General features: G+C 65.5%; 40 protein-coding genes and 1 rRNA gene (1 of these 41 running past the window's edge). 29 read left to right on the plus strand and 12 right to left on the minus strand.

Annotated elements, in window-relative coordinates; all coding sequences use genetic code 11:
- Nucleotides 1–148 precede the first annotated feature (148 nt).
- Both rrf and NO360_RS07655 read left to right on the plus strand, forming a co-directional pair.
- Nucleotides 149–270: ribosomal RNA gene (rrf, locus tag NO360_RS07650) — 5S ribosomal RNA — on the plus strand.
- Between the two features lie 278 nt (nucleotides 271–548).
- Nucleotides 549–2,309 carry a hypothetical protein gene (locus tag NO360_RS07655; RefSeq protein WP_256307150.1) on the plus strand — a complete coding sequence of 587 codons (1,761 nt, stop codon included), beginning with the start codon at nucleotides 549–551 and terminating at the stop codon, nucleotides 2,307–2,309.
- Between the two features lie 8 nt (nucleotides 2,310–2,317).
- On the opposite strand, the gene NO360_RS07660 is transcribed toward NO360_RS07655, so the two are convergent.
- Nucleotides 2,318–2,899 (minus strand): hypothetical protein, encoded by a 582-nt coding sequence (locus NO360_RS07660; RefSeq protein ID WP_256307152.1) that lies wholly within the window; start codon nucleotides 2,897–2,899, stop codon nucleotides 2,318–2,320.
- The gene (locus tag NO360_RS07665) at nucleotides 2,896–3,291 is read right to left on the minus strand and encodes a DUF8124 family protein (protein WP_305149158.1); all 396 of its coding nucleotides are present in this window, start codon (nucleotides 3,289–3,291) and stop codon (nucleotides 2,896–2,898) included. The genes NO360_RS07660 and NO360_RS07665 overlap by 4 nt, the downstream gene beginning before the upstream one ends.
- A 158-nt stretch (nucleotides 3,292–3,449) precedes the next feature.
- On the opposite strand from NO360_RS07665, the gene NO360_RS07670 reads away from it, so the two are divergent.
- The 3 genes from NO360_RS07670 (at nucleotide 3,450) to NO360_RS07680 (ending at nucleotide 7,394) form a co-directional block, all read left to right on the plus strand.
- Nucleotides 3,450–4,640 carry a redox-regulated ATPase YchF gene (locus tag NO360_RS07670; protein ID WP_256307154.1) on the plus strand — a complete coding sequence of 397 codons (1,191 nt, stop codon included), beginning with the start codon at nucleotides 3,450–3,452 and terminating at the stop codon, nucleotides 4,638–4,640.
- A gap of 133 nt (nucleotides 4,641–4,773) precedes the next feature.
- Complete coding sequence (locus tag NO360_RS07675; protein WP_256307156.1) at nucleotides 4,774–5,373, plus strand: cyclodeaminase/cyclohydrolase family protein; 600 nt, start codon at nucleotides 4,774–4,776, stop codon at nucleotides 5,371–5,373.
- A gap of 155 nt (nucleotides 5,374–5,528) precedes the next feature.
- Nucleotides 5,529–7,394: a hybrid sensor histidine kinase/response regulator gene (locus NO360_RS07680; protein ID WP_256307158.1), complete on the plus strand. Its 1,866-nt coding sequence runs from the start codon at nucleotides 5,529–5,531 to the stop codon at nucleotides 7,392–7,394.
- Between the two features lie 96 nt (nucleotides 7,395–7,490).
- Here the strand turns inward: NO360_RS07680 and NO360_RS07685 are convergent, their stop codons facing one another.
- Both NO360_RS07685 and NO360_RS07690 read right to left on the minus strand, forming a co-directional pair.
- The gene (locus tag NO360_RS07685; protein WP_256307160.1) at nucleotides 7,491–8,507 is read right to left on the minus strand and encodes a hypothetical protein; all 1,017 of its coding nucleotides are present in this window, start codon (nucleotides 8,505–8,507) and stop codon (nucleotides 7,491–7,493) included.
- A gap of 52 nt (nucleotides 8,508–8,559) precedes the next feature.
- A complete protein-coding gene (locus NO360_RS07690; RefSeq protein WP_256307162.1) occupies nucleotides 8,560–9,009 on the minus strand; it encodes a universal stress protein in 450 nt (149 codons plus the stop codon).
- A 515-nt stretch (nucleotides 9,010–9,524) separates the two neighbouring features.
- Here NO360_RS07690 and NO360_RS07695 point away from each other — a divergent pair.
- From NO360_RS07695 to NO360_RS07720, 6 genes are all read left to right on the plus strand, one after another.
- Nucleotides 9,525–10,307 (plus strand): ABC transporter ATP-binding protein, encoded by a 783-nt coding sequence (locus NO360_RS07695; RefSeq protein WP_256307164.1) that lies wholly within the window; start codon nucleotides 9,525–9,527, stop codon nucleotides 10,305–10,307.
- A gap of 2 nt (nucleotides 10,308–10,309) precedes the next feature.
- Complete coding sequence (locus NO360_RS07700; RefSeq protein ID WP_256307166.1) at nucleotides 10,310–11,101, plus strand: ABC transporter permease; 792 nt, start codon at nucleotides 10,310–10,312, stop codon at nucleotides 11,099–11,101.
- Entirely contained in the window at nucleotides 11,092–11,877 is a 786-nt protein-coding gene (locus NO360_RS07705; RefSeq protein ID WP_256307168.1) for an ABC transporter permease, read from the plus strand. The genes NO360_RS07700 and NO360_RS07705 overlap by 10 nt, the downstream gene beginning before the upstream one ends.
- Before the next feature lie 361 nt (nucleotides 11,878–12,238).
- A complete protein-coding gene (locus NO360_RS07710; protein ID WP_256307170.1) occupies nucleotides 12,239–13,327 on the plus strand; it encodes an amidohydrolase family protein in 1,089 nt (362 codons plus the stop codon).
- Nucleotides 13,324–13,701, plus strand: coding sequence for a Rieske (2Fe-2S) protein (locus NO360_RS07715; protein WP_256307171.1), 378 nt, complete (start codon nucleotides 13,324–13,326; stop codon nucleotides 13,699–13,701). Before NO360_RS07710 ends, NO360_RS07715 begins: the two co-directional genes overlap by 4 nt.
- A gap of 127 nt (nucleotides 13,702–13,828) precedes the next feature.
- Nucleotides 13,829–14,839, plus strand: a complete 1,011-nt coding sequence (locus NO360_RS07720; protein ID WP_256307173.1) for a malate dehydrogenase — start codon at nucleotides 13,829–13,831, stop codon at nucleotides 14,837–14,839.
- A 56-nt stretch (nucleotides 14,840–14,895) separates the two neighbouring features.
- Here the strand turns inward: NO360_RS07720 and NO360_RS07725 are convergent, their stop codons facing one another.
- Nucleotides 14,896–15,924 (minus strand): ABC transporter substrate-binding protein, encoded by a 1,029-nt coding sequence (locus NO360_RS07725; protein ID WP_256307175.1) that lies wholly within the window; start codon nucleotides 15,922–15,924, stop codon nucleotides 14,896–14,898.
- A 122-nt stretch (nucleotides 15,925–16,046) separates the two neighbouring features.
- On the minus strand, nucleotides 16,047–16,553 hold the full coding sequence (locus tag NO360_RS07730) for a universal stress protein (RefSeq protein WP_256307176.1): 507 nt from the start codon (nucleotides 16,551–16,553) through the stop codon (nucleotides 16,047–16,049).
- Nucleotides 16,554–16,679: 126 nt separating this feature from the next.
- On the opposite strand from NO360_RS07730, the gene NO360_RS07735 reads away from it, so the two are divergent.
- The 5 genes from NO360_RS07735 to NO360_RS07755 all read left to right on the plus strand — a co-directional run bounded on the left by NO360_RS07735 (nucleotide 16,680) and on the right by NO360_RS07755 (nucleotide 23,213).
- A complete protein-coding gene (locus NO360_RS07735) occupies nucleotides 16,680–17,849 on the plus strand; it encodes a thiamine pyrophosphate-dependent enzyme (RefSeq protein ID WP_256307177.1) in 1,170 nt (389 codons plus the stop codon).
- Nucleotides 17,850–17,851: 2 nt separating this feature from the next.
- Complete coding sequence (locus NO360_RS07740) at nucleotides 17,852–18,817, plus strand: alpha-ketoacid dehydrogenase subunit beta (protein ID WP_345780188.1); 966 nt, start codon at nucleotides 17,852–17,854, stop codon at nucleotides 18,815–18,817.
- 89 nt (nucleotides 18,818–18,906) lie between these two features.
- The gene (locus NO360_RS07745) at nucleotides 18,907–20,610 is read left to right on the plus strand and encodes a 2-oxo acid dehydrogenase subunit E2 (protein ID WP_256307179.1); all 1,704 of its coding nucleotides are present in this window, start codon (nucleotides 18,907–18,909) and stop codon (nucleotides 20,608–20,610) included.
- Nucleotides 20,611–20,713: 103 nt separating this feature from the next.
- A complete protein-coding gene (gene lpdA / locus NO360_RS07750) occupies nucleotides 20,714–22,138 on the plus strand; it encodes a dihydrolipoyl dehydrogenase (RefSeq protein ID WP_256307180.1) in 1,425 nt (474 codons plus the stop codon).
- A gap of 127 nt (nucleotides 22,139–22,265) precedes the next feature.
- Nucleotides 22,266–23,213, plus strand: a complete 948-nt coding sequence (locus NO360_RS07755) for a D-2-hydroxyacid dehydrogenase (RefSeq protein WP_256307181.1) — start codon at nucleotides 22,266–22,268, stop codon at nucleotides 23,211–23,213.
- Nucleotides 23,214–23,527: 314 nt separating this feature from the next.
- Here NO360_RS07755 and NO360_RS07760 read toward each other — a convergent pair whose 3' ends face one another.
- The 5 genes from NO360_RS07760 to NO360_RS07780 form a co-directional block, all read right to left on the minus strand.
- Nucleotides 23,528–24,298 carry an IclR family transcriptional regulator gene (locus NO360_RS07760; protein ID WP_256307182.1) on the minus strand — a complete coding sequence of 257 codons (771 nt, stop codon included), beginning with the start codon at nucleotides 24,296–24,298 and terminating at the stop codon, nucleotides 23,528–23,530.
- Nucleotides 24,299–24,489: 191 nt separating this feature from the next.
- Nucleotides 24,490–24,978, minus strand: coding sequence for a DUF3237 domain-containing protein (locus tag NO360_RS07765; protein WP_256307183.1), 489 nt, complete (start codon nucleotides 24,976–24,978; stop codon nucleotides 24,490–24,492).
- Between the two features lie 448 nt (nucleotides 24,979–25,426).
- On the minus strand, nucleotides 25,427–26,401 hold the full coding sequence (gene mvaD, locus NO360_RS07770; protein ID WP_256307184.1) for a phosphomevalonate decarboxylase MvaD: 975 nt from the start codon (nucleotides 26,399–26,401) through the stop codon (nucleotides 25,427–25,429).
- A gap of 94 nt (nucleotides 26,402–26,495) precedes the next feature.
- Nucleotides 26,496–26,939, minus strand: a complete 444-nt coding sequence (locus tag NO360_RS07775) for a DoxX family protein (RefSeq protein WP_256307185.1) — start codon at nucleotides 26,937–26,939, stop codon at nucleotides 26,496–26,498.
- A gap of 368 nt (nucleotides 26,940–27,307) precedes the next feature.
- Nucleotides 27,308–27,589 carry an acylphosphatase gene (locus NO360_RS07780; protein WP_256307186.1) on the minus strand — a complete coding sequence of 94 codons (282 nt, stop codon included), beginning with the start codon at nucleotides 27,587–27,589 and terminating at the stop codon, nucleotides 27,308–27,310.
- Between the two features lie 156 nt (nucleotides 27,590–27,745).
- Between NO360_RS07780 and NO360_RS07785 the strand changes: the two genes are divergently transcribed.
- The 12 genes from NO360_RS07785 (at nucleotide 27,746) to NO360_RS07840 (ending at nucleotide 56,774) form a co-directional block, all read left to right on the plus strand.
- Nucleotides 27,746–28,285 carry a DUF7344 domain-containing protein gene (locus NO360_RS07785; protein ID WP_256307187.1) on the plus strand — a complete coding sequence of 180 codons (540 nt, stop codon included), beginning with the start codon at nucleotides 27,746–27,748 and terminating at the stop codon, nucleotides 28,283–28,285.
- A 172-nt stretch (nucleotides 28,286–28,457) separates the two neighbouring features.
- Nucleotides 28,458–39,332, plus strand: a complete 10,875-nt coding sequence (locus NO360_RS07790) for a malectin domain-containing carbohydrate-binding protein (RefSeq protein WP_256307189.1) — start codon at nucleotides 28,458–28,460, stop codon at nucleotides 39,330–39,332.
- Between the two features lie 4 nt (nucleotides 39,333–39,336).
- Nucleotides 39,337–41,820, plus strand: coding sequence for an NPCBM/NEW2 domain-containing protein (locus NO360_RS07795; protein WP_256307191.1), 2,484 nt, complete (start codon nucleotides 39,337–39,339; stop codon nucleotides 41,818–41,820).
- A 346-nt stretch (nucleotides 41,821–42,166) separates the two neighbouring features.
- Nucleotides 42,167–45,430, plus strand: a complete 3,264-nt coding sequence (locus tag NO360_RS07800) for a PKD domain-containing protein (protein WP_256307192.1) — start codon at nucleotides 42,167–42,169, stop codon at nucleotides 45,428–45,430.
- Nucleotides 45,427–47,472 (plus strand): PKD domain-containing protein, encoded by a 2,046-nt coding sequence (locus tag NO360_RS07805; RefSeq protein WP_256307194.1) that lies wholly within the window; start codon nucleotides 45,427–45,429, stop codon nucleotides 47,470–47,472. Before NO360_RS07800 ends, NO360_RS07805 begins: the two co-directional genes overlap by 4 nt.
- Nucleotides 47,473–47,478: 6 nt before the next feature.
- A complete protein-coding gene (locus NO360_RS07810; RefSeq protein ID WP_256307195.1) occupies nucleotides 47,479–48,333 on the plus strand; it encodes a hypothetical protein in 855 nt (284 codons plus the stop codon).
- Between the two features lie 156 nt (nucleotides 48,334–48,489).
- On the plus strand, nucleotides 48,490–49,878 hold the full coding sequence (locus tag NO360_RS07815) for a phosphopentomutase/phosphoglucosamine mutase (protein ID WP_256307196.1): 1,389 nt from the start codon (nucleotides 48,490–48,492) through the stop codon (nucleotides 49,876–49,878).
- Between the two features lie 150 nt (nucleotides 49,879–50,028).
- Nucleotides 50,029–51,174 (plus strand): BMP family lipoprotein, encoded by a 1,146-nt coding sequence (locus NO360_RS07820; RefSeq protein WP_256307198.1) that lies wholly within the window; start codon nucleotides 50,029–50,031, stop codon nucleotides 51,172–51,174.
- Between the two features lie 217 nt (nucleotides 51,175–51,391).
- Nucleotides 51,392–52,987 (plus strand): ABC transporter ATP-binding protein, encoded by a 1,596-nt coding sequence (locus NO360_RS07825; protein WP_256307200.1) that lies wholly within the window; start codon nucleotides 51,392–51,394, stop codon nucleotides 52,985–52,987.
- The gene (locus tag NO360_RS07830; protein WP_256307201.1) at nucleotides 52,984–54,216 is read left to right on the plus strand and encodes an ABC transporter permease; all 1,233 of its coding nucleotides are present in this window, start codon (nucleotides 52,984–52,986) and stop codon (nucleotides 54,214–54,216) included. Before NO360_RS07825 ends, NO360_RS07830 begins: the two co-directional genes overlap by 4 nt.
- Nucleotides 54,209–55,309 carry an ABC transporter permease gene (locus NO360_RS07835; RefSeq protein ID WP_256307202.1) on the plus strand — a complete coding sequence of 367 codons (1,101 nt, stop codon included), beginning with the start codon at nucleotides 54,209–54,211 and terminating at the stop codon, nucleotides 55,307–55,309. The genes NO360_RS07830 and NO360_RS07835 overlap by 8 nt, the downstream gene beginning before the upstream one ends.
- Nucleotides 55,310–55,400: 91 nt before the next feature.
- The gene (locus NO360_RS07840; protein WP_256307204.1) at nucleotides 55,401–56,774 is read left to right on the plus strand and encodes a geranylgeranyl reductase family protein; all 1,374 of its coding nucleotides are present in this window, start codon (nucleotides 55,401–55,403) and stop codon (nucleotides 56,772–56,774) included.
- A gap of 185 nt (nucleotides 56,775–56,959) precedes the next feature.
- Here NO360_RS07840 and NO360_RS07845 read toward each other — a convergent pair whose 3' ends face one another.
- Nucleotides 56,960–57,373 carry a hypothetical protein gene (locus tag NO360_RS07845; protein ID WP_256307206.1) on the minus strand — a complete coding sequence of 138 codons (414 nt, stop codon included), beginning with the start codon at nucleotides 57,371–57,373 and terminating at the stop codon, nucleotides 56,960–56,962.
- 127 nt (nucleotides 57,374–57,500) lie between these two features.
- On the opposite strand from NO360_RS07845, the gene NO360_RS07850 reads away from it, so the two are divergent.
- Nucleotides 57,501–57,671: the start of an endonuclease/exonuclease/phosphatase family protein gene (locus NO360_RS07850; protein WP_256307207.1), read on the plus strand. 804 nt of this gene lie beyond the right edge of the window; the window shows 171 of its 975 coding nt (coding positions 1–171); it begins with the start codon at nucleotides 57,501–57,503; its stop codon lies off the right edge, out of view.

Below are 57,671 nucleotides of genomic sequence, written 5' to 3' on the forward strand. Positions count from 1 at the left end.
CACTACAGTCCACTCGATGGACGGGTTCAGGCGGAAACTGGATTGCGCGCGTTTCAATGGTTACCGTACGTCACGGAAGCCGGAACCGACGACGGTCACTCTCACGTTGAAAGACGGGGAGTGGGGGTTCGAGTCCCCCAGTCGGCGTTAAGGCGGCCAGAGCGGCAGGGTTCCACCCGTACCCATCCCGAACACGGAAGTTAAGCCTGCCAGCGTGTCAGCAAGTACTGGAGTGAGCGATCCTCTGGGAACACTGGCTCGCCGCCTCCCACTCATACCACACACTCGCGCCCGCGAGACACCGCGTCTCGTGGGCGCGCTTCATTTCGAACCGGGACCGATAGTTCCGACTCAGACACAAGAGCGCGCGCGAACGACAGTTCCGGCAACCCCCCGTTCTGATCGCGGGCAGTCGCGACGAACCGTCTCAACTGGCGCTAACTCGGCGGGCCGGAGACAGTTAATCCGATTAAATCGGGTTAATCGGGCGGAAGACGGCCTGAGCGAGTTCCCTTTTTATGTAGCAACTGTCGCAAGGAGCGGACGCAATGAACGGAAAGCGAACAGTCACGATCGCTCTGGTGATCGCAGTCGTCGGGATGGCCGCGTTCCCGATGGCCGCGAGCGCGGCGACCCTCTCGGTTGCCGTCGACCAGCAACCCGAGACGGGCGAGGCGGTCGTCACAGTCACGGACAACGAAACGGCAGTCGAGAACGCCACGGTCGAAGTGACGTCCGAGTCGGCGTACGCCGGCAACGGCACGTACGAGACGGACGCGGACGGGGTCGTCACCCTGCCCAACCCGAACGAGACGGTGACGGTGCAGGTGAACGCGACGGCCGACAACGCGACCGTCAGTAGCGACGTGGAACTGGTCTCCCACGATGAGTCCCTCGAAGTGTCCGCGAGCCAGGCCGACGACGGCACGGCCGCGGTGACCGTCACGCAGTACGACGAGGCGGTCGAGAACGCCACGGTCGAGATCTCGTCGGAGGCGAACTACAGCGGTATCGGAACGTACGAGACGGACGAAAGCGGCGTAGTCGACCTGCCTGAACCCAACGAGACGGTGACGGTGCAGGTGGACGCGACCGCCAACGGCGTGAACGCGAGTAGCGAGGACGAACTCGTCCCGCTCGAAGAGTCTCTGGACCTCGCCGTGAGTCAGGCCGACGACGGCACGGTGACCGCGACGGTCACCCAGTACGGCGATGCGGTCGAGAGCGCGACCGTCGAGGCCGAGGGTGAGAACAACTACTCGGCGACGGGGACGACCGACGAGAACGGAACCGCGACGCTCGAACAGCCCGAAGACGATCAGGACGTGACCGTGACCGCGCAGTTCGATAACCGGAGCGCGGAGACGACCGTCGAACTCGACGGCTCCGCCCAGCTCGAAGTCGACGCCGACCAGCGAGCGGACGGCGTCCTCGTGGCGGTGTCGCACGGTTCCGATGCGGTATCGAACGCGACGGTCGACGTCGAGGTCGAGGGTGACGGCGACTACTCGGGAACGGGAACCTACGCGACCGACGCCGACGGCGAGGTCGCCCTCCCGCTGCCCCAGGAGAACGTCACGATCGGCGTGACTGCGACGGCCGACAACGAGACGGCGACGACGACGGCTGACCTGACTGTCGAGTTCGTCGAGGAGGCGGGTCCCTTCGGTCAGGCCGTCTCGCAGTTCGTCAGCGCGCTGCAGTCAGCCGGTTTCGACGGGCCGCCGGGACAGGCGATCTCGGACTTCGTGACCGGAAACAACCCCGGTAACGCCGACGACGCGCCCGGGCAATCCGGCGAGTCGCCCGGTCAGTCGGGCGATGCTCCGGGCAGTGATGCCGACGAGGACGACGATCGCGACGACGACGAAGACGGTGAGGAGAGCGAAAACGAGACCGACACCGAGAACGAGGACGACGCCCCTGGACGGTCCGGTGACGCGCCCGGACGGTCCGACGATGCACCGGGCCGGGACGACGCCGGTGACGAAGACGACGGTGACGAGGCCGAAGGCGAGGACGGTCCCGCCGCGAACGGCGGACCCGGCAACGGTAACGGGAACGCCCCGGCGAATCCCGGGGAGCGCGGCGGTCCTGACGACGGTGACGACACCGACGAAGACGACGCGGCGGAGCGCGAGGAATCCGAGGAAGACGAGGCCGACGACGATTCGGAGGCGGAAGCGGACGAAAGCGAGGAAACCGAGACAGAGGACGACGATGACGAGAACGAAGCCGACGACGACGGCGACGAGGAGGAGTCGGACGGCGCGCCGGGTAACTCCGGGAACGCCCCCGGTCGCAACTAACTGAGCACCTATTCTCGCGGTTCGTTCGGCTTTTCGGCCTCGCTTCGGATCGATTCGTAACTGTTCTCGCCCGCGGTGCGAGAGTCGGCGAGTCGCTCGTGAGGGACGCCCGACCGCGACGCGACGGTCTCGACGTCGGTCTCGAACCGTCGGAGCGCGAGCCGTGCCCCGACTACGACGAGTTCCGACTGGGGATCGCCGCCCGGAACCCACGCGTTGGAGTCGATCGCCGCCGTACTGGTCGCTCCGAGCGCCCGCACGACGAGAGTGCTCACGAGCGCCGCGCCGAGGCGGTCGGCACCGACCGCCTCGGCCGGGTCCGACCCCGGTCGGGACGGCTCCGCTCCCGTACGGAGAGTCGACGACTCAGACTCGCCGCGGGCGTCGTCGCTGGTGATCGCGCTCCCGTCTCGGTGCGTGTCCCGATACGGCCCGTCCCCGCGCGTTCCGTCTCGATCCGCACCCGCGCTCTCGTCGACGCGAACACGTTCCAGCGCGCCGGCGAGCGCGAAGTAGCGACGGGCGTCGACGTCATCGACGAGAGCGCGTTCGGCCGCGGCGTCGACGACGGCTCGGAGTGCGTCAGTCACGACTCGACAGCGGGCTCGCGGAACTCCGTCTCGACGACCGTTTCGTCGGGGTGAAGCGTGACGCGACCCAGCGTGACGGTGTCCCCGACGGATGCCTCCCGTGCGATGCCGCGGAGCGTCGCCTCCCGGTCTAAGCGATCCCAGACGGTGCGCTCGACGAGGCGCTGGAACGCGTCGGGGTCCGTCCATCCGGAGTCGATGTCGGCGGGAACGTGGACGACGAACTGGAACTCGGCTTCGGTGACGTGGATTCCGACGCCGAAGGTGTCGCCGTCGCGTGCGCTGTCCTCGCCATCGTGCACCTCGTCTCCGCCGTCGATTTCGCCGCCTCCGCCGTCGGTACGGATCGATCCGTCCCCGTCGCCGCCGCGACGATTCTCGGTGTCGCCCATACGTGCTCGTTGGCCGCCGCGGTGAAATACCCTGTCGATGGCGTCGTGACCCGGCGACGTGAGATCCCGGCTATGCCGACGCGTTGTGCTATGTCACCACCTCACGACGAAGCGCCGGATAGGACGGTTTTTGGGCGACGACCGACTGCGAGAAATCAATGAGCTACAAGATCGGACTCGTCGGCAAGCCCTCCGTCGGCAAGTCCTCCTTCTTCAACGCGGCGACGATGAACGACGTGCCCGAGGGCGCGTACCCGTTCACGACCATCGATCCCTCCGTCGGCGAGGCGTACGTCCGCGTCGACTGCGCCGCGCCCGAGTTCGACGAGACGTGTACCCCTTCCGTGGGCTTTTGCGACGACGGCACGCGGTTCGTCCCGGTGAAACTCGTCGACGTCGCCGGGCTCATTCCCGGCGCGCACGAGGGCAAGGGGCTCGGAAACCAGTTTCTCACCGACCTCAACGAGGCGGACGTGCTCGTCCACGTCGTCGACTTCTCCGGCGAGACGGACCTCGAAGGCGAGCCGACCGAGGACCACGACCCCCGCGAGGACATCGACTTCCTCGAAAACGAACTCGATATGTGGTATCTCGACGTCTTAGAGAAGGGAATCGAGCGGTACCGCTCGGGGTACGAGGGCGAGGAGAAGAAGGTCGAAGCGGACCTCGCAGAGCAGATGTCCGCGTTCAAGACGAACAAGGACGAGATCAAACAGATCCTGCTCGCGACCGACGCGGGACTCGACCCCGACGAGTGGGACGAAGAGACCAAAGCCCGCGTCGCCCGCGAGATCAGAAAGCGGACGAAGCCAATCGTGATCGCGGCGAACAAGATGGACAAGCCGGCAGCCCAGGAACACTACGACGCCGTGACCTCGGACCCCGACTACGACCATCTGACGTTCGTCCCCACGAGCGCGCACGCGGAGAAAGCACTGAAGCAGGCCGAAGAGGCAGGTGTCGTCGACTACCAGCCCGGGAGTGCGGAGTTCGATATCGTCGGCGAGCCCTCCGAGGAGCAGGCCGCAGGCCTCGAACAGATCCGCGAGTACGTCGAGGCGTTCGACGGAACGGGCGTTCAGGACGTCCTCGAATCCGCGCTGTTCGACGTGATGGGTGCGATCGCGATCTTCCCGGGAAGCGCGAACGGTCGCAGCGATTCCCAGGGCGTCTTTCGCGACTGCTTTATCCTCCCGGCGGAGTCGACGACCGAGGACTTCGCGTACCACCTCCACTCGGACATCGGCGACGGACTCCTGCACGGGATCGACTGCCGCTCGGAGCGTCAGGTCGGCTCCGATCACGAACTCGGCCATCGCGACGTCGTCGAGATCGTCACGACGAACTGATCGACGGCCGGGCCACCGACCTCGACAGCCGGTCAGCCCGCTGACCCCGACGACCGGCGGGTCCGCGGTTCCTGCGTGGAGGCGACGATCCGTTCGCCCGGACCTTCTTGACCGCCGAGACCCCAGCGTGGCTATGAGCTACGACGACGTCCGGATCGGAAGGTTTCTCGACGACGTCGCCTCCGCGCGAGTCGCGCCGGCGGGCGGCACCGTCGTCGCCGTCGCCGGCGCGATGGGGGCGGCGCTGTGTGAGATGGCCTGCGTCCACACGATCAACGCGCGTGAGGCAGACGACGGAGATGAGGGCGCTGCGCCGGAGCGGTCGTTCGAGGACCTTCGCGAGGACTTCGCCCGGCAGCGACGCAGGCTGTTGGCGCTCGCGGACCAGGACGCGACGCTCGTCGACGACCTGTTCGGCGGCGACGCGAGCGAACCGACCGAGCGGCTCGAAAAGCGCGCCACGGGAATCCCGCTCGCGACCGCGGAGGCGTCCCTGATCGTCCTGGAAGAGGCGGCCGTCGTCGTCGATCGCGGGCGGTCCGGAGTCGTCGCCGACGCGAGGGCGGGAGCGTACCTCGCCGACGCCACGCTTCGGGCGTCGCTTTCGACCGTTCGAGTGAACGCGACCGCGCTCTCGGACCGTCCGTTCGCCGAGACGATGACTGAACGTGCCGACACCCTCGCGAAGTCGGCCGCGGCGGTTCGTCGCGACGTCTTGCAGGACGGCCGTTAGGGCGGGTGTGTGACGAAGCTGGTGGCGACTTCCCTCGCTGGCGCTCCGGTCGGAGCTTCGAAATCTCCGCCCAGCGGACCGCACGACAGCGATTAACGAAGTTCGGCTGACACGATAGGAACGCCTAAGAGGGCCCCGACCGGTGAGAGTAGACAATGGACGGTCTGATTCGCGTTCTCTACGTCGAATCCGATCCGCAGTTCCGAGCGCTGACGACCGAATCGCTACAGCGGGCGAGCGATGCCATCGAAGTCGTGTCCGAACCGAGTCCCGACGACGGACTCGCGACGATCCGAAACGGCGAGATCGACTGCGTCGTCGCCGACCACGAGTTCGCGGAGACGACCGGTCTCGAACTGCTCGACGCGGTTCGAGAGGAGTATCCGGACCTCCCGTTCATCCTCTTTACCGGAACCGGCTCGGAGGCGGTCGCGAGCAAAGCGATTTCGGCGGGCGTAACCGACTACCTCCAGAAGCGAGGCTCTGCAGAACAGTACGCCGTCCTCGCGAACCGGATCGAGAACGCCGTGGAACGACGGCGTGCGGATCGGCGGGCCGAACACCAGAAACGACGGCTCGAAACCCTCATCAGCAACCTCCCGGGCATCGTCTATCGGTGTCGAAACGAGCCCGGATGGCCGATGGAGTACGTCGCGGGCGAGAGCGAGGCTCTCGTCGGCTACCCCGCGGAGGCACTGGCAGACAACGAGGTGAACTGGGGCGAAGAGGTGCTGTACCCCGACGATCGGGAACGGGCGTGGGAGGAGGTCCAGGCGGCGATCGACCGGGGAGAGCCGTTCGAGTGCACGTACCGCGTCGTGACTCGCGACGGGGACGTCCGATGGATGTGGGAGCGCGGTCGTCCCGTAACCGACTCGGGTACCGATGTCGGCGTCGAACCGATCAACGGCGCCGACTCGGGCGACGGCGACGACTCGACTGCCGACGGTCGGACGGTGGCCCTCGAAGGCTTCATCACCGACGTTACCGACTCGAAACGTCGCGAACGGGCACTCGAGCGGAGCGAACGGCGGTTCCGCGCGATCTTCGACGATCCGAACCTGTTGGTCGGGCTTCTCGACACCGACGGCCGGATCGAGGAGGTCAATCGAACCGCGGTCGAGTACGCGGGTGTCGACCCTGCGGACGTGATCGGCGAGGACTTCTGGGAGACGCCCTGGTGGACTGCGGAGATGCGCGAGGACGTCAGAGAGTGGGTGCAACTCGCCGTCGACGGGGAGTACGTGAGCTACGAGGCCACGCACCCGAACCCTCGGGGCGACCCGATCACCGTTCAGGGGTTCTTCAGGCCGGTGACGGACGACGCCGGGTCCGTGACGGCGATCGTGGTGTCCGCGCGTGACGTCACCGCGCGACGGGAGCGAGAGGAGAAACTCGAGCGGCAGTACGAGCGACTCGACGAGTTCGCGAGTTTCGTCTCGCACGACTTTCAGAGCCCGATTGCGGCGGCTCGCGGCCGACTGGAACTGGCCCGGGAGACGGACGACGACACCCACGTCGAACGGGCGCTCGACGCCGTCGAACGGATCGACGAACTCCGGTCCGACCTCGTCGAAACCCTCCGGAGCGGGGAGATCGTCTCGGAGCCGGCGATCCTCACCGTCGAGGACGTTCTCGAAACGGTCTGGGAAACGGTGGACCCGCCGGCGGCGGCCTCGTTGCGGATCGACGGGACGATCGAGATCGCAGCCGACGGCGAGGCGCTCCAGCGACTCCTGGAGAACTTCGTCCGGAACTCCGTCGAGCACGGCGGGGACGACGTCGACGTTCGCGTCGGCGAGGCCGACGGCGGGTTCTATTACGAGGACTCCGGTCCGGGGATCGATCCGGAGCGCCGCCCCCGAGTGTTCGCGCCGGGGTTCTCGACGAAACGCGACGACGACGGGACTGGGATGGGGCTCGCGAGCGTCAGGCAGATCGTGTCCGCACACGGCTGGGACATCGACATCGGGGACGCACAGCGGCTGGACGGCGTTCGATTCGAGATTCACACGGAGTGAGGTGACGACGGCCGCTCCTCGTTCAGACTCCCTTTCTCGTCCGTCGTCGTTTCCGGCAGTCCTCGCCCCGACTGCCTGCCGTCCGGTCGTCGCCGTTCACTCCCGGAACTGGAGTCGGGCCTCGTAGTACCCGTCGTCGTACCGGATCAAGCGGGATTCGTCGGGGTCGACACCGGCGTCCTTTTCGACGTTCCCGTCCAGGTACGGCCGCCGGTGAATCGCGCGAAGGACGGCCTCGTAGGCGTCCGAGTAGGGGAACGACTCGCTGTAGCCGTCTCCCTCCGCGGCCCGGAGTATGTCGTTGGCCTCCTCGGAGAGAGCGGATCGCGAGACGCGCGCCTCGAGGTGGCCGGCGCGGAGCACTCGCTCCATCTCCTCGGGTGAGCTCGCGACCGGTTCGACGATCGCTCGATAGACGGCCTCGTGGAACCGCTCCCGCGACACGTCGATCCGGTACCGTCGGTCGCGGTAGCGGACGAACGAGGGGGCGTCGTCCGCCAGCAGTTCGCTCGTCTCGACGGCAGTTTCGTCGCGGTAGACGTATCCGCCGCGCTGCACCAGTCCCCACGGGGCGCCGCCGCTGTTCCCGCGGGCCCGGGCGGCGAGGTGCGCGACGTGGACCGCAGTCGCGTCACTTTCGGGAAGCCGATCGGCGTCGACGACGTCGTCGGGGCTATCGTCGTCATCGGAGCTATCGCCGTCGTCGGCGGTCCCCGCTCCCGCCGAGGACGCCGTCGGGTAGAGCCGCAGCACCGGTCGGGTCGTCTCGACTTCGTCGACGGCGACGGAGCCGAGCCGGTAATACGTCCCCTCGGACTCCGCGTACTTCGGGTCGTCGGGGGTCGAATAGAACGGTTTCCGGTACTGCGTGGTGTACGCCTCGCCGTCGAGCGTCGCCTCGAACGCCGCCTCGTCCCACCGGATCCGGGTTTCTTCGAGGTCGACCACGAAATCCTCCCGGAGAGTGCTTCCACGCCGGGTCAGCATCAGTTCGAGGACGCGGCTATCGTCGTCTGCACCACCTCGGTCGAACACGCCGAGACAGCCGGCAGACGCGGCGAGAGCGGCCGTTGCTATCGAGCCGACGAACCGTCGTCTGGAGGGTTCTGACATCGGGACCGTTCTCGCTTTCACGTCCAGACACAAAAACCGGACTGGTCGACGCTCAGGACGTGATGGGTGTCTTGACCACCGTTACCGGCATCTCCGCGAGACGGAGAACGCGGTCGGTGACGCTCCCGAGCAGGCTCCGGTACTCGTCGGGGCGCCGCCGGGTTCCGAGCACCACGAGGTCCACGCCGGCCTCGCGGGCGAACTCGACGATGGTTTCCGGGGGTTGCCCGTGCTCGATGTGGCCTTCGACGTCGACACCACGTTCGGCCGCTCGTTCGGACACCGACGCGATGGCCTCCTCGCCGACCTCCTCGAGGCCGTGCTCCGGCCCTTCCCGGCCGTCGACGTACTCGTCACCGCTGTAAGCGTCGTAGACGTCGCTGTCGACGACGTACAGGACGTGCAGCGTGGCGTCGTGGTGTGCGGCCAGTTCGATCGCGTGTTCGGTCGCTCTGTCGGACGCGGTCTCTCCGCCTGTCGCGAGTAGTATGTTCTCGAACATACGAGTGCCTACGTCCCCCAACACGAAAAATGTCGGTGTGGGTGAAAATTTGGACGACGAGCGAATAAACTAAAACTTTGTTTTACTGCACTAATAAAGTAGAACACTATTTTTGAAGCGTTCAATCCGGATATTATCACACTTTCAATTTGATATTCGAATTACTATAAAACTATATAGCTGTTTTATATTCCTGAGGCGGTCTCTCTCGACTCTCGTTTCCGGTCGATGAGACGTCGCCGCGTAAGGAAGGCTTTTGTAGGATGGATGCTGTAACGGCATTATGTTACGTGGTACCAATAGCGGTCCACGGCGGCCGACCGCGATATCGACCCGGGAGTCACTGAAACTGGACGTCTCCGGTGGCTATCCCAGACCGGAGTTCAGGGTGTCACGGTATCAAGGAAACTGCGGCGACAGACGGAGATCTCAATGAGCACGCACGACAGCGGCGACGGCGGCGAACGGACAGCAGACCAGCACAGTCGATGCGCATCCGGAAGGGTGATCGGATGATGGACGGACGCGTCACGATATCCGAACTGGAGAAGGTGTACGGTGAGGGCCCAGAGCGGACCAAGGCGATCGAGAACCTCTCCTTCGAGGTCGAGGGCGGCGAGTTCGTCAGCGTCGTCGGGCCGAGCGGGTGCGGCAAGAGTACGCTCTTGTACCTCATCGCGGGCTTTCTCGACGTCACCTCGGGGACCATCGCCGTCGACGACGAACCGATCGACGGTCCCGGGACCGACCGCGGGGTCGTGTTCCAAGACTACGCGCTGTTCCCCTGGCGGACCGTCTTCGAGAACGTCACGTACGGTCTCGAGGAGGACGGCGTTCCGAAGGAAGAACGACAGAGCATCGCGCAGAAGTACATCGACCTGGTCGACCTCGACGGCTTCGAGGACAAGTACCCCAAAGAGCTCTCCGGCGGGATGAAACAGCGCGTCGGCATCGCCCGGACGCTCGCCTACGAGCCGAAGATCCTGCTGATGGACGAGCCGTTCGGCGCGCTCGACCAGCCCCTTCGCGAGGCGCTCCAAGACCAACTGCGGGACATCTGGGACGACCTCGGGAAGACGATCGTGTTCATCACCCACGACGTCGAGGAGGCCGTCTACCTCTCCGAGCGCGTGCTGATTATGACGCGACACCCCGGGACGAAGAAGACGGTCACGGAGGTCGGCCTGGACCGCTCGGGCACGCGGGAGGACATCGTCACCTCCGACGCCTTCGCCGATTACAAAAACTCCGTCTGGAAGTCCCTCCACGAAGAGACCCAAACGGAGGTGAAGTTGTAACCGTGCGACACGCGACTTCACGCCGTATCGAGGGGCTTCCGGCACCCGTCCAGGGCGTCGCCCAGACGCTCGTCGACTGGATCCCGCTCGGCATCCTCGTCGTGCTCTGGGAGATCGCGAGCGGTACGGTCGTCGCGGAGGCGGTCCTTCCCCCACCGACCATCGTTGCGAGCCGCATCACGGATCTCGTCGTCACCGGCGAGGTGTTCTCTCACCTGTTCATCTCGCTGTTCCGAATCGGCGTCGGGCTGGGATTGAGCATCTCCATCGGGGTGCTCCTCGGGATCGGGATGGCCCGTTCGGACCCCGTCGAGAACTTCTTCGACATCTTCCTCTCGATGACCTACCCCATCCCGAAGACGGCGCTGGTTCCGCTCGCGATCCTGTGGCTCGGCGTCGGCACCGAAGCGGCGATCCTCATCGTGTTCCTCGCGTGCCTGCTTCCCATCGTGCTGAACTCCTACAACGCGGCCGTCGACGTCGATCAAAACCTCGTCTGGTCGGCGCAGATGATGGGGACGGGCGAACGCGAGATGCTGTACAAGGTGGTCTTTCCGGCGACGATCCCGGAGATTATGACGGGGATCAGACAGGCGGTCCCAATCGCGTTCATCGCGCTTGTGAGTGCCGAACTCATCGCGTCGAACCAGGGCATCGGCTACCTGATCCTCACGTCCGGACAGATCGGCAACTACCCGACGATGTTCGCGAACATCGTCATCATCTCCGCGGTCGCGTTCGCCGCGGTCCGTGGCTTCGAGGAGACGCGTAACAGGGTGTTAGTATGGACGTAACCGCAGACGCCGAGGGCGAATTCGACCTGTCGCGGTTCATCGACATCGGGAAGTCCATCTACTCGCTCGTGATCCTCCTCGTCCTCTGGGAGATCGTCGGCCAACTCGGACTGATCCACTACTACTTCCTGCCGCCGCTGTCGGCGATCATCGCGCGGTTCGTCGAACTGACGATGTCCGGTGAGATGCTGTACAACGCGTATCTGACCCTCTATCGGGCGCTCATCGGGCTCGCCATCGCATCGGTCTTCGGCGTGATCGTCGGCGTCCTCTCGGCGCGAAACGACCTCGTCGATTGGTTCTTCGATCCGATCATCAAGATCGGCTATCCCATCCCGATCATCTCGCTCATCCCGGTGTTTATGCTCTGGTTCGGGATCGGCGACCTCTCGAAGATCATTATGGTCGCCGTCGGTACGTTCTGGCCCGTCGCCGTCAACGCGCGCGACAGCACGCGACAGGTCCAGACGAACCTCATCTGGTCGGCGCAGATGATGGGTACCGGCGACCGCCGACTCCTCTGGCGCGTGATTATGCCGGCGGCGCTGCCCGGTATCCTGACCGGCTTTCAGATCGCGATGCCGCTGTCGCTTATCATCACGTTCGTCTTCGAGATGGTCGCCGGCGGTGGCGGACTCGGGGCCCTCGAGATTCAGGGCGTCCGGTCCTTCCAGTCCGAGCAGGTCTACGCCGCGATTATCGCGATTATGTTCATCGGTATCGGCCTCGACAGACTGCTCCGGATCACCCGAAATCGGCTCCTCCACTGGACGTAGGCGGCCGATCAGTTTCTGACTGACTTCGATCGGGATCGCCAATTTCTCGCTCGCTCCGGCGACCGTCTCCGCGTTCGTGCCGCCGTCGCTTTCGGTCAGTATTCTCGGTTCCCGCCGCCGTCGTGCGGATCGATCGACCTTCGACCCCGATTTCTGCTATGGTCCGACGCGCGACACATTTCTGCCGCGGCCCGATGCTCGACGCCGCGCGTTTGCGGCTCGTCGAATCTCTCGACGGCACAAAAACCTAAATGGATGTACATCAAAGACTCCCTTGTATGCCAACGACTCTCAGTCACGGCTGGACGGTCTGTGAGAGCCCTCCGACGGCGGTAACTGACCCGACTGGAGGAGCGCGACGATGATCGACGCGGCCGAGGAGCGGGTCGTCGACTGCGACTGGCACTATCAGGACTCGTTCAAGGAAGTCGCGGAGTACATGCCGGAACCGTGGAACACGAAGTACAAGAACAGCAACTGGGACGACGCCGGGGTGAAACAGAACCTCAGTTCGTTCTTCCCCACGTCGACGGGCGACAGACAGAATTACGGCAAGGTGCTGCGGGAGCACTCGAACTACCCCGACGAACCCGAGGAGCCGGAACGCGTCCGCGAGGGGATGGACTTCCTCGATATCGACATCTCCCTGCAGATCTCGCATCTCATCCTCGCGATGGGCGGGGTCAACGCCGACGACGAGCGCATCCAGGCGTTCACCGAAGCGTACGTCGAGTATATGTTGGCGGAGGTGCTGGACCCCGACGACGGCGTCTACGGTCTCGCGCCGGTCCCGTACGGCGACATCGACGCCTCACTTCGGATCCTCGATCGCGTCGAGGACGAGGAGGCGTTCGTGGGAGCGTGCTTCGTCACGGCGGGGGCGAGCCCGCCGCTCGGCAATCGGAAGTACGATCCGATCTACGAGCGCTGCGAAGATATGGACCTCCCGGTGGTCTATCACACGGGCGGGTCGGGACTCGACGAGTACGTCCGCGCCGGATACCAGGAAATGATCGAGACCCACACGCTCGGATTCCTCGAATCGAATATGTCCCAGATCGTCAGCGTCGCCTGCCAGGGCGTCCCCGAGAAGTACCCCGACCTCGACATCGTCTTTATGGAGTCGGGCGTCACCTACATACCCGGCTTGGTGAGTCGTCTCGACGAGGAGTACCTCAAGCGCCCCGAAGAAGCGCCGCTGCTGGACACCCGCCCCAGCGAGTACATCACGGACTTCTACTTCGGGACCCAACCGCTGGAGATCTCCGCCCGCAACGATCTGCTCGAACTCTGCTTCGATATGATCGGCACGGACAGACTCCTGTACGCTTCGGACTACCCGCACTGGGACTTCGACAGCCCCTCGGTCATCAACGACCTGCCGATGCTCGACGACGACGACCGCCGCGCGATTCTCGCCGGCAACGCGATGGAGGTGTTCGGGGTATGAGCGCCGACGGTCTCGTCGAGGTCGGCCCTGCGAATGAGTTCGACGACGGCGACCACGCACTCGTCGAGGTCGGCCGCGCGGAGGTCGGCGTGATCAAGGCGGAGGGCGAGTTCTACGCGATGCGGAACCAGTGTCCGCACGACGGCGGCCCGGTCTGCAAGGGGAACGTCCAGCGCGAACTCGTCGGCGAGTTCACCGGGACGGGCGAGCGCATCGACCAGCACTACAGCGACAACTGCATCGTCTCCTGCCCGTGGCACGGGTGGTCCTTCGAGTTGGAGACGGGCAAGCACATCGGAGACGATCGGATCAGGGTTCCGACGTACGACGTCGTCGTCGAGGACGGCGTGGTGTACGTCGACAGCGGCGACTAACCCCGGCCGATCTGGGGCCGGAGCGTCGCTCGGCGGTGCGGTTCCCCGATCGTCGGAGTTCCTCCCGAGCCGCCGACGGTCGACTCCCCGGGACAATCTACTTGTGTGCGAACGGTGAGCTATCGGTATGCACGTCGCGATCATCGGCGGCGCGAGCACCATCGGTTCGACCGTCGCCTACACGCTCGCCGGATTGGCACCGACCGTCGACGTCTCGCTCGTCGACATCAACGAGGGTGCCGCGTGGGCGCACGCGAAAGACGTCTCCCACGCGAGTTACCACTTCTCGAACGCGCCCGGAGAGACGGTTTCCGGCGACGATATCGGGACTGTGCAATCCGCGACCCCCGACGACCTGGCGGACCTGGACCCGGATCTCATCGTGTTCAACGCCGCAGCGCCGCAACCGGAGGACGCGACCGACCGCGGCGCGCGGGATGCCGAACTCGACCGGAACCTCTCGATCGTCGAAGACGTCGCCGAGGACCTCCGCCCGCTGGATCCGACGCCCCTGCTCGTCGTGACGAACCCGATCGACCGCCTCGTCTATCAGTTCTACTCGCTTCTGGAGTGGCCGCGCCGCTGCTTCCTGGGGTACTCGCTCTCGGAGACGGCCCGCGTCGCCGACGCGCTCGGGTCGGAACTGGGCGTGCACCCCAACGACGTCTACTGTCCGATGATGGGCGAGCACGGCGAACACGTCGTCCCGATCCTCTCGCGGGCGCGCGTCGGCGGCGACGCGGTAGCGACCGACGACCTCGACCGCGACGAGATCCGGGAGTACGTCCTCGACATCCCCTTCGACATCGCGAAGGAGCGCGGCGTCGACGAGACCTCCCGATGGGTGACGAGCGCCGGCGTCACGCGGGTGATCCGGTCGGTTATGGCCGGGTCGACCGCCGGCGGCGACGACCCGCGCGGGCGGCTCGGCGAGCCGTTCTGCCTCTCGACGCCCCTGGATGGCGAGTACGGGTTCGAGGATCTCGCGCTCAGCGTGCCGGTGGACCTCGACGAGGGCGGCGTCGACGAGATTCACGAGTGGGACCTCGCCGCCGAGGAAGCCGACGAACTCGCGGTCGCGGCCGATGCGGTTCGGACGGACCTCGAACGGATCGGCGCGAAGGGATACGACAGCTGATCTCGACGACGTCTGCGGAGCCAGCCGGTTCGAACGGGGCCGAGCCGCCAGTGCGATCAGTTCGACGGGACGTACTCGTTCGTCGCGTACTCGCCGACGTCGAAGCTCTCCTCGACGAACCCGAGTTCGACGAGTTCGTCGATAGCGAACTGGAGGCGCTCGATGTCGATGGTGATGTCCTGGCGGTAGTAGTCGTTGTTCGTGAGGAAGAAGCCGTCGACGACTTGTTCGGGGAGCTCGAAGTGCTCCGCGGCCAGGGAGACGACCTCGCTGCGGTTCTCATAACAGTACTCGACGAGTTCGTCGAGGTCCTCCCCGAACGCGGCGATGGCGTCGCCGTTCTCGTCGAGCGAATTGTTCGACGCGACGGTGTAGGCGAAGGGGTACGCCTCGTCCCAGAGGTCCTGGCTTTTGTACACCTCGGTGAATCCCTCCGCTCGCGCCGCGACGGCGAACAGCGCGGGGAAGATCCCGGCGTCGATCCGTCCGTCGTTGATCGCGGAGACGAACGTCGGGAACGGCAGTTCGACGATTTCGGCGTCAGTCCCGAATTCGAGGTCCGCCTGTCGGATTCCCTTTTCGAGGACGGCGTGCGTCCCCGTTCCGCGGGCGTTGACACCGACGTTCGCGCCCTCCAGATCGGCGATTTCGGTGATGTCCGAGTCGGCCCCCGAGAAAATCGTAAACCCGTACCACTCCGGATGGGCGTCCCAGAAGTCCGTTGCGATCATCGAGATGTTCCCCGGGACTGCCTCCTGGCGGACTGCCGAGGCGTAACTCACGGTGGTGAGAAGCGCCATATCGACCTCTCCGGCGGCCATCGCGTTGAGCGAGTCGGGCGTGCTCTCGTTTCGCGACACGCTGAGTTCGTACGCCGACCCGAGGTTCGAGACCTCATCCTGTAACTCCTCGATCGCGAACAGCGATCCGAAATTCTCGACCGGGACCGTAAAGGCGAGTCCGAGTTCCGGCGTTCCGCTGCCGGTGATACTGGAACAGCCCGCGAGTCCCGTCAGTCCGATGGTACTTGCCGCCGCACCGGTCTTCAAAAACGACCGACGCCGGATGCTATCAAATGACATCATCGAATAGGATACATTCGGTAGTATATAAAATCACCTGTCGTCCGGGGCCCTCGGTATCGACGTCGCCAGTTCGTCCTGGCGTGTTGTGACCAAAAATTATATATGCGATAAATTGGTGGCCGTCAGTCTTCGGACATCACGGTCACGACGGGGAGATCCGCCGTGAGCAGGATGGACTGGGTTTTGCTCCCGAAGAGGGCTTTGCCGGTCGGCGAGCGCTTTCGCCCGCCGATAACCAGATACTGTGCGCCGCGCCGGTCGGCTTCGGCTAGGATCTCCTCGACGGGTTCGCCGACGCGACCCTTGAGAATCGTGTCCTCGGGATCGTCTAGTGTCCCCTGCACCACGTCCCGGGCGACGCCCGTGGCGTGCCGCTCGCCGTCCTCGACGGTGTACTCCTCGCCGGATCCCTGTCGGTGCGCGCTCCCCTCGGCACTGCCGTAGGATGCCGGCGTCGTGACGGATCTGCCCGACGACCCGCTCGCGGCCGACCGGAACTTCTCGAACACGTCCTGCGGCATTACGTGCAGAACGACGTGGTCGACGTCGAACGCCGTCGCCAGTTCCTCGCCTCGCGCCACGGCGTCGCTCGGGATCCGCTCGCCGTCGACTGCTGTCAGTATCGTCATACGCGATACTCCGACCGATGCGTAATAAATCGTGGTGGCAATTGTCGGTCTCGTCGCCGCGGCGAACCGGAACTCGCGTCCGACCCGCGATTTTATTACCGGGCCCGCTCAAGAACGCGTCGTCGAATGAGCGATAGAGAGTCAGACATACGAGCACCTCCGGCTACCGGCGACGACGGCGGTGGCGACGTGCGGTACCTCTCGCAGTCGGACCTGTCGGTGCCCACGCACCAGATCGTCGCGCCCGACGGATCGTACGACGAGCGTGCGATCCCGGACCTCGACGACGAGGAGCTCTTGGACCTGTATCGGTGGATGGTGACCGATCGGGTGTTCTCCCGGCGGATGGTGAACATCCAGCGGCGGGGCGAACTGGGCACGTTCGGCTCCACCCGCGGTCAGGAGGCGAGCATCATCGGGAGCGCGTTCACGCTCCGACCAGACGACTGGCTGTACGTCGGCCGCGCGTGGACGCCGATGTTTATGCGCGGCGCGTCGATGAAAGACATGATCCTGTTCTGGCGGGGAATCGAGGAGGGACAGGAGGCCTTCGCGAAGCACAACTCCCAGATCGCGATCTCGATCGGCTCGCACCTCCCGCTGGTCGCGGGCCTGGCCTGGGGAATGCATCTGGACGACGCCGACGCAGTCGCGACGGCCTACCTCGGCGACGGCGCGACGAGCACCGGCGCGGCCCACGAAGGGATCAACCTCGCGGGGTCGCTCGGCCTGCCGGCCCTCTTCTTCTGTCAGAACAACCAGTACGCCATCTCGATGCCGTACGAGAAACAGAGCGGCGCGAACACGATCGCCCAGAAGGCGCTGGCCTACGGGATCGACGCGATCCGGGTCGACGGCCAGGACGTCCTCGCAGTGTACGACGCCGTCGAGACCGCCCGCGAGCGAGTGCGTGACGGTGAACCGGTGTTCGTCGAATCGGTCACGTACCGTCTCGACGCGCACACGACGAGCGACGATCCCACGCGCTACCGCTCCGAGGAGGAGGTCGAGCACTGGGAAGCCCACGACCCGATCGAGCGCTACCGGGAGTTCCTGAAATCGGAGGGGCTGTGGTCCGAGATCGACCACGACGCCGTCGTCGAGGAGATCGACGCCGAGTTCGACGAGGCGCTCGCGGCCGCCAACGAGATGGAAGAGCGCGCCGTCTCGGAGATGTTCACGTACCTCTACGACGAACTGCCGCCGGAACTCGCCCGCCAACTGGCCGAGTTCGAGAACCTTCTCGAACGGCGGCCCGAGATGTACGATTACATCGAGCAGCGACCAAAGGGATGACTATGCAGGCCACTATCGTACAGGCGGTCAACGACGCACTGCACACGGAGATGGAACGCGACGACCGAGTCGTCGTCTTCGGCGAGGACGTCGCCGAGAGCGGCGGGGTCTTCCGCGCCACCGACGAACTGCTCGAAGCGTTCGGGAGCAAACGCGTGGTCGACACGCCGCTGTCGGAGATCGCGATCGTGGGCGGCGCGGCCGGGATGGCGATGTACGGCTACCGCCCGGTCGCCGAGATCCAGTTCTCGGGGTTCCTGCCGCCCGCGTTCGACCAGCTCGTCACGAACGCGAGTCGGATCCGCTGGCGCACCCGCGGCGAGTTGAGCGCCCCGATGGTCGTCCGGATGCCCTACGGTGCGGGCGTCCGAGCGCTCGAACACCACTCGGAGAGCCTGGAGGGCGCGTACGGCCACATTCCCGGCCTCCAGGTCGTGATCCCGAGCACGCCCGCAGACACCAAGGGACTGCTGACCGCGGCGATCCGCGACCCCGATCCCGTCCTGTTTATGGAACCGAAGCGGATCTATCGCTCCATCCGCGAGGACGTCCCCGAGGGCGAACACGAGGTCCCGATCGGCGAGGCGGCCGTCCGCCGGGAGGGCGACGACGTCACAGTCGTCGCGTGGGGCGCGATGATGCCGCCGACGCTCGATGCGGTCGAGGACGGGGGCGTCGACGCCGAGGTGATCGACCTCCGCTCGATCTCGCCGATGGACACCGAGACGATCGTCGAGTCGGTGAAGAAGACCGGCCGTTGCGTCGTCGTCCACGAGGGGCCGCGAACCCTGGGCGTCGGGAGCGAGATCGTCGCCCGCATCAACGACGAGGCGCTGATGTACCTCGAAGCGCCGATCGAGCGCGTGACCGGCTTCGACACGCCCGTCCCGCTGCTGTCGATGGAGGACTTCTACTTCCCGCATCCGCCGCGGATCCTCGACGGTATCGAGACGGCGCTCGCAGACTGATTCGGTCCCCGTGTTGTAGCTGTTTTTCGACGCCTCTGGACGGGAACGCGCAGGGAAATACTGAAAGGGTTGTGCGTCGACCGACTGGTATGGTAGAACGAACCTTCGAGTTGCCGGACCTCGGGGAGGGCATCGCCGAGGGCGAACTCGTCTCGTGGCTCGTCGACGAAGGAGAGTCCGTCGTCGAGGACCAGGTCATCGCCGAGGTCGAAACCGACAAAGCGCTCGTCGAGATCCCGAGCCCACAGGAGGGGACCGTCGCGAAACTGCACTACGACGAGAGCGAGATCGTCCCGGTCGACGCGGTCTTCGTGACGTTCGACGTCGCGGGCGACGCGGAGGACGCCGGCGGGAGCGAGCCTGCTGGAACCGCCGATTCGACGGCTTCGGAAGCCGATGCGGAACCGACCGAGCCGAGTGCGACGACCGAGGCCGAGTCGAGTGCAGGGAGCGAGGTCCGGCCGGGGGAATCAGACGACGCTCCCGTTCCGTCGGGCCGCGTGTTCGCCGCGCCGAGCACCCGCTCGCTCGCGCGTGAACTCGGCGTCGATCTCGCTGCCGTCGAGGGGTCTGGCCCGGGAGGGCGAGTGACCGGTGCCGACGTCAGAGCGCACGCCGGCGACGGGGGCTCCCCGGAAGCGGCGGTCGCGACCGACGCCGTCGCGGCGACCGGAGCGACGGCCGACGGCACCGAACCGGCAGCCACCGCCGCGCCGGCGGACGCTGCCGCGGCGGAATCGACGCGGAGCGACGAGGACTCCGGGGCCGAACCTGCGGCCGCGGCGGCCGTCGCTCCGACCGCGACCGACCGCGACCGCACGCTCGCGATGCCGGCGACGCGACGGCTCGCCGAGGAACTCGGCGTCGACCTCGATACGGTGCCGGCCAGCGAGGAACGCGAGGGAGAACCGTTCGTGACGCCCGAGGACGTCGAGCGATTCGCGGCCGGCGACTCGGCGGGGGCTGCCGTGACTTCCTCCGAAGCGGCGGCCGCCCAGTCGGACGCGTCGACGGCCGCCCCGAGCGGAGAGGCGGGGGCCGCCGGAGCGACTGCCGACGCTGGCGGCGAACCGGCCGTCGGCGACGCCGAAGCCCGCTCGGGCGAGCGCGTCCCCTACCGCGGCGTTCGGCGGACGATCGGCGAACAGATGGCCGAATCGAAGTACACCGCCCCGCACGTGTCTCATCACGACGAGTTCGACGCGACCGAACTCGTGGAGTTGCGGACGGAACTCGCCGCCATCGCCGAGGACGAGGGCGTGAAGCTCACGTACCTGCCGCTCGTCGTGAAGGCGGTCACGACGGCGCTGCAGGAGCACCCGTACCTCAACTCCAGTCTCGACGAGGAGCACGAGGAGATCGTCCTCCACGACGAGTACAACGTCGGCATCGCGGTCTCGACGGATGCGGGCCTGATGGTCCCGGTGATCGACAACGCCGACGAGAAGGGACTCAAACAGCTGGCCGACGAGATCCAGGACCTCGCCGAGCGAGCGCGCAACCGCAAGATCAAACCCGAGGAGATGCGGGGCGGAACGTTCACGATCACGAACATCGGCGTGATCGGGGGCGAGTTCTCCTCGCCGATCATCAACCACCCCGAGGCGGCCATCTTCGCGATGGGGCCGATCAAGGAGCGCCCGTGGGTCGTCGACGGTGACGTCGTCGCCCGCGAGACGATGCGGTTCTCGATGTCCGTCGATCACCGCCTCGTCGACGGCGCGGACGCCGCCCAGTTCTCGAACCGCGTGAAGGAACTGCTCGTCGAGCCGTCGCGGCTGTTGCTGGAGTAGGTCCGCGGAAGGAGATCCGCGGGAGTCGCCCGCGACCGGCGGACCCGACCCCGTGCAGACGCAGACGGGTGACTTTTTGACCCGGGAGCGAGTGGGAGACCGTATGGTAATGGGCGACATCGCCACGGCGACGGACCTGCTCGTGATCGGCGCGGGCCCCGGCGGCTACGTGGCTGCGATTCGCGGCGCACAGAAGGGACTCGACACGACGCTCGTCGAGAAAGACGCCTACGGCGGGGCCTGTCTGAACCGGGGCTGCATCCCCTCGAAGGCGTTCATCCACGGCGCGGACGTCGTCCACGACGCGGCCACCGCCGAGGATCTCGGAATTCACGCCGATCCGGCAGTCGATATGAGTCGGATGCAGGCGTGGAAATCGGGCGTCGTCGATCAGTTGACGAGCGGCGTCGAGAAGCTCTGTAAGGCCAACGGCGTCTCGCTCCTGGAGGGGACGGCCTCGTTCGAGGACGAGCACACGGCGCGCATCGCCCACGGGGGCGAGGGGCAGGGGATGGAGACCGTCGAGTTCGAGCACGCGGTGGTCGCGACGGGGTCGCGACCGATCCAGGTCCCCGGCTTCGAATTCGCCGACGAGCCCGTGCTGTCCTCGGAGGACCTCCTCCAGATGGAATCGCTGCCGGACCGACTCGTGGTCGTCGGCGCGGGCTACATCGGGATGGAACTGTCGACGATGCTCACGAAACTCGGGACGGACGTGACGGTCGTGGAGATGCTCGACGACGTCCTGCCGGGGTACGAGTCGGACGTCCAGCGGACGATCCGCTCGCGCGCCGAAAGTCTCGGCATCGAGTTCCACTTCGGCGAGGGAGCGAGCGGCTGGGAGGAAACCGGCGACGGCGTCGTCGTCACGACGGAGACCGAAGACGGAGAGACGTCGGAGTATCTCGGCGACGCCGTGCTCGTCGCCGTCGGTCGGCAGCCCGTCACCGACACGCTCGAACTCGAAAGCATCGGCCTGGAACCGGACGAGAACGGGTTCCTCGCCACCGACGACCGCGCGCGCACCGACGTCGAGAACGTCTTCGCCGTCGGGGACGTCGCGGGCGAGCCGATGCTCGCCCACAAGGCGAGCGCCGAAGGGATCGTCGCCGCGGAGGTCGCCGCGGGCGAACCAGCGGCGCTCGACCAGCAGGCGATTCCCGCGGCGGTGTTCACCGATCCCGAGATCGCGACGGTCGGGATGACCGAGGCAGAGGCTGACGAGGCGGGATTCGACCCGGTCGTCGGCGAGATGCCGCTGCGGGCCAGCGGCCGCGCGCTCTCGATGGGCGAGTCAGAGGGGTTCGTTCGGATCGTCGCCGACGAGGAGAGCGAAATCGTTCTCGGCGGGCAACTGGTCGGTCCGAACGCGTCGGAACTCGTCGCGGAAGTCGCGCTCGCCGTCGAGATGAGTGCCACGCTGGAAGACGTCGCCGGGACCGTTCACACCCACCCGACCCTCGCGGAGGCCGTGATGGAGGCCGCCGAGAACGCGCAGGGGCAGGCGATCCACACGCTGAACCGCTGACTACGGCGTTCTGATCGGACACTCGTCGCGGCCCTCCGCTTTCGCCGTCGCTCTCGACATCCCTCCCGTCTGCCCGTCCCGCGGCGGCGACCCGAGGAACTATTTTCCGTCCTCCAGTGGTGACACTATGACCCGAGAACGCGCCATCGACCGCGTCGGTATCCACGACTGGGGAACGCATCCGTGTCCGCCCGAGCACCTTCGAACGTTGCTCGCCGAGGCGGAAGAGATCGACTGCGGATTCGAGGTGTGTGAGACCGACGAGGCGGCTGACTTTGACGGCGTCGTCACGCTGTTTCACCACGACGAGTTCCTCGACGGCGTCGAGTGGGTCCACAACATCCGTTCGGGGTACGAGGACTTCCCGCTCGACGCCTACCGCGAGCGCGGCGTGACGATGACCAACAGCACCGGCGTCGCCGGCGACCTCGTCGGCGAAACCGTCACCGGCCTGGTGCTGACGCTCGCGAAGGGGCTCCACCGGTTCCGAGACCAGCAGCGCGACGAAGCGTGGGAGCGACTCCACTGGCGACGCCCGTTCGAGGTGAGCGGATCGACGGCCTGCGTCGTCGGTCTCGGCGAACTCGGTGGGAGTGCCGCGAGCAGACTCGGCGTCCTCGGGATGGACGTCGGGGGCGTCGACATCCGACCGGTCTCCGGCCTCGGTCTCGATCGGGTGTACGATCCCGCACGGATCGAAACCGCCGTCGCCGACGCGAGATTCGTCGTGCTCACGACCCCGTTGACGGACGCGACCCGGGGCCTCGTCGATCAGTCGGTGTTCGAGGCGATGCGCGACGACGCCTACCTCGTCAACGTCAGCCGCGGGGAGATCGTGGTCGAGGAAGACCTCGTCACTGCGCTGGAGACCGACGAGATCGCCGGTGCCGCGCTGGATGTCTTCTACGACGAACCGCTCCCGGCGGACGCGCCGTTCTGGGAGATGGAGAACGTCGTCGTCACCCCCCACGCCGCGGCGCAGGCGGCCACCTACGGCGACCGGATCGCCGACCTGGTCGCGACGAACGTCGGCCGCCTCAATGACGGGGGGACGCCGTGGAATCAGGTCGTCTGACCGAGCGAACCGCTCGAATTCCGGTCGCCACGGCTTGTCGCTGTTCTCCCGACTCGTAGACGGCGGGACCGCACTACTGAGTCCTTCGATACTCGCGAACGTCTGCCGGAGGAACCCGGTGGAAGGCCCAGTAAGTTCGACATTCCTGAATATATATTCGAATATAATGAACGCTGGAGGACCTATCGTGTTTGGAATCAGTAGGGGTCGGTTATTAGAAACGTAAATGATTATTTATTCGTGATCGCCAACCTCGATTTTCGTAACAGATGAACGAGTGTTCCCCTCTCACATCGTGAAGTTCAGTTAGAGCGTCACGAGTGTGCCTGGTTCAGTTCGATGATGTTGGCCGCCCGACGGAGTTCCGGCAGAATCTCTTCGTCGATCCGTTCTTGGTCCATCCGACTCACCGGTCCCGAAACGCTCAGCGCCCCGGCGATGTCGTCGTCGTTCAAAATCGGGACGGCGACGCAATTGAGACCCTTGATCCGCTCCTGCCTGTCGTAGGCGCACTCCTGCTGTCGGATCTCTTCGAGCGCGTCGAACAGTTCTGTCCGGTCCGTGATCGTCCGGTCGGTCATCGCTGGAAGGCCGTGACGGTCGACGATCGATTCGACCCGCTCGCGGGAGAGATACGCGAGCACGGTTTTCCCGAGGGCCGTCGTGTGCAGCCGTACCGACTGTCCCGTGTAGGAGTCGAGACTGACGGCGCTTTCACCGCGCTCGCGCGCGAGGAACACGCCGACCCCGTGCTCTTCGACCAGCAGATTGGCGTACTCGCCCGTGGATTCCGCGAGCCGTTCCATTTCGGGGGTGGCGATGCTGTAGAGGCGTTCGCGGGAGCGCGCGTACCCCCCGAGGTCGAGGAAGCGTAGCCCGACCTCGTAGGTCCCGTCAGTCTCGACGACGTACCCCTCGTGGTCGAGCGTCTGGAGGTAGTTGTGAGCGCTGCTCTTCGCGATGTCGAGGTGGTTTGCGAGCTGGGTGACCGTCGCGCCGTCGAGGGCTTTGAGCGTCTCCACGATCCGAAACGTCGTCTGGGCCGTCTTCACCGGCGTGTTCGGCTCCGTCTCATTTCGTTCCATAATCGACGAGAGTGCATTCTTTATCTTATAACTACCGTTCAAATATAGCGAATTTCTGTTCTCTGAAGAAGACGTACGTGTCGACCCTCGACTACGCGCTGCACGTCTGCAACCGGTAGCCAGCCAGACTGCACGACTCCGTCTGATCGTCTATGCAGCGTCGCGTGAACGCCCGGACGTAGCCGCTCGGGTTAGGAGACTTGATAGACGGCCAGACGGACGCCGTTCGGTTGGCGGGTGCCGGCCGCGACGAAGACGCGCTCGGTCAACCACTCCAACTCCGGCGCGGCCGTCTCGAACTCCGGCACCGAACAGAAGTAGACGTCCTCCGGGTCGACCGGTTTCCCCTCTCGGAGCCGTTCTTTGATCGCCGGGTCGGCGACGCGCATCCCTCGATTCTCGACGTAGACGCGGTCGCCGTCGGTCGTCTCGAACGCGTACTTGGCGACGAGTTCGGTCGGTCGTCGGTCACGGTAGAGCTGGTAGTCCGCGCCGGCTTCGAGGACGGTCCCCTCGATCCGGCCCGTGACCGTGCCGCCGAGAATCGGGATGATGCGCCGCTGCCCGTCGCCGGTTTGCCCGATCTCGATCGGTGATTCGACGTCGATTTCGAGTTCCATCACGCGCTGGAGGCCCAGTTCGAGGTTCGGATCGTCCGTCTGCCAGCTGTCGTCTGCCATACCCCCGCTGCGGTCCGGAAGTACATAATCGTTGGGCGGAGAACGGGGTCGGGCGAGGCTTCAGTCGGAGCCCGCTCCTTTCATTTCGACTTGGGGGAAGACTCCCCGCGCGGTTCGTGCGTTCACGGTCGTGAAGACGCGCGCAGGGACGATAGCGGCGCTACAAAAATAACATATGTACTGATGTTATTTATCCCGATGCTGGCCGGACAGCCGATGCCAAAATCATAAGGTTGATTAGATACATATTTTATTGGTAGTAATTACGAGGAGATATTATTACGCGCTGGCGAATTCTAGAAATTAAAATTCAGAACAACCTGTAACCACTACAGTCTTCAGACGCCACTAATAGATAATATATAATATATCCGGTATAATATATCTCGAACTATTCAAATGACTATAGTAGTAGGCCGACTCAGTCCCGGTAGGGGAAACGGAACGCTCAGAACAGCGCGTCCGATTCGGGAAGGATCTGTGCGGGGCCGCCGACCCCCCAGACGTCGGTGTCGACGCCGACGTCCGCTATCGCGGACTCCACCGTCTCGACGTGCTCGGCGGTCGTGTTCACGTACACGCTCGCTCCCGTGTCGGTCGAGAAATAGACCGGTATCTCCGATTCTTCCCGGAGTTCGCGGACAGCGTTGAACACGGCGATGGTGTCCGGTTGCCAGTAGACCCACCCCGCCGGCCCGGTCATCGTCGTCGCCGTCAGCGACAGCGAATCGTGCTCGGCCAACTCGAACGCGCGGTGGAAGTCGGCGTCGAAGAGCGCGTCGCGCATCGCGTCGATCTGGTGGTGGACGTGCGCCATCCGCGCCTGGAACATATGGCTCTCCGCGGCCTCGCGGTGTGCCTCTTCCGTCTCTTTGTACGCAGGGACGTGCGCGGCGACGACGCGGAGGTCGTCTTCGAGGTCGGTCTCGATCCGCTTCGAGCGACAGTCCTCGTCGTTCATCCCCGAGTACAGGTGTGAGAACGCGCCCGTGACGGCGCGGGCGGCCGACGAAGAGCCGCGTCGGGCGATCGTCGAGATTTCGGGACGAGTCAGGTCTAGGCCGGCCGCCTCCGAGAGCGCCATCGCCGCGGCCGCGAATCCCGACGACGAGGACCCGAAGCCGATGTTCGACGGGAAGGAGTTCGCCGATTCGAGCCGGACCGCGTGATCGACCCCCGTGAGCTCGCGCACGTACTCGACCACGGCGTCGATACGTTCGGCCCCGCGGCCCTCGACTCGCTCCCCGCCGATCCGGTAGATGTCCTCGTCGCCGTCGGGCAGAAACTCGACGGTCGTCTTCGTGTGACTCGGCGCAGTGCAGACGCTGATGCTGTCGTGGTACGGGAGTCGGAGCTTCTCGTCCCGCATCCCGTGATACTTGATCAGTCCCTGAATTGGGTGGGCCTTCGCTGTCGCTTTCATATCCCTATGCGGGAGAGACGATGGGTTAAACGTCCCGAAAATTCAGGGGCACAGTCGGGCGTCGCCTACGCGACACGGGTGACCGGCCGGTTTCTTAGAGCCCGATCCCGACCGCGTAGGGCCACGCGTTTCCCGAAAGCGCGAGAAACACGAGTGCGCCGCCGAGCAGGGCGACGTTCTTGAGGAAGTTCGTCATTTCGGCCTGTTGCTGTTCCTCGGGGACGGCCCAGAAGTCGTGCATCGTCGGCGTCGAGACGAGCAGGAACAGCGCAATCGCCCCCGCGGCCAGCGCCGGATACGCGCCGACGGCGACACCCAGACCGCCGAACAGCAACATTCCGCCGCTGAACACGACCGCGAGCCGCGGCGCGGGAAGCCCCTTCGCGTCGGCGTACCCCGTCATTCCGTCGACGTTCAGAAAGTGGTTCACACCCATAAACGCCAGGACCGCTCCGAAGAGAACGCGTCCCAGGAGGAACGCGATTCCGTTCGCTCCGGCGTCCAGTTGCAGTACCGTCGTGGAGATATCAGGTATCATCTCGTTAGTTGGTTACGAGAGGAACTGATATATCGTTTCCCGGACAGCGATGATATCGGGTGACAGCGGTGTAACGTGTCGACGAACGTCGATACGTGGAGCCAGATTGCTCCCGCTTCCGGTGCCACCGTACGACCAAAGGAGCGGACAGGAGCGAACGTCGCGGTCGGTGTGCTCGTCCGTGATGGGACGCGGTCCCGACCGCGGTGGGAGAGAACCCTATCGAAGTCTGGCCGGGGCGAAACGCGCTGACTCCGCGGCGCTGGGACGTTCACCGAGGTTCTCGTCGGGCGCTGGCAGTCCTCGGAGAAGCCCTGCCGCCGGTCGCCCTCGACAGCGCGTGCCGTCGGTCGTTCCGGCACAACGGTTCACCAGCGGATCCGAAAGCCAGACTCGCCCTCTGGTTCCTCGTACGTCACGTCTACGTCCTCCACGGAGGCGGCCGCACTCCCCGTATGGCACCACTCGACCATCTCCTCGACGTCCGATTCGGGTCCCTCGAAGACCGCCTCGACGCGGCCGTCGTCGAGGTTCCGGACCCAGCCGTCCACGTCGCGGTCGCGGGCCGCATCGCGCGTCGAGGCCCGATAGTAGACGCCTTGGACGGTTCCGCTGACGAACACGTGTGCTCTGCTTCGGTCGTCGCTCATCACGGACGGGGCTACGACGGTGACCCGAAAGAGCGTGTCGGCTCCGTGGGGCGGCGACGTGTGTCATCTGGTCGTTTTCGGGGACGGTTAGCCGCCGACTTCTTTCATTTAGATTGACAATTACAACCTCCGTTACCGCTGTCTGGTAGAGCCGAGATGGATCCTGGTGAGCTCAGAGGGCCGGTCCGCGAACGAGCCGAACAGTCGGTCCCCGCTGACACGCTCTTCGAGGTGCTGAGCAACCGTCGTCGACGACTCGCCATTCAGGTACTGCGGGAGGCGGACTCCCCGATGGACATCGGCACACTCGCGACGCAGATCGCTGCTCGCGAGAACGACATCGACCCGGCCGCGGTCACACACCGCCAGCGGAAGAGCGTCTACACCGCTCTTCACCAGAATCATCTCCCGAAACTCACTGAGGCCGGGTTCGTCACTGCGGATCGCGAATGGGTGCGGTTACGACTGACGGACCGGGCAAGTCTTCTCGAGTCGCACCTCCACCGAGACGAATCGAGACGGAGCAGGCCACTCTGGCAGGTCGCTCTCGCGACCGGGCTCTCGACGACGGCCGTCGTCGCATTCGTTCCGGGGTCGAATCTTCCAACCGTCGGAGTGACGTTGACGGTTACGGTCTGCGCCACGCTCGTCTGCTACTGGCTGTTCGGCGAACGCCCACCATCGACCGCTGCCTGAAGATCCGTTAAACAGCCGCTATAAGTCCTTATTCGTCCGTTTTTTCGCAGTATCGCGCCAATACTCACGGTACATATCGGTCAACAACCGGGCAACCCCGGCTGATCGTACCTGCCACCGGGGAGACACGTATGTACGATTCAGACAGACGCCCCTACGACAGAGCATCGATATGACGAACAAGACACGAACACGACTGTTAGCGGTCCTCGCGGCGATATTTATGATTACGTCGCCGATGGCCGGCGTCGCCGGCGCGTCGGTCGTCGATGACGCCGGGACGTCGCACGCGCCCGAATCGAGCCAACAGCTCGAACCGCCAGCCTCGGGTGGTAACGCAGACCGTGTGTCCCAGACGGAAAGCCAACAGCGGGCCAGCCAACCCGTAGGAGAACAGGCCGCCATTCAAACCGGTGGAGCGGTGGCCGAGATCCAACCACCAGGATTCGACACGGAGACGGTGCTCTCCGGATTGAACCAACCCACTGCAACCACGTTCCTGCCTGACGGTCGAATGCTCCTCTTACAGAAGGGCGGCGAGGTGCTGATCGTCAATCCGGAGACTGGGGCGACGTCGACGTATATGACGATCACGGACCTCGACACCGCCGGTGAGGAGGGACTGATCGACCTCACGCTCGATCCGAACTTCCAACAGAACAACTACGTTTACCTCTATTACACGCCCGAATCCAGTGGAAAGAATCGGATCGCCCGGTTCACTCACCAGGAGAACGGGGGCGGGCTCCAGAGCACCGCGGATCCGTCGAGCGAGTTCGTGGTCTGGGAGGACAACAGCGAACGAAAAAGTAACTACCACCACGGTGGTGGGCTCGACTTCGGCCCCGACGGGAAGCTCTACTTGACGATCGGAGAAGAAGTCGATGGAAACCAGGCTCAGGACCTGACCGAGGCCGGCGGCTCGGTGATCCGCGTCAACAAGGACGGCACGATTCCGCAGGACAACCCGTTCGTCGACGGATCGGGTGGAAACGTCGACGCGATCTGGGCGTACGGCCTGCGCAACCCCTTCCGTGCGGAGTGGGACCTCCAGGCGGAGAATCCGCGCTACTACATCGCGGAAGTCGGCGGGAATCAGCAGTCCGTCGCACAGGAGGACCTCCACATCGGCGAGAAGGGTGCCAACTACGGCTGGCCCAACTGCGAGGGCGAGTGCAGCAACTCGGAGTACACCGACGCGCTGTACACCTACCCGCACGAGGGGTCCGGCGCCTCGATCACCGGGGGCGTGGTCTACCACGGTAACCAGTTCCCCAGCGAGTACGAGGGCGCCTACTTCTTCGCCGACTACGTCCGTGGTTGGATGAAGTACCTCACCTTCGACAGCTCCGGCGAGGTGCAGAGCGTCAACACGTTCGACGATAACGTCGGACCGGTCGTCGAGATCGATCAAGGACCGGACGGGTCGCTGTACTACCTCGACATCGGTTCCGGAACGCTTCAGAAGGTCACCTACGACGACACGACCGACGCCGAACCGACGCTCGACGCGCCCGCGAACGTCTTCGTGGACGCAGACGGGAGCAAACAGATTGACATCACCGCCTCGGACGCTGACGGCGATCCGCTGACGCTGACCGTCGAGAATCTCCCGGGCTTCGCCTCGTTCACCGACGACGGTGACGGGACAGCTACGCTGTCGCTGTCGCCTTCCTCCGCTGACACCGGGCAGTATCAGACGACTGTAACCGTCAGTGACGGGGACGACACCACCAGCCAGACGGTTACGATTTCGGTGATCGAACCGGGCGCCGAGCAGATCCTCTACAGGCTGAATGGTGGCGACTCGAGCGTACAGGCTGTCGACGACGGTCCCAACTGGGAGTCGGACAGCCTGTACGAGCAGGGGAGCGTCGACCAGTCCGACTGGTCGGGAACGACCTACTCGGTCGGCCAGGCGGTGCCGGCGACGACCCCGGACGCCATCTTCGAGAGCGAGCGGTGGCCGGCCGACGACAACACGCTCGAGTACGACCTGCCAGTCTCTTCCGGTGACACCTACGAGGTCCGGCTGTACTTCATCGAGCAGTACAGCTCCGCCCAGAACCCCGGTGATCGGGTGATGGACGTCTCGATGGAAGGGCAGACCGTCCTGAACGACTACGACGTCGTCGCCGACGTCGGCTACAAGAACGCGACGATGAAGTCCTTCGAGGTGACCGCCGACGACGGCACTCTCGATCTCTCGATCGCGCAGGACGGCGGCAGCAACAACGCCCTCGTCTACGGCATCGAGGTACTGAAGCCGAGTGATGACACCAGCAACCAACCGCCGAGCGCTTCGTTCACCGCTTCGCCGTCCGATCCGACGACGGGCGAGTCGGTCACGTTCGACGCGTTCGGATCGAGCGATTCCGACGGCTCGATTCAGAGCTACGAGTGGGACTTCGACGGCGACGGAACCACCGACGCGATGGGCGAGAGCGTCTCGCAGGCGTTTACTTCGAGCGGTGACCAGACGGTCGAACTCACCGTCACCGACGACGACGGCGCGACCGCGACGACGACCCAGACGGTGAGCGTCTCCTCGACCCAACAGGGCCAGCAGGTGCTCTACCGCGTGAGCGCCGGCGGACCGGAGATCCAGGTCCAAGACGGCCCCGACTGGGAGAGCGACACCGGCACCTCGCCCAGCCAATACCGCGTGGGCGGCGGTGACGGTACCACGGACTGGAACTCGTTCACCCCCAATCCCCCGCTGCAGTACGACGTCGGGTCCGCGGTGCCGGCGGGCACGCCCGATGCCGTCTTCGAGTACGAACGATACGCCAACGACGGGTCCGTCGATTGGGAGTTCCCGGTCACGCAGGGCGAGACCTACGAGGTCCGGCTCTACCACATCGAGCAGTACAGCGAAGCCAACGGCGCCGGCGAGCGAGTGATGGACGTCTCGATGGAAGGCCAGACGGTCCTGAACGACTACGACGTGGTCGCTGACGTCGGCTACAAGAACGCCACGATGGAGTCTTTCGAGGTGACCGCCGACGACGACACCCTCGATATCTCCGTCGCTCAGGACGGTGGGGAACACAACCCCAACGTCTTCGGCGTCGAGGTGGTCCAACCCGGAACTGACGGCGCGAACCAAGCGCCAGAGGCGACGATCGACGCGCCCGCCGACGGGTCGTTCTTCCAAGCCGGCGACACCATCGACTTCTCCGGGTCGGCGACCGATCCGGAGGACGGCTCACTCTCGGGCACGGACCTCGAGTGGACGGTTCGGTTCCTCCACAACGAGCACTGGCACCCGTACCTGGATTCGGTGTCCGGTTCCAGCGGGAGTTTCACCGCTCCGACGAGCGGCCACGACTTCCACGACGACACGGCGTACCAGATCAACCTCACGGCGACTGACTCCGAGGGCGCCACCGACACTGCGACGGTGGTCGTCGAACCGGACAAGGTCAATCTGACCTTCGACACCCAGCCGAGCGGACTGGAGATCGACCTCGACAGCATCCCGCACACCACTCCTTACGTCCACGACTCGCTCATCGGCTTCGAGCACACTGTCTCCGCGCCGCAGACGCAGTGTATGGACGGAACGGAGTACCAGTTCGAGGGCTGGTCCGACGGCGGCGCGACCCAGCACACGATCACGGTTCCGGACTCGGATACGACGTACACGGCGAATTACACCGCTGTCGGTCCGTGTGACGGCGCAGACAGTACGGTCGCTCAGGCCGTGGCGAGCCAGAACGCGCCGACCGATCAGATCGGCCTCCAAGAGATCCAACTCGCGATCAACTGGTGGTCGACGAGCGCGGACGTGCCCAACACGGGCGGGGAGACGATCTCCCTGCAGCAGATTCAACAGCTCATCAACGCGTGGTCGACCGGCGCGACCGTCGGCGACGGGAATCAGTCCCCGAGTGCCGCGTTCACCGCTTCGCCGTCCGATCCCGCGACGGGCGAGCAGGTGAGCTTCGACGCGAGCGGGTCGACGGACTCCGACGGCTCGATCGCGAGCTACGAGTGGAACTTCGGCGACGGGACCACCGCCTCAGGCGCGTCTCCATCGCACACCTACGAGAGCGCGGGCACCTACACGGTGACGCTCACCGTCACCGACGACGACGGCGCGACCGCGACGGCGACCCAGCAGGTGACAGTCTCGGCGCCGCAGACCCAACAAGTGGTCTACCGGCTGAACGCGGGTGACTCCTCGATCACCGCCGTCGACGACGGGCCGGACTGGGAGAACGATACCGAGTATCTCCAGGCGGCCGGTCAGCAATCGACGCCCGAAACGTGGGGTGCGAACTACTCGATTGGGGAGGAGGTTCCTGACTCCACACCCGATGCCATCTTCGAGAGCGAGCGGTGGACGGAAGCTGGACCGATCGACTACGACATCCCGGTGACTGCCGGGGAGACCTACGAGGTCCGGCTGTACTTCATCGAACAGTACGACCCGGCCCAGACCCCCGGTGACCGGGTGTTCGACGTCACGATGGAGGGGCAGACGGTCCTGAACGACTACGACACTGTCGCCGAGGTCGGCTACAAGAACGCCACGATGGAAACCATCGAGGTGACTCCCCAGGACGGAACTCTCGACCTCACGTTCACGCAGGACGGCGGCTCCGAGAAACCGTTCGTCTACGGCATCGAGATCCTGACCGAGGACGGCCAGCAGGCGAATCAGCCGCCGACCGCCGGCTTCCACGTCCACGATCCGGTGGCCGGCCAGTCGGCCACGTACCACTCAGAGTCGACCGATTCGGACGGGCAGATAGCCAGTTACGAGTGGGACTTCGACGGTGACGGCACCTTCGAGGAGTCGACGACGAACGCCCAGATCCAGCACACGTTCGACTCGGGCGGCGACTACGACGTGACGCTGAAGGTCACCGACGACGACGGCGCGACCGACACGGCAACCAAGACTGTGACCGTCGCCAGTCAGCCCTCTGAGCAGGTCGTGTACCGCGTGAACGCTGGCGGTCCGGAACTGCAGGCGACGGATGGCGGCCCGAACTGGGCGGTCGACAACGCGACAGACGGAAGTCAGAGTCCATACCTCGTCGGCGACGGTGACGTGACGGTCCACGATACGCAGTTCACCGTCACGGACAGCGTGCCCCAGTCGACTCGCGACCAGATCTTCGTGACAGAGCGCTACGTCGACCAACAGATGTCGTGGGACTTCCCGGCGACGCAGGGCGAGACCTACGAGGTCCGGCTGTACTACGTCGAACAGTGGGATCCCAACGCGCAGGAAGGCGCCCGCATCTTCGACGTGGCTGCCGAGGGTCAGACGGTCCAGAACGACTACGACGTGATGGCCGACGTCGGCTTCGACAACGCGACGATGAAGAGCTTCACCGTCACGGCCGACGATGGAACCCTCGACATCGACTTCTCGCAGGACGGCGGGGGCGCGTACCCGCTGATCTACGGCATCGAGATCATCCAGCAGGGAGAGGGCGGGAACCTTCCGCCGACGGCCTCGCTCTCGACGTCGACCACGTCGGGTACCACTGGCCAGTCGATATCCTTCGAGGCGAGCGGATCGAACGACCCCGACGGCTCGATCGCGAGCTACGAGTGGGATTTTGACGGCGACGGGGTGACTGACGCGACCGGACCGAGTGTCTCGCATACCTTCCAGAGTGCGGGCACCTACACGGTCGAACTCGCGGTCACAGACGACGGCGGCGCGACCGCGACAGCCACCGAACAGATATCCGTCACCGATCCCTCGGCCGGAACCTTCACCACCGAACAGATGGCTGGCGGTCTCGACCAGCCCGTCGCGATGGAGGTCCTGCCGGACGACAGAATACTCATCGTTGAACGTGGCGGCGACGTCCTGATCGCCGAGGAACAGGGGAACTCCCTCTCGACTTCTGAGTACCTCTCGTTGTCGAGCGTCAGTACGAACGGCGAGCAGGGCCTTCTAGGCGTGACAATCGACCCCAACTTCGAGTCGAACGGGTACGTCTACCTCTACTACACGAACGAGAACACGGACACGAATCAGATCTCACGGTTCGTTCACCAGGAGAACGGCGGCGGCCTGCAGAGTACGGCCGATCCCACGACCGAGACGAAAATATGGAACAGCTCGATCCAGGGCGACGCCACGTACCACCACGGAGGTGGGCTCGACTTCGGACCTGACGGGAAACTGTACCTTTCGACCGGCGAGCAGTTCACGGCTTCCCGAGCACAGGATCTGAGTTCGACCGGAGGCAAGATCATCCGGATCAACAAGGACGGCTCGATCCCGTCCGATAATCCGTACGTCAACGACGGCGATCCGAACACCCGCGGTGACGTCTGGGCCTCCGGGCTGCGCAACCCCTTCCGTGCGGAGTGGGACCATCAGACGAACCGCTTCTTCGTCGCCGAAGTCGGGCTGGACACCGCCGAGGACATCCACCTCGGTAAAGCGGGAGCCAACTACGGCTGGCCCGACTGCGAAGGCGAGTGTAGCGATCCGGCCTACGACGATCCGGTCTACACGTACGGTCACGACGTCGGTGAATCGATCACCGGCGGTGACTTCTACCGCGGATCGCAGTTCCCCAGCGAGTACGAGGGTGCGTACTTCTACGGTGACTACGTCTCCGGATGGATCAAGTACCTGACCTTCGACTCGGACGGGGACGTCACCGGCAGCCACGACTTCAAGAGCGACGCGAACAACGTCGTCGAGATCGACCAGGGCCCCGACGGATCGCTCTACTACATCGACATCAGCGGTTCGGTCCACCGCGTCTCCTTCCAGCCAGCCGAGGAGGGAAGTGCAACCGTTTCGCTCAACGAGGGGAACAGCAACATCGACACGAGCACCTGGAAGAGCGGAGCCGTCGAAATCGAAAACACCGGCGACAAGCAGATCGAATCGGTGACGTTCGACCTCTCGACCGCCGCAATGCCCGATGTCGTCTTCGGACCACTCACGGACAGTGGGACGCCGGGCAACGCGGTCAAGGACGCCTCGGGCGCAGGAGCGTTCCAGACGTCCTACAGCCAGCCGCACGAGGGTAACCCCGACGACGGTTACGATCAGCTGACGTTCACCTACGACGACTTCCAACCCGGCGAGACGTTCACGGTATCGCTGGACACCGACGCCCTGAGCGTCAAGGGCGCGACGCCGATCCAGCAGGGGCTCGAGATCTCCGGTCTCGAAACGACGGGAGCCACCGTCACGATCGAGTACGCCGATGGAACGACGCAGACGACGTCGCCGTTCAGCGACGGGAGCGCGGCCGGCGCCGTCGCAACGGCCAAGTCGGACGTGCCGGCAGCACCGAATCTCGACGTCCAAGGAGTGACGCTGGACGGGGGAGCGCTCGACGCACGACACAGCGCGGCGACCGTCTCCTCGGCCCAGCAGACCGTCGAGATCAGTGGAGAGCCCGGTTCGACGGTTCGAGTGCTGCGCTTCGAGGGCGAACTCAATCTCGAAGGCGTGAGCGGCTACGACCTCGAACCCTACGAGGCGAATCGGATCCTGAACTTCGACGAACAGACGATCACTCTCGACAACAACGGTGAGGCGACCGTCGACGTGACGCTCACGAACGGCAGCGCGGCCGGCGGTCTCAACTACATCGTCGCGGTCACCGAGGACGCGCAGGGCGACACCGGTCTCACGTCGGACCCGATCGTCCTCGACTACGACCCCGGCGCCGCCCAACCGTCGGGCGGCGAGGCGACCGTCGCCATCACGACGACCGAGGCGGCCTTCCCCGAGGGGAAGGTCACGCTGCAGGACGCGACCACCTACTTCGAGGACTCGGTCCAGATCACCAACACCGGCGATCAGCAGATCGAGTCGCTCACCATCGACAAGAGTACGTCGCTGATCGAGAATATGGTCTACGATCCGACGGGGTGTGCCGGTGACGGCGGCTGTAACCCCGGCGCTACCGACATCCGGATCGTGAACGAGGACGGCGCCGTTCTGACCAGCCACGAGTTCCAGAAGCCGGTCAACGGCGTCGACGGCACTGACGGGTACAAGGCGCTGCATATGGAGTTCGACGACTTCGACCCCGGCGAGACGATCACCTACGCGTCAGACGGCGACCCGAACACCATCAAGGGCGGCGGCGGCCAGCAGTCCGTCCTCGCCGGCCCCGAGTCCGGCATCGATCTCACGGGCACGACTGTCACCGCGTCGTTCGCCGACGGCACGACTGCATCCTCGGGCACCTTCAACGAGGGCAGTCTCGCCGGCTCGACCGGCGTCGCGAGAGCGAACGCCCCCGACGCACCCAGCATCGACGCGCAGGACGTGACCCTCCAGGCGACCACGCTCTCGGACAGACACACCGCCGCGACCGTCGCCGACGCAGATCAGACCATCGAGATCAGCGGCCCGCCCGGCGAGACGGTGCGGCTGATGCACGCGGAGGCGACGCTCCTGCTGGAGGACGTTCCGACGTACGACGGCACGCCGGGCTACGACATCGAACCCTACGAGGCGAACAACGTCGAGAACTACACGATCACGGACGTCCAACTCGACCAGAACGGTGAGGCCACCGTCGACGCGACGCTCACCAACCTGACCGGTGAGCTGACCTCGCCCGCGGACGAGAGCGGGTTCAACTACTTCGTCGCCACCGTCCAGGGCGACGACGGACACGCCGGGACGGCTTCGAACGTGATCGTTCTGAAGCTAGAGGAAGGTTCGCAAACGCCCAGCATCCAGTCGGTCGACGACCAGTTCCTCACCGAGGGCGACTCGACGACCGTCACGGTCGAGGCGACCGACCCCAACGGTGACGCGCTGACGCTGTCGGCGTCGAACCTCCCGGGCTTCGCGAGCTTCACCGACAACGGCGACGGCACGGGCACGCTGACGGCATCGCCGCAGACCGACGACGCGGGGGACTACGATATCACGCTGTCGGCCTCCGACGGCGAATACACGACGACCCAGCAGGTGTCGATCAGCGTGGCCGAACCCGGCGGCGACCAGGTCGTCCACCGTCTGCACGCGGGAAGCGGTACGATCAGCGCGATCGATGGCGGTCCTGACTGGGGATCGGATTCCCAGTATATGACGACGGCGGGAGATACGTCAGACTGGTCGGGGACGACCTACACGGTCGGACCCTCGGTCCCGGCGAGCACTCCCGACGCCGTGTTCGAGACGGAACGCTACCCCACCAGCGGGAGCACGATCGACTACGACTTGCCGGTCACCCAAGGTGAGACCTACGAGGTTCGCCTGTACTTCATCGAACAGTACAGCGATACGCAGGATCCCGGCGATCGGGTGTTCGACGTCACGATCGACGGCCAGACCGTTCTGAACGACTACGACGTGGTCGCCGATGTCGGGTTCAAGAACGCGACGGTGAAGTCCTTCGAGGTGACCGCCGACGACGGGACGTTGGATCTCTCGTTCTCGCAGGCGAGTGGCGCATCTCCGTTTATGTACGGAGTCGAAGTCGTGAAGCCGGGAGCCAGTAACCAGGCCCCGAACGCCTCGGTAACTGCGTCTGCGACTAACGTCGAAACCGGCCAGACCATCGACTTCGACGCGTCCGGATCGAACGATTCCGACGGGTCGATCGCGAGCTACGAGTGGGACTTCGACGACGGGACCACGGCCACGGGTCCGACCCCCTCACACAGCTACGACAGCGCGGGTACCTACACGGTCGAGTTGACCGTCACCGACGACGACGGCGCGACCGACACCGCCACCACGACGGTCACGGTCGCCGAGCCGACGACGTCGTCGATTCTCTACCGTCTGAACGCCGGCGGTCCGGAGATCACGGCGACCGACGGCGGCCCGGACTGGATGGCCGATAACGACTCCGCAACGAGCCAGTACCTGGTCGACGACAACAATGTGGGAACGACCAACTGGCTGACGTTCCAGGACGGACCGCTGAACTACGAGGTCGGGGCGGCCGTCCCCGCGAGCACGCCGGACGCCGTCTTCGAGTACGAACGGTACGCTACCGACGACGACCTGGCGTACTCGTTCCCGGCCACGCAGGGCGAGGCTTACGAAGTCCGCCTGTATTACATCGAACAGTACGATTCGGCGGACGGATCGGCCGACCGCGTGATGGACGTGACGGTGGAGGGGCAGACGGTCCTGAGCGGCTACGACACCTCCAGCGAGGTCGGGTTCAAGAACGGGACGATGGAGAGCGCAGAGGTCACCGCCGACGACGGCACGCTCGACCTCACGATCACCGACGTCAGCGACGACAACAGCGCGAACCTCTTCGCCATCGAAGTGCTGGAAGCGACCGGCGGTGCGGCGAATCAGGCACCGAACGCGTCGGTCACCGCGTCGGCGACGGACGTCGAGACCGGCCAGAGCATCGACTTCGACGCCTCTGGGTCGAACGATCCCGACGGCTCGATCGCGAGCTACGAGTGGGACTTCGACGGCGACGGCACGACCGACGCCACTGGTGCGCAAGCGTCGCACGCCTTCCAGAGCGCGGGCACCTATCAGGTGAACCTCACGGTCACCGACGACGACGGTGCGATCGCCTCGACCCAGCAGACCGTCTCGGTCAGCGAACCGACGTCGTCGAACGTCGTCTACCGAGTCAACACCGCGGGATCGGAGATCTCGGTCTCTGACGAACCGAACTGGGAGACCGACTCGAGCTACCTCCTCACCAACGGGGGAGTGACCACGCACGACAACCAATTCAACGTCACCGACAGCGTCCCGGCGGGGACACCGGAGCAGATTTTCGTCACCGAGCGGTGGCCGTCTTCCGGTTCCACCCTCGACTACGAGTTCTCGGTGACGTCGGGCGAGACCTACGAAATCCGGCTGTACTTCATCGAGCAGTGGAGCCCCAACGACGAGGAGGGGACCCGGATCTTCGACGTGACCGCCGAGGGCCAGACGGTCCTGAACGACTACGACATTATGACCGACGTGGGCTTCGACAACGCGACGACGAAGTCCTTCGAGGTGACCGCCGACGACGGCACCCTCGATATCTCGCTCAGCAAGGACGGTGGCAGCGCCAATCCGTTCGTGTACGGCATCGAGATCGTCGAGAAAGGGAGCTGATACGATGAGGAAACGAACCACCGCGAACGGCTCTTCGGAGGAATCGACGCGGAACGAGCATAGCATCAGTCGGAGAGACGTGCTTCGCGGCACGTCGGCACTCGGCGTCGCCGGAATGGCGTCGAGTCTGACCGTGGGACGGGCCCAGGCGGCGCCCGACGAGACGACCTTCGTGAGCGTCCCGGATATGTACAACTGGGACATCGCCAACCCCCAGTCCGGCTGGGAGGACGCGGTCGACTGGTTCTTCGACCAGCTCACGTCGGTGGAGGGTGCCGAGTTCGCCCTCTCCGCTGGAGACATTATGGACGCCCGCTGGTGGTCCGATAAACAGCAGGTCAAGACGCGGGCAGACGAATACTGGCGTGGCTACAAACAGCGGTTCGAGAACAGCAATCTCCCGGTGTACGTCGCTCCTGGCGACCACGAGCGGGGCGACAACGACTGGCCCGACTGGAAACTGGACCTGGTCCCCACGTTCGAACAGAAGTTCGTGGAGATCTTCGATCACCCTACGAACGGTCCGACGGGAAAAGAGGAACTGGCCTACTACTTCGTTACGGACAACGCCCTGTTCGTCACGGTCGATACGTGGGAGCTGAAGAACGGAGAGGTGCACCTGAGCGTTACCGGCGACCAGCTCACCTGGTTCGAAAACACCCTCTCGAACCACCAGGACAAGGACTTCATCGTCGTTCAGGGCCACGTCCCGGTCATATCCGGCGTCAACACCCGGAATTCGAGCGGGCTATACCTGGAAGGTGGGCGGTCGTCCGGGTTCTGGCAGGCGATGAAGCGGTACGGAGTCGACGCCTACCTGTGTGGCGAACACCACGCCATCACCACCGACAAGGTCGACGGTATCTGGCAGATCGTTCACGGCTCCCTCTGGGGGACGCACACGAACCTGAACTACCTCGTGGGAACCGTGGGATCGGACACGCTCGAACTCGAACTCAAGGAGTTCGACGTGAGTTACGGCGGGGGGTACATCGACCACATCAATCGAGGTGATACGAATGCGCCCCGCGAGGAGATCACGATCTCCGACAGTGCCAAACAGAACGGTCCCGCCACAATCGAGTCAATCACGATCGACAGCGCTGCGTCCGACAACCCAGACAGCGGGGGTTGTCCGGTCACCGAAATCGTGCCCGACCTGACCGATAACGGCAACGACGGCACGATCGAAGGAACCGTCTCGCAGGTCTCCGCCTACGACAGCAACGGATTGCAGTTCGACGGCGGGTACGTTACCATCCCGGAGAGTCCCGGTATCGACGTGACAGATCCACCGCTCACGGTGGAGTGTTGGGTCAAGCCCACCGACCCGAAAGCCGGTGGGAACGGGTACGAGCCGTACGTTACGAAGGTTGGAGAAACGGGCCAGTACTCGCTCCACCGGACTTCTCTGGCGAACGACGCGAACGGTCAACTCGAGTTCGCGGTCAGCTCCGAGGGAGAATTCTATACGCCCCACTCGCCCGTGCCCGACGACTGGCAAGGAACCTGGCATCACCTCGCCGGTGTGTACGACGGCAGCGCGGTCAAACTCTACGTCGACGGGGAAGAGAAAGACAGCGTCTCGCTATCCAGTCCACTCGCGGATACGACGAGTCCGGTCGAAATCGGTCGTAACTTCGGGAACCCCACGCGAAAACTCACGGACGGGACGATCGTCGACCGGGTGCGAATCCACCGGGCAGGACTCGCGGCGAGCGAACTCGACCAGTCGGACCCCACCGAGAGTGAAAATCCCGTTCTGTGGTTCGACTTCGAGTCGATCGAAACCGACGCGACCGGTGCACCGACGGGTGACACGTACCTGAGTGATCTCGAGGCGATCGACTTCACTGTCGGCTACACCTTCGAGGATTTCGGCAGAGACGAGGCCGTCACAGGCAATCCGCTGCAAGTCGACGGCCAGACGTACGACAAAGGCATCGGGACGCACGCGACCTCGGAGATACGATACTGCCTGGATCGGAACGCCGCCCGATTCAAGGCGAAAGTCGGTATGGACGAGAAAGGCGGCGAGTTCACCGGCGGAACTGCAGGCGGGGACGGCGTCGTGTTCCGGGTGCTCGGTGACGGGCAGATTCTCACCGAGCAGGGCCCGGTGACCCATCCGGAAGGGGCCGTCTCCATCGACGTCGACGTTTCCGACGTCAGCGTGCTCACGCTCGTCGCCGACGGCGGTGGCGATACTTCCTACGACCACGCTGACTGGTTACAAGCGCGCGTCACGACCCAGACCGTTCTCGAGGCGGTCGCAGGGCCCGACGGAACGGTGGGCTTCCAGGAAGTCCAGGAAGCCATCAATATGTGGGCGAGAGCGGAGCCCGTACCGGGAACCGGCGGCGAGACGATCGACTTCCAGCAGATCCAAAAGATCGTCAATCAGTGGGCGACCGGTGCGACCGTCGGCGACGGCAGTGAAGCCACGTCGGAATCGTTGACGTCGATAATCGACGCGGGGGGTGACTGAGGGATGACAGAAGCGTCGGCCGTGCCGATGACGGCAGGATCGCACTCCGCTCTCGCTCGAGGACAGCCGACGCTTCTCCCCGCCAGTCTCCGCGCACGAGGGCTGACGGCTGTCTCCGGCTCTACTACCGTCCCCAGTCCGGGAGGACCGCAGAGTAGACGCAGACGGCCGGAGCGGGACTGCCAAAAGGAGCGCTTCACGCGGCGAGACGGATTAACTATCAAATTAGTATGGTAAACAACAGAACAAAACCACAATGAATCACATCGCTCCACGCACCGGTCGGATCACCGCTGTGCTCGTAGCGCTGCTACTCGTCACATCGGTCTTCGGCCCGATCGGGACGGTGGCAGCAGAACCAGGCGTATCGATCTCCCAGACGGCCACGTCGGGAACGACGGTGGCCCCCGGAGAAACGATCACGATAGAAGCGACCATCGACTATACAGACGTCAACGGGCCCGGGATCAACGCCACAGTTCCCGACGGCTGGTCCGTCATCAGCCACAGCGACGACGGCGGCACGTACGGACCCCCACAGCCCGCGTGGATCTGGCTGGCTGGCGGCGAGACCGGTGCGAACGGGAATCACACTGTCTCGTACACGGTGCAGGTCCCCACTGACGCCTCGTCAGGTGACTACACGTTCTCTGCCGCCGGATCGGCCGGCAACCCCGCCGGCGGACCGCTTCTGGAGAGCACCGACGAACTGACCGTCACGGTCCAGGAGAACCAGCAGCCGAGTGCCTCGTTCTCGGTGACCCCGTCTGATCCGGGGGCCGGTCAGACAGTGAGTTTCGACGCCGCGGGATCGAGCGACCCTGACGGCTCGATCGACTCTTACAGTTGGGACTTCGGCGACGGGACGGCCGCGACTGGAGCCACGCCCTCGCACACCTACGATAGTAGCGGCAGCTACACCGCGACGCTCACCGTCACCGACGACGACGGTGCGACTGCGACGTCCCAACAGACGGTCTCGGTGTCCCAGGCGAATCAAGGACCCACAGCGTCGGTCACCCTATCGCCGACCGACCCAGAAGTCGGTCAGACGGTGAGCTTCGACGCCTCGGGATCGAGCGATCCAGACGGCTCGATCGCGAGCTACGAGTGGAACTTCGGCGACGGAACGGCCGCGACCGGGGCCACGCCCTCGCACGCCTACGACAGCACGGGCACCTACCAGGTGAACCTCACTGTCACTGACGACGACGGCGCGACCGCGACCGACACGACCGAGGTGACCGTCGAAGAGACCGAACCGACTCTGGATCCGAGCGTGTCGATCACCCAGACGGCGAGTTCGTCGACGTCGGTCCAGCCCGGCGACACGGTTTCCGTCGAGACAACAATCGACTACGCCGACGTCAACGGTCCCGCCATCGACGTCACGCTCCCCGACGGTTGGTCCGTCACGAGCCACACTGACGACGGCGGGGCGTACGGACCGCCAGAGCCCGCGTGGGTCTGGAGTCCAGAGGGCGGTGCGACCGGTGCGACCGGGAGTCACACCGTCTCCTACACAGTTCAAGTGCCCGCTGACACCTCCCCCGACGACTATACGTTCGCCGCCGAGGCCTCCGGCGTCGCCCCCGGCGATCAGTCGTTCGTGAACGACACGACCGACCTCACCGTCACGGTCCAGGCGCCGCCGAACCAGTCGCCGACGGCCGACGCCGGTAGCGACCAGACGGTCGAGGAGGAAACGGCAGTCACTCTCGACGCCTCGGGATCGAGCGATCCCGACGGCTCGATCGATTCTTACGCTTGGAGTCAGTCCGGTGGCCCGGCGGTCAGTCTCTCGGACACCGCCGCGGCCCAGGCGACGTTCACGGCTCCGAACGTCGACACCGAAACCACGCTCACGTTCACGGTCGAGGTGACTGACGAGGACGGTGAGACCGCGACCGACACGATCGAGGTGACTGTCGAACCGACCGCGCCGACTCTGAACCCGAGCGTCTCGGTCGCTCAGACGGCGACCTCGCCGACGTCGGTCCAGCCCGGTGACACGGTTTCCGTTGAGGCGACTATCAACTACGCCGACGTCAACGCCCCCGCTATCGACGTCACGCTCCCCGACGGCTGGTCCGTCGCCAGCCACAGTGACGACGGTGGCACCTACGGTCCCCCACAGCCCGCGTGGGTCTGGGGCCAACAGGGCTCGGAGACCGGTCTCACCGGCATCAACACCGTTACGTACACAGTGCAGGTGCCCGCTGACACCTCCCCCGGCGATTACACGTTCGCCGCCGAGGCATCTGGCGTCGACCCCAGCGACGATTCGTTCACGACTGATACGACCGACCTGACCGTTACCGTCCAGGCACCCGTCAATCAGGATCCGGTAGCGTCGGTCTCGGCGACACCGTCCGATCCCGAAGTCGGTCAGACGGTGAGCTTCGACGCCTCGGAGTCGAGCGACTCTGACGGGTCGATCGCTTCGTACTCGTGGGACTTCGGGGAGGGAACCACCGCGACCGGGGCCAACCCCTCGCACACCTACGACAGCGCAGGCACCTACACGGTGACGCTCACCGTCACCGACGACGACGGCGCGACCGCGACGGCGACCCAGCAGGTCACCGTCAGTCCAGCGCCTAACCAGGCCCCCTCGGCCGGGTTCACGTCGTCGCCGTCTGCTCCCACTGTCGGTCAACAAGTGACTCTCGACGCGTCCGGCTCGAACGATGCTGACGGCAGCATTGAGAGCTACCAGTGGACGATCGAGACGCCCGGCACGACGGGCGAGACCACCCTCCTCGACACCGACTTCGAGGCGGACTCGCTGGCGGCCGCTGGCTGGACTCACGGACCGGCCGACGGAACGGCGTCGGCCGGCGTAAGCGACGCCACGTCGAACTCGGGCAGTCAGTCGGCCTTCCACCAGGGCGGCGCCGGCGCGTTGGTTTCCCCATCGGTCGACGCCACGGGATCCCAGTCGATCGAAATCGACTACTGGGTCCAGAAGGGCCACGACGACTTCAGCGAGAACCCCGACGCGAACGACGAGGAAGACCTCGTCGTGGAGTTCCTGGCGTCCAGCGGCAACTGGGTCGAGATCGGGAGAATCGAATCGACGGCATCGCCCGGTGCGATCGTCGACGAGAGTGTCGTACTCTCGGACGCCGCTGCACTTCACGACGGCTTGCAGGTTCGCTTCCGCCAGCAAGGTGCTGACGCTACGAACGGCGACTACTGGCACGTTGACGACGTCGCGATCACCACGACTACCGAGCAAAATCAGGACATAACGATGACAGGAAATACGGCGACGTTCACTCCGTCGACGACTGGTGACTACGAGGTCACGCTCTCCGTCACCGACGACGACGGAGCGACGGATTCGACGTCGCAGACGATAACCGTTGACGAATCGACACCGGACGATCAATCGATCTCGCAGGCCGTTGCGAGTCTGAACGACGCCGGTGACGACTCCGTGATCGGTACCCAGGAGATCCAACAGGCGATCGATCTCTGGGTTGGGAACGATCCCGTCCCAGGTACCGGCGGCGAGACCATCTCGACTCCGCAGATTCAACAACTCATCGACAGTTGGGTCGGGGACGAGACTGTCGACTCCGCCAACGGAGGTGAAAACGAATGATCGACGGAACGCCACGCAGCAGGCGCTTCGCAGCGGTCGTGTTCGCGCTGGTGGTCGGACTGTCGGTTCTCTCACCGGCAGCCGCTATCCCACAGCCAGCCGACGCCGTCGGTATCGAGCAGACCGCGGGCCAGTCGGTGGTTTCACCGGATCAGACGGTCACGATCGAAACGACGATCAACGCCAGCGGCTACAACGCACCGGCGCTGGCGGTCGAACTCCCCGACGGGTGGTCGATCCAGAGTCAGTCGGCGCAGGGGCCAGCTACTTTCAAGCCCTCGACCAACGAGTGGGTCTGGCTGACTAGTGGCGAGTACACCGTCACCTACTCCGTAGCGGTCCCGTCCGACGAGGCCGACGGTGACTACAGCATCACCGCCGACGGCTCGGCGATCGACCCGTCCGACGACAGCTTCGTCGACAACGGTGCGTCGACGACGATCACCGTCCAAGCGCAACCGACCAACCAGCCGCCGAACGCAGACGCGGGCGACGACCAGACGGTCGACGAAGGGTCGACCGTGACGCTCGACGCCTCCGGATCCGACGATCCGGACGGCGACAGCCTGAGTTACTCCTGGAGCGTGACCGACGACGCGAATACGGGCGTGACGCTCTCCGACGACTCCTCGGAGACGCCCTCGTTCACCGCCCCCGACGTCGACGGCGACCAGACGCTCTCGTTCCAGGTCCAGGTCTCCGACGGCGAGACCACCGACACCGACACCGTCGAGGTTACAGTCCAGGATACCGACGACGGAGACCAACCGCCAGCGGCCGGCGTGACCGTTTCGCAGTCGGCTCAAGCGGCGTCGGTCGCGCCCGGTGAGACGGTGACGTTCGACGCGTCGATATCCACGACGGCCGCGAACGCGCCGGCGCTCGACGTGACGCTACCGTCGGGCTGGTCGATACAGAGCCAGTCCGCCGACGGTCCCGCCACGTTCAAGCCGGCTACCAACGAGTGGGTCTGGCTTTCGGGCGGTGACTACACTGTCACTTACACCGTGAGCGTGCCTTCCGGTGCGACCGGCGGGCAATACGACGTCACCGCCGACGCGTCGGCTGTAGACCAAGCCACCGACGAATTCGTCAGCGACTCGACGACGACGTCGGTCACCGTCCAGGCGCAGCCAACGAACCAGCCGCCGTCCGCCGATTTCACCGTGTCTCCGACCGAACCCGAAGTCGGCCAGACGGTGACGTTCGACGCGTCCGCTTCCACGGACGACGGTTCCATCACGTCCTACAACTGGGACTTCGCTGACGGTGAGACCGCCTCTGGCGAATCCGTCACCCACACGTACGACGACGCGGACGCCTACCCCGTAACCCTCACCGTCGTCGACGATGACGGTGCGATGGATATGAACGTCCAGACCGTCTCCGTCAGCGAACCGACGGAGCCCGAACCCGACCAGTCGACCGCGGTGTCGCTGTCGCCCAGCGACGACCTCGTCGCCGTGAACGGCACGACCACGTACGACGTGGTGGTCGAGAACGCCGACGGCGGCGTCGGCGCGTACAGTCTCGCCCTCTCCGTCGACGACGGCGAGATCGCCACCATCACGGACGTCTCGGCCGACGAGGACGCGATGTCTGACGTCCAGGTCTCCGCCGACGGCAGTTCGGCATCGGCCGACGTGGCGCTGCTCGACACCGAACAGACCGGTTCCGTCACCGTCGCGACCGTGACGGTCGCGGGCGAGGCGGACGGCGAGGCCGAGATCGGCCTCGAGATGTCCAGCCTCGGGACCGAGTCGGGTGACGCGTACGACGTCACGGCCGAGAACGGCGCGACGCTCACCGTCTCCGAGCTCGTCGTCGGCGGCGCCGAGCAGCCCGCGCAGGACCCCGACGACGACGGCGTCTACGAGGACGTGAACGGTGACGGCTCCGTCGACGTGCTCGACGTCCAACTGCTGTTCGCCGAGCGCAACAGCGACGTCGTCCAGAACTCGCCCGTCGCCTTCGACTTCAACGGCGACGGCGAGTTCGACATCCTGGACGTCCAGAGTCTCTACTACGGGGAGGTCGCCTGAAGGACGATGACCGCGATAACAGACCGACGCTACGCTCGGTACGGCGCCTGCGCGCTCGCTCTCGTCGTGCTTCTCGGCGGGGCAGTCAGCGTTGCGGCCGCCGCGAGCACCACGAACGTCGACGCGACTGCGGAGACTGACCGCCTCTCCCCAGGCGACACCACGGCCATCGACGTCGTGGTCGAGAACGCCGACGGCGGCGTCGGTGCGTTCGAGGCGACGGTGACGCTGTCGGATCCGGGCGCTGCGTCCGTCGCGGACGTGACTCTCTACGGTGATCCGAGTCTCAGCAACGTGACCGAACGAGCCGACGGCGTCGAAGTGAGTTCGGCGCTCGCGGACACCGAAGACACCGGACGCGTCACGATCGCGACGGTCGTCGTCAGCGCGGACGAACCGGGAGAGACGGACGTCGACGTGACGATCGACGTTCTCGGCGACGAGGACGGCGAAGCGTACGCCGTCGAGACGGTCGACCGTCCGACGCTCTCGGTCGTGGCCGACGACTCGGATGAGGACGATTCGAGCGACGAGGACGACGAGACGACCGTCACTAGCGTCAGCGAGGCGGTCGACGACAGCGACGACACGGAAGACGTCGCGAACGACCAGGGCGGCGACTCGATTGACTCCGACGAAGCGGAAGGCGACAGCACCGGCGGTGATGGTGCTGACGGGACCGCGAGTTCGTCCGACGGCGAGCAGGCCGAGGGCGGACTCGCAGCGGACCAATCGGCCGAGGATCGGGGAACCGTCGAGCGGTTCGCGACGTCGCTCCCCCAGCGGCCGTCCCTCCTAGGCACGCTCGGTCTCCTCATCGCCGTCGCTCTCGGTACCCTCTATCGACGTCTGCGGGTCTAAGCGCCCTCTTCTCGGCCTCCTTTTCGACGTGCGACGTATAATCCAGTCGAGATGACTGGAGCGCGATCGGAGAGATCGACATACTGCGGTGAGGACCGTCAGCACCGGTCGTCGCGCAAGCGTGAGTTTATAGGCAATCGCGGAGCCAGGTGAGGTATGGAACTCTTCGGGACCGCTGGAATCCGCGGGTCGGCGCGAGAACGGGTGACGCCGGAACTCGCGCTCGCCGTCGGGCGTGCGGTCGGCGCCGACGCGGTCGAGTCGGCCGAGACGGGAGAGAACGCCTCGCGGCGCCCGGTGGTGGTCGTCGGACGCGACGGACGAACCACGGGGCCGGCGCTCGCGGCGGCCGTGGAAGCCGGTCTCGAATCCGCCGGCGCGGACGTCCGCCGGATCGGCGTCGTGCCCACGCCGGCGCTCGCGTACGCCTCTCGGGGGCGTTACGGGGTGATGCTCACCGCCTCGCACAACCCGCCGACGGACAACGGAATCAAGGTCTTCGTCGACGGCGAGGAGTACGACCGGGGGCGCGAGCGGGGCGTCGAAGCCCACGTCGCGGCCGAGGGTTCGCCAGTCGCGTGGGACGAGTGGGGGATCGCGGAGACGAGCGACGTCCTCCCCGCCTACCGCGCGGCGGTCCTCGAGTACGCGAAGACGCACGGCGCGGACGCGACGGGGCTCGACGTCGCGGTCGACCTCGGCAACGGGATGGGGGCGCTCGGGACGCCGCAGGTCCTCCGCGAACTGGGCGCGCGGGTCGTCACCCTCAACGGACAGATCGACGGCCACTTCCCCGGCCGCGAGTCGAAGCCGACGCCCGAGACGCTGGCCGACCTCCGGGAGTTCGTCAGCGAGGGCGACTTCGCCTTCGGTATCGGTCACGACGGCGACGCGGACCGGATCGTGATCGTCGACGACGAGGGCGACGTCGTCCACGAGGACACCGTCGTCGCGATCCTGGCCGCCCACTTCGTCCGCGCGTCGGACGCGGCCGACCCGGTCGTCGTGACGACCCCGAACGCGTCCGGTCGGATCGACGAGCGAGTCCGCGATGCCGGCGGGCGCGTCGAGCGGGTGCGTCTCGGCGCGCTCCACGAGGGGATCGCCGCGGCGCGTCGCGACGGTGGCGACGTCGTCTTCGCCGCCGAACCGTGGAAGCACATCCACCCGGCCCACGGCGGGTGGATCGACGGGGTCGCCTCGGCGGCCGTCCTGACCCGACTCGTCGCGAGCGAGGGCCTCGACGGCCTCCGCGCGCCCGTCACCGAGCGACCGTACCGGAAGGTGAGCCTCGACTGCCCCGACGGCCGCAAGGCCGACGCGATGACACAGTTGGAGACGGCGTTGCCGGAGGCGTTCCCCGATGCCAGCGTCGAGACGGAGTACGGGGTCCGACTGGAGTTCGACGACGGGTCGTGGACGCTGGTCCGCCCCTCCGGAACGGAACCGTACGTCCGCGTGTACGCCGAGGCCGACGACGTCGATGCGTTCGTGGCGTCGGTCACCGAGGTCGTCGCCGCCGCAGTCGAGGGAGACGGCCACTGAGTTTCCGGCCCTCGATCCGCGGTGTCCGTTCGATCGACGGCTCCCGTCGGATACTCGTCCACTTTTCGAGCGGCAGACTGCGGGTGCAGAGACAGAAGCGACGAATTTATGCACATCTCTCTGCCCATTGTTCTATAGGAGTACACAGCTATGGATAGACGTACATTCGTGAAGGCGACGGGCGTCGCGGGTATCGCGGGACTGGCAGGGTGTAGCGGCGGTCCGACCGGCGGCACCGACACCGCGACGGACGCCCCGGAAACCGGCGACGGTGACAGCGGCGGCGACTCAAGCGGCGAGGAGACGACGACCGCGGAACCGACCGACGACGGCCCGGCGGCCAACATCGGGATGGTCTACGCGACGGGTGGTCTCGGCGACGGGTCGTTCAACGACCAGGCCCAGCAGGGGGCGCTCCAGGCAGAGGAGGAACTGGGCATCTCGTTCAACGAGGCGCAGCCGGACGAGGTCTCACAGTTCAGCACGTTCCAGCAGCAGTTCGCGGGGTCGACGGACCCGAACTACGACCTGGTCTGTTGTATCGGGTTCCTTCAGGCCGACGCGCTTTCCGATTCCGCCGAGTCGTACCCCGAGCAGAACTTCATGCTCGTCGACTCGGCAGTCGACGCGCCGAACGTCAACAACTACGTGTTCGCCGAGCACGAGGGATCGTATCTCGCGGGTCTGATGGCGAGCCTCCTCACGACCCAGGAGTTCTCCGCCGGTGCGGGCTCGACCGCGGGCGATTCGACGAACGTCGGCTTCGTCGGCGGCGTCGAGTCGGACCTGATCCAGAAGTTCGAGGCCGGCTTCGTCGCGGGCGTCCAGGCCGGCAGCGACGACGTCGACGTCAGCACGAACTACACGGGGAGTTTCAACGACCCCGCGGCCGGGAAGGAGGCCGCGACGGCGATGTACAACAGCGGTGCCGACATCGTCTACCACGCCGCCGGGAACACCGGGACGGGCGTCTTCCAGGCCGCCCAGGAGCAGGAGAAGTTCGCGATCGGCGTCGACCGCGACCAGTCGATCACGAAGCCCTCCTACTCGGACGTCATCCTCGGCAGTATGGTCAAGCGCGTGGACACGGCCGTCTACACCTCGATCCAGTCCGTCGTCGAGGGCAACTTCGAGGGCGGCAACACCAGCGAACTCGGCCTCGACCAGGAGGGCGTCGCGCTGGTCTACGGCGACCAGCTCGGTTCCGAGATCCCGCAGGACGTCGCCGACCAGGTCGCGACCGCGCGAGAGGACATCATCGCGGGCGACATCGACGTGCCGTCGTCGCCGCAGTAAGCGCGAACCGGGCTCGGACCGCGTCGCTCGGACGGGCGGACCGAGTTTCCGTTCGGACCCGCGGACCGACATCTCGTTCGGACCGGCGCCGTTCGGTAACGACTCGTTTGTTCCGCGGCGACCGCAGCCGCGACCGGTCGATCCGAGCGTTCGCCCGCATACCCGGTCGAATATCCAAACCTATTCGTTCGTCCCCCGTACAAGGGCAGACAGATCTATGGATACAGCCGTCCACCTCGACGGGATTACCAAACGGTTCCCGGGTGTCGTAGCGAACGACGACGTGGACCTCGCCGTCGAGCGCGGGACTGTGCACGCTCTCCTCGGAGAGAACGGGGCGGGGAAGACGACGCTGATGAACGTGCTCTACGGCCTCTACGAGCCGACTTCGGGGCAGGTCTTCGTCGACGACGCCGAACGACGGTTCGACTCGCCGCGCGACGCTATCGACGCCGGGATCGGGATGATTCACCAGCACTTTATGCTGGTCGACCCGATGACCGTCACCGAGAACATCACGCTCGGCAACGAGCCGAAAAAGTGGGGCGGACTCGCCGTCGATCGGGCGGCCGCACGCGAGGCCGTCGTCGAACTCTCCGAACGCTACGGGTTCGACGTCGACCCCGACGCCCGGATCGAGGACGTCTCAGTCGGCGAACAGCAGCGCGTCGAGATTCTCAAGGCCCTCTACCGCGGCGCGGACGTGTTGATCCTCGACGAGCCGACGGCGGTGCTGACGCCGCAGGAGGTCGAGGAACTGTTCGAGGTGCTCGAAGAACTCACCGCCCAGGGGAAGACGATCATCTTCATCACGCACAAACTGGGCGAGGCGATGCGGGCGGCCGACGAGATCACGGTCCTCAGAGACGGCCGCAACGTCGGCACCGTCGACGCCGAGGGGACGACCCGCGAGAACCTCGCGGAACTGATGGTCGGGCGGGAGGTGCTGCTCGACGTCGACCGCCCGCCGGCGGAGACCGGCGACGTGGTCGCGTCGGTCTCGGACATCGTCGTCGAGGACGACCGCGGAGTCCGCGCGGTCGACGAGGTCTCGCTGGAAGTCCGGGAGGGCGAGGTGTTCGGCATCGCGGGCGTCGACGGGAACGGCCAGTCCGAACTCATCGAAGCCCTGACTGGCCTGGCCGCGCCCGAGGCCGGGCGGATCGAGTTCCTGAACGAGGACGTCACCGACGCCTCCCGCCGCCAGCGCATCGAGTCGGGGATGGCGTACATCCCCGAGGACAGACAGGAGCGCGGACTGGTGATGGACTTCGACCTCGTCGAGAACGGGCTCTTGGGGAGCCAGCACAGCCCCGAATTCGGACCGAACGGCCGGATCGACTGGCCGGCCACCAGAGAACACGCCGAGTCCATTATCGAGGAGTACGACGTGCGGCCGCCGAACCCCGATTCGATCTCGGAGTCGCTCTCCGGCGGGAACCAGCAGAAGTTCATCGTCGGCCGGGAGTTCTCCCGCGACCCCGAACTCGTGGTCGCCGCGCACCCGACCCGCGGGGTCGACGTCGGATCGATCGAGTTCATTCACGAGCGGTTGCTGGAACTCCGCAAGGAGGGCGTCGCGATCGTGCTGATCTCCTCGAAGTTGGAGGAGGTCCAGGGACTCTCGGACCGCCTCGCCGTGATGTACGAGGGCGAGTTCATCGACGTCGTCGACCCCGCCGAGACGACCGAAGAGGAACTGGGCCTGCTGATGGCGGGCGAGCGCCCGGACGCGGACGCCGCACAGCGCAGTGAGCAGTCGGTGCCGCAGGGCGACGGTGCGGACGCTGCCACGGGCGGTGAGCACGCGTGAACGTGCCCGACCGGGTCCGTGCCGTCCTGAAACGACTGGCCGGGGCCTCGGCGACCGAGCGGATCCTGATCAGCACCGCTGCACTCGTGCTCTCGATTCTCGTCGGCGCCGTGCTCGTCCTCATCGCGGGCCGGATGACGACGTGTACGGCCAGCGAGGCGGTGTACTACTTCGGTACCGGCTTCTGCTACGACCCCGTTGTCGTCTTCGATCGGCTGTTCCTCGGGGCGCTGGGCGACCCCCTCAGCGGCGGGTGGTCGCCCGACGGGCAGTTCTCGGTGACGCTCCGGGAGACGACGCTGCTCCTCTTTACGGGGCTCTCGGTAGCGCTGGCGTTCCGAGCGGGCATCTTCAACATCGGCACGCAGGGCCAGATGGTCGTCGGCGCCCTGGCGACCGCGCTCGGCGTCCTCTGGGTCTCGCCGCTGGTCTCGGGCGTCGTCGGCACGGTGCTTCTGGTCCCGTTCGGCGTGCTCGTCGGAGCCGTCTTCGGCGGCCTCTACGGCGCGATTCCCGGACTCCTGAAGGCGTACGCCGACGCCAACGAGGTCATCACGACGATTATGCTCAACTTCATCGCCACCGGGGTCACGCTGTATCTCGTCAGCGGGGCGTTCAAAGACCCCGAGAGCGCGGCGAACCAGACGGTCCCGCTGCCTGAGTACGCGCAGTTTCCAACGCTCTTCTTCGGCGGTCGGCAGGACTTCTCGCTCGTCGCCCTCGCCTTCGGCGTCGTCGCGGTCGGCGGGCTGTACTACCTGCTCGAACACACGGCCTTCGGCTACGACGTCCGGACGAGCGGGATCCAACCCGACGCTGCGGAGTACGGCGGCGTCGACGCCGCTCGAACCATCGTCGCCAGTCTCACGCTCTCCGGGGCGCTGGGCGGGATCGCGGGGGCGATGTACGTGATGATGATCCTCGGGACGTTCCAGACGGGGCTCCCCGACTACGGCTTCGACGGCATCACGGTCTCGATCCTCGCCGGCAACAACCCCCTCGGCGTCGGGATCGCGGCGCTGCTCTTCGGCGTGCTCAAGAGCGGGACGACGGTCGTCCAGTTCGCGACGGACGTCCCGCCGCAACTCGTCGGCGTCCTCCGCGGGCTCATCATTCTCTTCGTGGCGATGCCGGAGTTCTTCAGGCTCGTCGGCAAGCGGGTGACGGACACGGGATCGAAGGTCGTCGCCACCGACGGCGGCCGTCCGGACGGTGATTCCGATGAGTGAGGCCCCCGAGAGGTCGGACGCGGCGTCCGAGCCCGAATCCGCGCCCGAGAGCGGCTTTTTCGAGCAGTACTCGGCGCGCGCGCTGACGGCGGGGGTCACGGTCGCGGCGATCGTCGCGCTGCTTCTCGGCGGCTGGCTCTTTCCGGACTCGATCGTCGGCACCTTCGCGGACGTCCTCACGAGCGAGAACACGCTCTCGGCGGCGCTTCGACTCTCCGTTCCGATCGCCTTCGCGGCGCTCGGCGGGATCTTCTCGGAGAAGTCCGGCGTGATCAACATCGGGCTCGAAGGACTGCTCATCATCTCGGCGTTCACCGCGATCTACGTCACCGACGTCACGGGCGGGGTCTGGATCGGTTTCGGCGGCGGCATCCTCGCGAGCACGCTGCTCGCGCTGCTCTTCGCCGTGGTCACGATCGAGTTCCGCGCGGACCAGATCATCGCGGGGCTTGCGGTCTGGCTCATCGCGCTCGGCCTCGCGCCCTTCGCCTCGCAGGTCATCTACGGCGGTCCCAACACGCCGACGGTCCCGACGCCCGGAGCCATCTCGGTGCCGGTGCTCGCCGAAATCCCGTTCTTCGGCGCCCTCTTCTCCGCGTCGCCCTCGGTCTACCTGCTCTTCCTGGCGGTCGGTCTCTCGTGGTACGTCTTCGAGCGGACGACGTTCGGTCGCTGGGTCCGCGCCAGCGGCGAGAACCCGAAGGCGCTCGACACCGCGGGCGTGAGCGTCGCTCGCGTCAGGTACGCGGCGGTGCTCCTCTCGGGCGTCCTGGCCGGGATGGGCGGCTCGGCCCTGTCGCTCGACCTCGGGCAGTTCACCGGCAACGGCCCGACGATGGTCAACGGGAAGGGGTTCATCGCCATCGTGGCGTACCTGTTCGGCAACTACAACCCGATCGGCGCGTTCCTCTCGACGATGCTGTTCGCCGGCCTCGACGCGATGCAGACCGTTCTTCAGTTGCAGGGAATCGGCATCCCCCGACAGCTCATCCGGATCACGCCGTTCGTGGTCGTGATCGTCGTCCTCGCGCTCGTCGGGCGGACGCGGATCCCCGAGGCCGCGGGCGAGCACTACGAGTCCGGTGAGGAGTGACCTCAGGTGGTTCGGGTCGCCTTTCGATCCGATTCCGGCGGCGGCGGCCGAGGGATAAAGAGTTTTCCGCTCGCACGCGAGAGACGGAACGATGAGTACCTCCCACGAGTACGACGTCGTCGTCGTCGGTGCGGGGACGGCCGGCTGCTACGCGGCGGCCACCGTCGCCCGCGAGGGCCTCGACGTCGCGATCGTCGAGCGGAAATCCGCCGAGGAAGCCGGACACATCGCCTGCGGCGACGCGTTGAAGGGCGCGGACGCGTTCCCCGAATCGATCCCGAAGTCGCAGATCGAAGCGTCCTTCACGAACACGGGCGTCGATCACGGCCGCTTCGAGATCCCCCAAGAGGACACCGTTCTCGACATCCCCGTCCCCGGCGAACTCGCCGTCATCGACCGCTGGGAGTACGGTCGGCTGATCATCGAGGGCGCGGAGCGCGCCGGCACCGACTTCTACTACGACACGGTCGTCCAGGACGTCCGCCAGGACGACGACGGCACCGTAACGGGCGTCCGCGGCAGGCGGAACGGCGACGTCGTCGAGTTCAGCGCGGACGTCGTCGTCGACGGCGCGGGGTCGCTGTCGATTCTTCAAGATAAGACCGACTTCTCGAACTCCCGCTTCGACACGAACGTCTCCTACTCGCAGTTCTGTTCGGCCTACAGAGAGATCGTCGAAGTGCCCGAACCCGTCGAGTGGGACGACGCGCTCGTGTTCAAACCGACCGAACGCGCGGCGGGGTACCTCTGGTACTTCCCCCGGACGGAGACGACGATCAACGCCGGCCTCGGCTTCCAGATGAACGAGGAACCGATGAAACTCGTCGAAGACCTGAAACGGGACCTCACGACCCGCCCGGAGTTCGAGGGCGCGGAGGTGAAAGACAAGCTCGGCGCCGCGCTGCCGACGCGTCGACCGTACGACTCGGCGGTCGCGGACGGCTTCGTCGCCGTCGGCGACGCCGCCGGTCACGTCAACCCCACGACGGGAGGCGGCATCGCCGGCGCTGCCTACGCCGGCACGTACGCCGGCGAACAGGCCGTTCGCGCCATTTCCGAGGGCGACGTCAGCGAGGCGTCGCTGTGGCACTACAACGAGCGCGTGATGGATCACTTCGGCGCGCGCTACGCCGGTCTCGACGTCTACAACGTGCTCTCGACCGCCGTCGACGTCGACGACCTGATGGGTCTCTTGGCCTCGCTGCCGGGCGAGAAACTCGCCGAGGCCCTGTACTCGGGGACGACCTCCTTCGGTCCGACGCTGCTGGCGAAGACGGCGAAGGAGTCCTTCGGCTACTGGGGACAGATCCTGAACTTCTATAGAACGAAGAACCTCGCGGACGACCTGATGGAACACTACGCGCGCTACCCGCGCCGTCCAGAGGCGCTCGGCGTCTGGCAGGCGCAGCGCGACGCCCTGATGGACGACATCTACGAGGTCACCGGCGCGGAACCGAAGTACTGACCCGGCCGCGTTTCGGCTGTTTCGTTGCAGGCGCGAATGGACACCCTCAGCGCCCCGTGAGACCCACGGCGTCGACCCGCAGTTCGTGAGCGGGGAGCGTGTCCTCGTGACCGGTGGCCTGCTGGATCCTCACTTCGTCGGTATCGCTCTTTCCGGACGTAGTTGGGTGAGGCCGAAGCAGTAGACTAGCCGACGCGCCGTTTGAGGGCGAACAGGTACTTCGAATCGGCGATCCAGTCGTCGAGGGTCCCTTCCGTGATGTTCCCGGAGGAGTACACGCGCCCGTCCTCGAAGGCGATGACGTGCGTCGGCCACGGGCGGGACGGTTCCCAGCAGAACGCGATGCCCGTGCCCTCGCGCCCCTGTGCGACCATCCAAGACGCCGCGACGAGCGAGTAGTCCTCGCAGTCGCCGGTGCCCCGGGAGACGGTTTCCGCTGGCCGCTGGGCGAAGTCGCGAAAGCCGTTCCAGGGGTCCTCCGTCCACTCGTAGGTCGACTCTGACCACTGCTCGAAGTCGAACTCCGCCCAGAACGGATCGCGGTCCACGTAGCGGTTCGGAAACAGATACGTGAGGGGCGTCCATCGGCGTAGACGCATATGGCTAGGTCACTCCCCGAACGAATAGCTATGTCGCTGCGAGCGACGGCCCGTTTCCGGAGAGCGTTCCAATGCCTCCAGAAACCGCCGGCGTAGTTTATGATAACCGGGCGCAAACGTCTTCGCAATGGTCACGGTCACGGACACGCCGCCGCCGCCGATTCAGCGCGACGAGGACGCACTCTCTACGGCCCTCGACGAAGCGATTCCGCCCCGAATATACGACCGGAACCTCCTGATCGCGACGTGGAACGTCCGCGCGTTCGGCGGCCTCACCCGAAAGTGGGTGTCCGATGCC

The organism is Halobellus litoreus (assembly GCF_024464595.1).
Classification (GTDB): domain Archaea; phylum Halobacteriota; class Halobacteria; order Halobacteriales; family Haloferacaceae; genus Haloquadratum; species Haloquadratum litoreum.

Excerpts from the sequence above, each read along its gene's own strand:
- NO360_RS07835 (WP_256307202.1), top strand. The coding sequence starts at position 54,209 with ATGAGTGAGGCCCCCGAGAGGTCGGACGCGGCGTCCGAGCCCGAATCC.
- NO360_RS07665 (WP_305149158.1), bottom strand. The coding sequence starts at position 3,291 with ATGGGCGACACCGAGAATCGTCGCGGCGGCGACGGGGACGGATCGATC.
- NO360_RS07745 (WP_256307179.1), top strand. The coding sequence starts at position 18,907 with ATGGTAGAACGAACCTTCGAGTTGCCGGACCTCGGGGAGGGCATCGCC.
- NO360_RS07765 (WP_256307183.1), bottom strand. The coding sequence starts at position 24,978 with ATGGCAGACGACAGCTGGCAGACGGACGATCCGAACCTCGAACTGGGC.
- lpdA (WP_256307180.1), top strand. The coding sequence starts at position 20,714 with ATGGTAATGGGCGACATCGCCACGGCGACGGACCTGCTCGTGATCGGC.
- NO360_RS07690 (WP_256307162.1), bottom strand. The coding sequence starts at position 9,009 with ATGTTCGAGAACATACTACTCGCGACAGGCGGAGAGACCGCGTCCGAC.
- NO360_RS07790 (WP_256307189.1), top strand. The coding sequence starts at position 28,458 with ATGACGAACAAGACACGAACACGACTGTTAGCGGTCCTCGCGGCGATA.
- NO360_RS07675 (WP_256307156.1), top strand. The coding sequence starts at position 4,774 with ATGAGCTACGACGACGTCCGGATCGGAAGGTTTCTCGACGACGTCGCC.
- NO360_RS07760 (WP_256307182.1), bottom strand. The coding sequence starts at position 24,298 with ATGGAACGAAATGAGACGGAGCCGAACACGCCGGTGAAGACGGCCCAG.
- NO360_RS07780 (WP_256307186.1), bottom strand. The coding sequence starts at position 27,589 with ATGAGCGACGACCGAAGCAGAGCACACGTGTTCGTCAGCGGAACCGTC.
- NO360_RS07705 (WP_256307168.1), top strand. The coding sequence starts at position 11,092 with ATGGACGTAACCGCAGACGCCGAGGGCGAATTCGACCTGTCGCGGTTC.
- NO360_RS07715 (WP_256307171.1), top strand. The coding sequence starts at position 13,324 with ATGAGCGCCGACGGTCTCGTCGAGGTCGGCCCTGCGAATGAGTTCGAC.
- NO360_RS07720 (WP_256307173.1), top strand. The coding sequence starts at position 13,829 with ATGCACGTCGCGATCATCGGCGGCGCGAGCACCATCGGTTCGACCGTC.
- NO360_RS07785 (WP_256307187.1), top strand. The coding sequence starts at position 27,746 with ATGGATCCTGGTGAGCTCAGAGGGCCGGTCCGCGAACGAGCCGAACAG.
- NO360_RS07755 (WP_256307181.1), top strand. The coding sequence starts at position 22,266 with ATGACCCGAGAACGCGCCATCGACCGCGTCGGTATCCACGACTGGGGA.
- NO360_RS07680 (WP_256307158.1), top strand. The coding sequence starts at position 5,529 with ATGGACGGTCTGATTCGCGTTCTCTACGTCGAATCCGATCCGCAGTTC.
- mvaD (WP_256307184.1), bottom strand. The coding sequence starts at position 26,401 with ATGAAAGCGACAGCGAAGGCCCACCCAATTCAGGGACTGATCAAGTAT.
- NO360_RS07810 (WP_256307195.1), top strand. The coding sequence starts at position 47,479 with ATGACCGCGATAACAGACCGACGCTACGCTCGGTACGGCGCCTGCGCG.
- NO360_RS07775 (WP_256307185.1), bottom strand. The coding sequence starts at position 26,939 with ATGATACCTGATATCTCCACGACGGTACTGCAACTGGACGCCGGAGCG.
- NO360_RS07695 (WP_256307164.1), top strand. The coding sequence starts at position 9,525 with ATGGACGGACGCGTCACGATATCCGAACTGGAGAAGGTGTACGGTGAG.
- NO360_RS07805 (WP_256307194.1), top strand. The coding sequence starts at position 45,427 with ATGATCGACGGAACGCCACGCAGCAGGCGCTTCGCAGCGGTCGTGTTC.
- NO360_RS07685 (WP_256307160.1), bottom strand. The coding sequence starts at position 8,507 with ATGTCAGAACCCTCCAGACGACGGTTCGTCGGCTCGATAGCAACGGCC.
- NO360_RS07725 (WP_256307175.1), bottom strand. The coding sequence starts at position 15,924 with ATGATGTCATTTGATAGCATCCGGCGTCGGTCGTTTTTGAAGACCGGT.
- NO360_RS07730 (WP_256307176.1), bottom strand. The coding sequence starts at position 16,553 with ATGACGATACTGACAGCAGTCGACGGCGAGCGGATCCCGAGCGACGCC.
- NO360_RS07735 (WP_256307177.1), top strand. The coding sequence starts at position 16,680 with ATGAGCGATAGAGAGTCAGACATACGAGCACCTCCGGCTACCGGCGAC.
- NO360_RS07825 (WP_256307200.1), top strand. The coding sequence starts at position 51,392 with ATGGATACAGCCGTCCACCTCGACGGGATTACCAAACGGTTCCCGGGT.
- NO360_RS07710 (WP_256307170.1), top strand. The coding sequence starts at position 12,239 with ATGATCGACGCGGCCGAGGAGCGGGTCGTCGACTGCGACTGGCACTAT.
- NO360_RS07840 (WP_256307204.1), top strand. The coding sequence starts at position 55,401 with ATGAGTACCTCCCACGAGTACGACGTCGTCGTCGTCGGTGCGGGGACG.
- NO360_RS07815 (WP_256307196.1), top strand. The coding sequence starts at position 48,490 with ATGGAACTCTTCGGGACCGCTGGAATCCGCGGGTCGGCGCGAGAACGG.
- NO360_RS07845 (WP_256307206.1), bottom strand. The coding sequence starts at position 57,373 with ATGCGTCTACGCCGATGGACGCCCCTCACGTATCTGTTTCCGAACCGC.
- NO360_RS07820 (WP_256307198.1), top strand. The coding sequence starts at position 50,029 with ATGGATAGACGTACATTCGTGAAGGCGACGGGCGTCGCGGGTATCGCG.
- NO360_RS07670 (WP_256307154.1), top strand. The coding sequence starts at position 3,450 with ATGAGCTACAAGATCGGACTCGTCGGCAAGCCCTCCGTCGGCAAGTCC.
- NO360_RS07795 (WP_256307191.1), top strand. The coding sequence starts at position 39,337 with ATGAGGAAACGAACCACCGCGAACGGCTCTTCGGAGGAATCGACGCGG.
- NO360_RS07655 (WP_256307150.1), top strand. The coding sequence starts at position 549 with ATGAACGGAAAGCGAACAGTCACGATCGCTCTGGTGATCGCAGTCGTC.
- NO360_RS07740 (WP_345780188.1), top strand. The coding sequence starts at position 17,852 with ATGCAGGCCACTATCGTACAGGCGGTCAACGACGCACTGCACACGGAG.